At 66.3% G+C, this 57,671-nt stretch carries 54 protein-coding genes; 24 read left to right on the top strand and 30 right to left on the bottom strand.

Annotated features, from left to right (window positions below; genetic code table 11):
- The first annotated feature begins 53 nt into the window (after positions 1 to 53).
- The gene (locus AB4Z27_RS09355) at positions 54 to 977 is read left to right on the top strand and encodes a LysR family transcriptional regulator (RefSeq protein WP_092299665.1); all 924 of its coding nucleotides are present in this window, start codon (positions 54 to 56) and stop codon (positions 975 to 977) included.
- Positions 978 to 1,249: 272 nt separating this feature from the next.
- On the opposite strand, the gene soxR is transcribed toward AB4Z27_RS09355, so the two are convergent.
- Entirely contained in the window at positions 1,250 to 1,702 is a 453-nt protein-coding gene (gene soxR, locus AB4Z27_RS09350; RefSeq protein ID WP_143093934.1) for a redox-sensitive transcriptional activator SoxR, read from the bottom strand.
- 166 nt (positions 1,703 to 1,868) lie between these two features.
- Between soxR and AB4Z27_RS09345 the strand changes: the two genes are divergently transcribed.
- The gene (locus AB4Z27_RS09345) at positions 1,869 to 2,297 is read left to right on the top strand and encodes a RidA family protein (RefSeq protein ID WP_441644326.1); all 429 of its coding nucleotides are present in this window, start codon (positions 1,869 to 1,871) and stop codon (positions 2,295 to 2,297) included.
- 106 nt (positions 2,298 to 2,403) lie between these two features.
- Complete coding sequence (locus tag AB4Z27_RS09340; protein WP_441593506.1) at positions 2,404 to 3,978, top strand: MFS transporter; 1,575 nt, start codon at positions 2,404 to 2,406, stop codon at positions 3,976 to 3,978.
- Positions 3,979 to 4,206: 228 nt separating this feature from the next.
- On the opposite strand, the gene AB4Z27_RS09335 is transcribed toward AB4Z27_RS09340, so the two are convergent.
- From AB4Z27_RS09335 to AB4Z27_RS09315, 5 genes are all read right to left on the bottom strand, one after another.
- Positions 4,207 to 4,824: a nitroreductase family protein gene (locus AB4Z27_RS09335; RefSeq protein ID WP_441644325.1), complete on the bottom strand. Its 618-nt coding sequence runs from the start codon at positions 4,822 to 4,824 to the stop codon at positions 4,207 to 4,209.
- Between the two features lie 298 nt (positions 4,825 to 5,122).
- Entirely contained in the window at positions 5,123 to 5,779 is a 657-nt protein-coding gene (locus AB4Z27_RS09330) for a DUF799 domain-containing protein (protein WP_092299649.1), read from the bottom strand.
- Complete coding sequence (locus AB4Z27_RS09325) at positions 5,776 to 6,198, bottom strand: DUF4810 domain-containing protein (RefSeq protein ID WP_092299646.1); 423 nt, start codon at positions 6,196 to 6,198, stop codon at positions 5,776 to 5,778. Before AB4Z27_RS09325 ends, AB4Z27_RS09330 begins: the two co-directional genes overlap by 4 nt.
- A gap of 36 nt (positions 6,199 to 6,234) precedes the next feature.
- Positions 6,235 to 6,915 carry a CsgG/HfaB family protein gene (locus tag AB4Z27_RS09320; protein ID WP_441644324.1) on the bottom strand — a complete coding sequence of 227 codons (681 nt, stop codon included), beginning with the start codon at positions 6,913 to 6,915 and terminating at the stop codon, positions 6,235 to 6,237.
- 257 nt (positions 6,916 to 7,172) lie between these two features.
- The gene (locus tag AB4Z27_RS09315) at positions 7,173 to 8,129 is read right to left on the bottom strand and encodes a LysR family transcriptional regulator (RefSeq protein WP_441644323.1); all 957 of its coding nucleotides are present in this window, start codon (positions 8,127 to 8,129) and stop codon (positions 7,173 to 7,175) included.
- 165 nt (positions 8,130 to 8,294) lie between these two features.
- Here AB4Z27_RS09315 and AB4Z27_RS09310 point away from each other — a divergent pair, with 165 nt between their 5' ends.
- Together AB4Z27_RS09310 and AB4Z27_RS09305 are read left to right on the top strand one after the other, a co-directional pair.
- Positions 8,295 to 9,293, top strand: a complete 999-nt coding sequence (locus AB4Z27_RS09310) for a tripartite tricarboxylate transporter substrate binding protein (RefSeq protein ID WP_092299637.1) — start codon at positions 8,295 to 8,297, stop codon at positions 9,291 to 9,293.
- 11 nt (positions 9,294 to 9,304) lie between these two features.
- Positions 9,305 to 10,399, top strand: a complete 1,095-nt coding sequence (locus AB4Z27_RS09305; RefSeq protein WP_441644322.1) for a maleylacetate reductase — start codon at positions 9,305 to 9,307, stop codon at positions 10,397 to 10,399.
- Positions 10,400 to 10,403: 4 nt separating this feature from the next.
- On the opposite strand, the gene AB4Z27_RS09300 is transcribed toward AB4Z27_RS09305, so the two are convergent.
- The 9 genes from AB4Z27_RS09300 to AB4Z27_RS09260 all read right to left on the bottom strand — a co-directional run bounded on the left by AB4Z27_RS09300 (position 10,404) and on the right by AB4Z27_RS09260 (position 18,894).
- Positions 10,404 to 11,477 (bottom strand): LacI family DNA-binding transcriptional regulator, encoded by a 1,074-nt coding sequence (locus tag AB4Z27_RS09300; RefSeq protein ID WP_092299631.1) that lies wholly within the window; start codon positions 11,475 to 11,477, stop codon positions 10,404 to 10,406.
- A 26-nt stretch (positions 11,478 to 11,503) separates the two neighbouring features.
- Positions 11,504 to 12,487, bottom strand: coding sequence for a tripartite tricarboxylate transporter substrate binding protein (locus tag AB4Z27_RS09295; protein ID WP_441593481.1), 984 nt, complete (start codon positions 12,485 to 12,487; stop codon positions 11,504 to 11,506).
- A gap of 36 nt (positions 12,488 to 12,523) precedes the next feature.
- Entirely contained in the window at positions 12,524 to 13,588 is a 1,065-nt protein-coding gene (locus AB4Z27_RS09290; protein WP_441593507.1) for a porin, read from the bottom strand.
- Between the two features lie 109 nt (positions 13,589 to 13,697).
- Positions 13,698 to 14,054, bottom strand: a complete 357-nt coding sequence (locus AB4Z27_RS09285) for a cupin domain-containing protein (RefSeq protein WP_092299623.1) — start codon at positions 14,052 to 14,054, stop codon at positions 13,698 to 13,700.
- Positions 14,051 to 15,028 carry a quinone oxidoreductase family protein gene (locus AB4Z27_RS09280; RefSeq protein ID WP_441644321.1) on the bottom strand — a complete coding sequence of 326 codons (978 nt, stop codon included), beginning with the start codon at positions 15,026 to 15,028 and terminating at the stop codon, positions 14,051 to 14,053. The genes AB4Z27_RS09285 and AB4Z27_RS09280 overlap by 4 nt, the downstream gene beginning before the upstream one ends.
- A 36-nt stretch (positions 15,029 to 15,064) precedes the next feature.
- Entirely contained in the window at positions 15,065 to 15,949 is an 885-nt protein-coding gene (locus AB4Z27_RS09275) for a 3-keto-5-aminohexanoate cleavage protein (RefSeq protein WP_092299616.1), read from the bottom strand.
- A 33-nt stretch (positions 15,950 to 15,982) separates the two neighbouring features.
- On the bottom strand, positions 15,983 to 16,732 hold the full coding sequence (locus AB4Z27_RS09270) for an SDR family NAD(P)-dependent oxidoreductase (RefSeq protein WP_092299612.1): 750 nt from the start codon (positions 16,730 to 16,732) through the stop codon (positions 15,983 to 15,985).
- Positions 16,733 to 16,765: 33 nt separating this feature from the next.
- The gene (locus AB4Z27_RS09265) at positions 16,766 to 17,704 is read right to left on the bottom strand and encodes an intradiol ring-cleavage dioxygenase (RefSeq protein ID WP_092299609.1); all 939 of its coding nucleotides are present in this window, start codon (positions 17,702 to 17,704) and stop codon (positions 16,766 to 16,768) included.
- A gap of 185 nt (positions 17,705 to 17,889) precedes the next feature.
- A complete protein-coding gene (locus AB4Z27_RS09260; protein WP_441644320.1) occupies positions 17,890 to 18,894 on the bottom strand; it encodes a hypothetical protein in 1,005 nt (334 codons plus the stop codon).
- A gap of 227 nt (positions 18,895 to 19,121) precedes the next feature.
- Between AB4Z27_RS09260 and AB4Z27_RS09255 the strand changes: the two genes are divergently transcribed.
- Entirely contained in the window at positions 19,122 to 19,505 is a 384-nt protein-coding gene (locus tag AB4Z27_RS09255; RefSeq protein WP_441644319.1) for a DUF3562 domain-containing protein, read from the top strand.
- A gap of 41 nt (positions 19,506 to 19,546) precedes the next feature.
- The gene (locus AB4Z27_RS09250; protein ID WP_441644318.1) at positions 19,547 to 19,777 is read left to right on the top strand and encodes a hypothetical protein; all 231 of its coding nucleotides are present in this window, start codon (positions 19,547 to 19,549) and stop codon (positions 19,775 to 19,777) included.
- On the opposite strand, the gene AB4Z27_RS09245 is transcribed toward AB4Z27_RS09250, so the two are convergent.
- Positions 19,729 to 28,350 (bottom strand): GH36-type glycosyl hydrolase domain-containing protein, encoded by an 8,622-nt coding sequence (locus tag AB4Z27_RS09245; protein ID WP_441644317.1) that lies wholly within the window; start codon positions 28,348 to 28,350, stop codon positions 19,729 to 19,731. The two genes, AB4Z27_RS09250 and AB4Z27_RS09245, sit on opposite strands and share 49 nt — an antisense overlap.
- Positions 28,351 to 28,477: 127 nt before the next feature.
- Between AB4Z27_RS09245 and AB4Z27_RS09240 the strand changes: the two genes are divergently transcribed.
- The gene (locus AB4Z27_RS09240; protein ID WP_441593488.1) at positions 28,478 to 28,885 is read left to right on the top strand and encodes a hypothetical protein; all 408 of its coding nucleotides are present in this window, start codon (positions 28,478 to 28,480) and stop codon (positions 28,883 to 28,885) included.
- Positions 28,886 to 28,915: 30 nt separating this feature from the next.
- Here AB4Z27_RS09240 and AB4Z27_RS09235 read toward each other — a convergent pair whose 3' ends face one another.
- A complete protein-coding gene (locus AB4Z27_RS09235; RefSeq protein WP_441644316.1) occupies positions 28,916 to 29,425 on the bottom strand; it encodes a hypothetical protein in 510 nt (169 codons plus the stop codon).
- Between the two features lie 197 nt (positions 29,426 to 29,622).
- Here AB4Z27_RS09235 and AB4Z27_RS09230 point away from each other — a divergent pair, with 197 nt between their 5' ends.
- Positions 29,623 to 30,483, top strand: coding sequence for a transglutaminase-like domain-containing protein (locus AB4Z27_RS09230; RefSeq protein ID WP_092299588.1), 861 nt, complete (start codon positions 29,623 to 29,625; stop codon positions 30,481 to 30,483).
- Positions 30,484 to 30,490: 7 nt separating this feature from the next.
- Here the strand turns inward: AB4Z27_RS09230 and AB4Z27_RS09225 are convergent, their stop codons facing one another.
- From AB4Z27_RS09225 to AB4Z27_RS09205, 5 genes are all read right to left on the bottom strand, one after another.
- Positions 30,491 to 30,808, bottom strand: a complete 318-nt coding sequence (locus AB4Z27_RS09225; protein WP_441593489.1) for a hypothetical protein — start codon at positions 30,806 to 30,808, stop codon at positions 30,491 to 30,493.
- A gap of 34 nt (positions 30,809 to 30,842) precedes the next feature.
- Positions 30,843 to 30,977: a hypothetical protein gene (locus AB4Z27_RS09220; protein ID WP_255370945.1), complete on the bottom strand. Its 135-nt coding sequence runs from the start codon at positions 30,975 to 30,977 to the stop codon at positions 30,843 to 30,845.
- Between the two features lie 96 nt (positions 30,978 to 31,073).
- On the bottom strand, positions 31,074 to 31,451 hold the full coding sequence (locus tag AB4Z27_RS09215; protein ID WP_092299583.1) for a hypothetical protein: 378 nt from the start codon (positions 31,449 to 31,451) through the stop codon (positions 31,074 to 31,076).
- A gap of 173 nt (positions 31,452 to 31,624) precedes the next feature.
- Entirely contained in the window at positions 31,625 to 31,828 is a 204-nt protein-coding gene (locus AB4Z27_RS09210; RefSeq protein ID WP_092299580.1) for a cold-shock protein, read from the bottom strand.
- 268 nt (positions 31,829 to 32,096) lie between these two features.
- Entirely contained in the window at positions 32,097 to 32,453 is a 357-nt protein-coding gene (locus AB4Z27_RS09205) for a hypothetical protein (RefSeq protein WP_441644315.1), read from the bottom strand.
- A gap of 214 nt (positions 32,454 to 32,667) precedes the next feature.
- Here AB4Z27_RS09205 and AB4Z27_RS09200 point away from each other — a divergent pair, with 214 nt between their 5' ends.
- Complete coding sequence (locus tag AB4Z27_RS09200; RefSeq protein WP_441644314.1) at positions 32,668 to 33,165, top strand: hypothetical protein; 498 nt, start codon at positions 32,668 to 32,670, stop codon at positions 33,163 to 33,165.
- Between the two features lie 57 nt (positions 33,166 to 33,222).
- Here AB4Z27_RS09200 and pcaD read toward each other — a convergent pair whose 3' ends face one another.
- From pcaD to AB4Z27_RS09175, 5 genes are read right to left on the bottom strand one after another with little or no spacing between them, the layout of a single operon-like run.
- Positions 33,223 to 34,002 carry a 3-oxoadipate enol-lactonase gene (pcaD, locus tag AB4Z27_RS09195; protein WP_092299571.1) on the bottom strand — a complete coding sequence of 260 codons (780 nt, stop codon included), beginning with the start codon at positions 34,000 to 34,002 and terminating at the stop codon, positions 33,223 to 33,225.
- A gap of 15 nt (positions 34,003 to 34,017) precedes the next feature.
- Positions 34,018 to 34,302: a muconolactone Delta-isomerase gene (catC, locus tag AB4Z27_RS09190; protein WP_092299568.1), complete on the bottom strand. Its 285-nt coding sequence runs from the start codon at positions 34,300 to 34,302 to the stop codon at positions 34,018 to 34,020.
- Between the two features lie 27 nt (positions 34,303 to 34,329).
- The gene (locus AB4Z27_RS09185) at positions 34,330 to 35,388 is read right to left on the bottom strand and encodes a cyclase family protein (RefSeq protein WP_441644313.1); all 1,059 of its coding nucleotides are present in this window, start codon (positions 35,386 to 35,388) and stop codon (positions 34,330 to 34,332) included.
- Positions 35,389 to 35,402: 14 nt separating this feature from the next.
- The gene (locus tag AB4Z27_RS09180; RefSeq protein ID WP_092299562.1) at positions 35,403 to 35,699 is read right to left on the bottom strand and encodes a YciI family protein; all 297 of its coding nucleotides are present in this window, start codon (positions 35,697 to 35,699) and stop codon (positions 35,403 to 35,405) included.
- Between the two features lie 34 nt (positions 35,700 to 35,733).
- Positions 35,734 to 37,074, bottom strand: a complete 1,341-nt coding sequence (locus AB4Z27_RS09175) for a short-chain fatty acid transporter (RefSeq protein WP_092299559.1) — start codon at positions 37,072 to 37,074, stop codon at positions 35,734 to 35,736.
- 374 nt (positions 37,075 to 37,448) lie between these two features.
- Between AB4Z27_RS09175 and AB4Z27_RS09170 the strand changes: the two genes are divergently transcribed.
- From AB4Z27_RS09170 to AB4Z27_RS09145, 6 genes are all read left to right on the top strand, one after another.
- The gene (locus AB4Z27_RS09170) at positions 37,449 to 38,261 is read left to right on the top strand and encodes a thioesterase family protein (RefSeq protein ID WP_177219996.1); all 813 of its coding nucleotides are present in this window, start codon (positions 37,449 to 37,451) and stop codon (positions 38,259 to 38,261) included.
- 165 nt (positions 38,262 to 38,426) lie between these two features.
- A complete protein-coding gene (locus AB4Z27_RS09165; protein WP_092299553.1) occupies positions 38,427 to 39,890 on the top strand; it encodes an MFS transporter in 1,464 nt (487 codons plus the stop codon).
- Positions 39,887 to 41,410, top strand: coding sequence for an FGGY family carbohydrate kinase (locus AB4Z27_RS09160; protein ID WP_441644312.1), 1,524 nt, complete (start codon positions 39,887 to 39,889; stop codon positions 41,408 to 41,410). Before AB4Z27_RS09165 ends, AB4Z27_RS09160 begins: the two co-directional genes overlap by 4 nt.
- 18 nt (positions 41,411 to 41,428) lie before the next feature.
- On the top strand, positions 41,429 to 43,108 hold the full coding sequence (locus AB4Z27_RS09155; RefSeq protein ID WP_441644311.1) for an FAD-dependent oxidoreductase: 1,680 nt from the start codon (positions 41,429 to 41,431) through the stop codon (positions 43,106 to 43,108).
- Positions 43,105 to 44,655, top strand: a complete 1,551-nt coding sequence (locus tag AB4Z27_RS09150; RefSeq protein WP_441593494.1) for an FAD-binding oxidoreductase — start codon at positions 43,105 to 43,107, stop codon at positions 44,653 to 44,655. Before AB4Z27_RS09155 ends, AB4Z27_RS09150 begins: the two co-directional genes overlap by 4 nt.
- A 4-nt stretch (positions 44,656 to 44,659) precedes the next feature.
- Entirely contained in the window at positions 44,660 to 45,244 is a 585-nt protein-coding gene (locus AB4Z27_RS09145) for a glycerol-3-phosphate responsive antiterminator (RefSeq protein ID WP_441644310.1), read from the top strand.
- Positions 45,245 to 45,247: 3 nt separating this feature from the next.
- On the opposite strand, the gene AB4Z27_RS09140 is transcribed toward AB4Z27_RS09145, so the two are convergent.
- The gene (locus AB4Z27_RS09140; protein ID WP_441644309.1) at positions 45,248 to 46,540 is read right to left on the bottom strand and encodes a phospholipase D-like domain-containing protein; all 1,293 of its coding nucleotides are present in this window, start codon (positions 46,538 to 46,540) and stop codon (positions 45,248 to 45,250) included.
- Positions 46,541 to 46,720: 180 nt separating this feature from the next.
- Here AB4Z27_RS09140 and AB4Z27_RS09135 point away from each other — a divergent pair, with 180 nt between their 5' ends.
- The 3 genes from AB4Z27_RS09135 (at position 46,721) to AB4Z27_RS09125 (ending at position 50,702) form a co-directional block, all read left to right on the top strand.
- Positions 46,721 to 47,281 (top strand): RNA polymerase sigma factor, encoded by a 561-nt coding sequence (locus AB4Z27_RS09135; protein ID WP_092299538.1) that lies wholly within the window; start codon positions 46,721 to 46,723, stop codon positions 47,279 to 47,281.
- A gap of 17 nt (positions 47,282 to 47,298) precedes the next feature.
- Positions 47,299 to 48,129, top strand: a complete 831-nt coding sequence (locus AB4Z27_RS09130; protein WP_441644308.1) for a FecR family protein — start codon at positions 47,299 to 47,301, stop codon at positions 48,127 to 48,129.
- A 116-nt stretch (positions 48,130 to 48,245) separates the two neighbouring features.
- Positions 48,246 to 50,702, top strand: a complete 2,457-nt coding sequence (locus AB4Z27_RS09125) for a TonB-dependent siderophore receptor (protein ID WP_218158054.1) — start codon at positions 48,246 to 48,248, stop codon at positions 50,700 to 50,702.
- Here the strand turns inward: AB4Z27_RS09125 and AB4Z27_RS09120 are convergent.
- Positions 50,690 to 51,898 carry an MFS transporter gene (locus tag AB4Z27_RS09120; RefSeq protein WP_441644307.1) on the bottom strand — a complete coding sequence of 403 codons (1,209 nt, stop codon included), beginning with the start codon at positions 51,896 to 51,898 and terminating at the stop codon, positions 50,690 to 50,692. The genes AB4Z27_RS09125 and AB4Z27_RS09120 overlap by 13 nt on opposite strands.
- A gap of 111 nt (positions 51,899 to 52,009) precedes the next feature.
- On the opposite strand from AB4Z27_RS09120, the gene AB4Z27_RS09115 reads away from it, so the two are divergent.
- Complete coding sequence (locus AB4Z27_RS09115) at positions 52,010 to 52,462, top strand: winged helix-turn-helix transcriptional regulator (RefSeq protein ID WP_092299529.1); 453 nt, start codon at positions 52,010 to 52,012, stop codon at positions 52,460 to 52,462.
- On the opposite strand, the gene AB4Z27_RS09110 is transcribed toward AB4Z27_RS09115, so the two are convergent.
- A complete protein-coding gene (locus AB4Z27_RS09110) occupies positions 52,459 to 53,205 on the bottom strand; it encodes a FadR/GntR family transcriptional regulator (RefSeq protein WP_177219994.1) in 747 nt (248 codons plus the stop codon). The genes AB4Z27_RS09115 and AB4Z27_RS09110 overlap by 4 nt on opposite strands.
- Before the next feature lie 71 nt (positions 53,206 to 53,276).
- Between AB4Z27_RS09110 and AB4Z27_RS09105 the strand changes: the two genes are divergently transcribed.
- The 4 genes from AB4Z27_RS09105 to AB4Z27_RS09090 all read left to right on the top strand — a co-directional run.
- Positions 53,277 to 54,287, top strand: a complete 1,011-nt coding sequence (locus AB4Z27_RS09105; RefSeq protein WP_441593500.1) for a Bug family tripartite tricarboxylate transporter substrate binding protein — start codon at positions 53,277 to 53,279, stop codon at positions 54,285 to 54,287.
- A gap of 10 nt (positions 54,288 to 54,297) precedes the next feature.
- Entirely contained in the window at positions 54,298 to 55,866 is a 1,569-nt protein-coding gene (locus AB4Z27_RS09100; protein ID WP_441644306.1) for an AMP-binding protein, read from the top strand.
- 33 nt (positions 55,867 to 55,899) lie between these two features.
- Positions 55,900 to 57,078, top strand: coding sequence for a thiolase family protein (locus AB4Z27_RS09095; protein ID WP_092299517.1), 1,179 nt, complete (start codon positions 55,900 to 55,902; stop codon positions 57,076 to 57,078).
- 207 nt (positions 57,079 to 57,285) lie between these two features.
- Positions 57,286 to 57,671, top strand: a 386-nt coding sequence (locus AB4Z27_RS09090; protein ID WP_441644305.1) for a 2-dehydropantoate 2-reductase N-terminal domain-containing protein, incomplete at its 3' end; no start/stop codon positions are given.

Genomic DNA, 57,671 nt, shown 5'->3' with positions numbered 1-57,671 from the left:
GAATAGCCCATAATCCGGATCATCAATTTCAACCAAAAGTATCGGATCTGACGATGGAAGGCCTGAGTCTTCTCGAATCCTTCATCCTGAGCGCCCAAACGGGCAGCTTCTCGGGGGCCGCGCGGCGTCTGGGCGTCACGCCCGCTGCGCTCAGCAAGAACGTCGCGCGCCTGGAAGCGCGGCTCGGACTGCGGCTGTTCCATCGCAGCACGCGCAATCTGACCCTCACGGCCGACGGCGAGCGCTTTCTGCACGAGGTGACCGCGCCCTACGCGGACTTGCAGGACGCCTTTTCCCACGCGGCGGAGCGCAGCGGCGCGCCGTCGGGGATGCTGAAAGTGAGYTTGGGGGTCGCGTTCGGGCGGGAATACCTGGTGCCGATGCTTGGCGAATTCCTGGGCCGCTATCCGGAAGTCGTGCCGGACTGGCATTTCGATAACCGGCCCGTCGACCTGATCGGCGGCGGCTTCGATGCGGCGATTGGGGGTGGCATCGAACTGAGCCAGGGGGTCATCGCCCGGGAATTGGCTCCCGCGCACGTGATCGTCGCGGCATCGCCGGCCTATATGGCGACCCGGCGCATGCCGAGGCACCCCTCGGAGTTGGCCCAGTTCGATGGCATCGCCCGGCGCTCGGTCGCCACCGGCCGCCAGTACGCATGGACCCTGCGCAATCCGTTCGGTGAGAAGGCCCTGGCCGAGTGCCGCACCCGCCTTATTTTCGACGACCCGGAAGCCATGGCGCACGCAGCGATGCTTGGCCACGGCGTGGCCATGCTGCCGATGCCGCACGCTTCCCGCTGGCTGCTCAGCGGCGACCTCATCCGGTTGCTGCCCGGCTGGTACGCGGATATCGGGCCGATCTGCCTCTATTACCCAAACAAGCAGCAGCTGCCGCTCAGGACGCGTGCGTTCATCGATTTCGTAGTCGATGCGTTCCGCGAACAGCGCCTGGCTGCGCGTTTCGATAGCCGCTGAGGCCATGCAGGACGAATAACGCGGCTCCAGTTGAACGTGGTGCCAGAGCTGTCGCTCCGATGGACGACCACGATCTTCATATCTGGCCAGCAGCAGGCCRGGATTTTCCGCCGCAATGGCCGGATCGTTCCAGTTGACGATTCTTCCCTGGTAGATCTCCGTGAGCAGCGCACCGGTCATGCGYAACTGCCCCGGGCGGACGCCATCCAGGTTGAACACGGGCACGACACCGCCGATCACGATGGGAAACGGCTATGGCAGACACATGACARTCACAATCGCGAATCGCCCTCGCCCACGTGGGCGCCTGGCCCCTGTCTCGCCATCACGTCCTGCGGATTGCGCAACGGACACGCCTTCAGCGACAGGCAGCCGCAGCCGATGCAGCCGTCGAGTTGATCGCGGAGCAACGTCAACGCACGAATGCGGGCGTCGAGATCTTCCCGCCAGGACGCTGACAGCCGGCGCCAGTCGGCCACGGTCGGTGCCTTGCCTGCCGGCAAACGCGCGAATGCGTCGGCAATGACCGCGAGCGGCACGCCCATGCGCTGGGCAATGCGTAAAACAGCCAGCCGACGGAGGATGCCGCGCGGATAGCGGCGCTGGTTGCCAGCGCTGCGCGTGCTCGAAATCAATCCCTTCGATTCGTAGAAATGGAGCGCGGACGCGGCCACGCCGCTGCGCTCGACCACTTCGCCAATGGTCAGCGGATCGCGGGCGCGCATCGGGYGCACCGGGGGCTCCAACGGARCGTTCTTCGGGGGGCGGCTCATGACAGGACCATGGAGGACAAGGAAAGCCCTTGCAGCGCGCATGGTATCGCATCGAAGCTTGACCTCAAGTGCACTTGAAGTKTGACACTGGYATCCCTTCTCCWTCCAGGACCCTGCCATGCTGCTCGAATCGCCGCGCGCCCCGTACCTCCAGTTCATGAACCCGCCCGACCTCTACGACCCGCGCCTGAACGGCTATTCACATGTCGCGGTGGTGAACCGGCCCGCGAAGATCATCTTCGCGGCGGGCCAGGGTGGCGAGGACATGTGCGGCGGCCTGCTGGCCGACTTCACGGCGCAGGTCACCCGTGCACTGTCCAACCTGCGCGTGGCGCTGCAGGCGGGCGGTGCGGATATCCCAGATGTGGCCAAGATCACGGTGCTGATCGTCGATCATTCGATGGAACGGCTGGCCATCTTCAGCCGCGCCTGGCAGGCCCTGCTGGGCGACTGGCCGGCCCCCGCCTGCACGCTGATTCCCGTGCCAAGGCTGGCGATTGACGGCATGCTGTTCGAGATCGAGGCGGTGGCGGTGCTGCCGGAATAACAGGTCTGGACCAATCCAAACCGGCCGACTCCATTTACTATGCTAGTCACCATCGACCGGCACGGGAGCGAGCTTGGCCAATCCGGATCTTCTCGATCGCGACCCAATGGCCGCGCGCGTCGTCGCTGCGCAAGCCAGCCCTTGTGACGAACTCGTCATCCGTACGCAGCCCAACGCGGTCGATCGTCCGTGCCGGCGCAAACGTATGGCGCTCGCCGCGACGATCCTCGGCTCAAGCATGGCGTTCATCGACGGCTCCGTCGTCAATGTTGCGCTGCCCGCCATGCAGAGCGAGCTCGGCGCGAGCGTTGCGGCAATGCAGTGGATCGTTAACGCCTACCTGCTCTTTCTCGGGTCCCTCGTGCTGGTGGGCGGATCGATGGGCGACAAGCTCGGCCGCCGCACGGTGTTCATCGCCGGCGTCGGGGTCTTCACGGTGGCGTCGGCCGCTTGCGGGCTCGCGCCAAACGCGAGTTCGCTGATCGTCGCGCGCGCTGTCCAGGGCATTGGCGCGGCGCTCTTTGTCCCCAGTAGTCTCGCGATCATCGGCGCCGTGTTCGAAGGCGAAGCACGCGGACGGGCGATTGGCACCTGGGCGGCCGTCGGCGCGATCACGTCGGCGGTGGGGCCGGTGGCAGGCGGCGCGCTTGTCGACGCGTTGTCGTGGCGCGCAATATTTTTCCTCAACGTACCGCTTGCAGCGCTGACAATTGCGCTGGCGATGTCGTCAGTGCCGAATAGCCACAAGCTCGATGCGCCTCAGCAACTGGACTGGCCCGGCGCGCTGAGCGCGGCGGCCGGGCTCGCCACCCTCACCTATGGCCTGACCCAGGTGTCGGCGCGCGGCTTCGCGCATCCGCTCGTACTGGGCACGATCGGCGCCGGCGTGCTCGTGCTGGGCGCATTCGTGAGGATCGAAGCGAACAGCCGTCATCCCATGATGCCACTCGACGTGTTTCGCTCCCGCGATTTCACCGGCGCCAACCTCGTCACCCTACTGCTCTACTTCGGTCTGGGCGGCGCACTGTTCTTCCTGCCGTTCACGCTGATACGCGCACATGCCTACACCGCAACCGAAGCAGGCGCCGCGCTGCTACCGGTGCCGGTCATCATCGGCTTGCTATCGCGCTTCACCGGCAGCCTGACAAGCCGCTTCGGTTCGCGGGCACTGTTGAGCGCTGGCCCGGCCGTCGCCGGCATCGGATTCGCGATGCTGGCGCTGCCGTTCGTGCATGGCGGCTATTGGACCGGATTCTTCCCGGCACTCGCCGTGCTCGGGCTCGGTATGACGATCACCGTCGCGCCACTCACGGCGACGGTWATGGGCTCCGTGCCGGGCGACCAGGTAGGCATCGCCTCCGGCATCAACAACGCGGTTGCCCGGGTGGCGAGCCTGCTGGCCGTTGCGGTGCTCGGCATCGTGTTCGTGTGGTCGCACGAAGCGGCGCTGTCGGCGCGGCTGGATGCACTGCATATTCCTCAGGATGCACGCCAGACCGGGCAATTGCTGGAGCCGGACGGAGCGGCAGCAGGCGACACCCGTACACCGCCTCAGGGCCCCTTGGCGCGGGCGGAGGCCGAAGCCATCGCTGACGCCCTGCGCGCCGTGGCGCTTGTGGCCGCCGCCTGCGCGTTTGCCGGAGCGGGTGTAGCGATGGCGACCATCCAGCGCCGCAAGTGACGTGCTTCGCGTCGGCCGCAGAAGGCGAGCGTAAATCCACCTTTACAAAATCCCACGGCGAAATGCCATGCAGCACGATTATCGGAGCGCATGGCGGCCGGTTGTGGGCGAGTGCCAATCTGCCACGGGGAGCCGTTGTGCAGTTCATCGTGCCTGAGRAGCCCACTGATCATGGATGCCGAAGCGCAGTTGCCTTCGGCATCCATGATGAAGGGCTCTGTGTGGGACCTACGCGAAGTCAAGCACCTCTGCTACTGCGCGGCGCGGCTTTTGCGCCCAGTTTTCGGGCAGGGCTGACCCGACGGACAGCAGCATGACGGGCACTTCGTCTTCGGCCAGCCCGAACTCACTTGCTACCGCCTCGGCGTCGAAACCGATCATCGGCGACGAACCCAGGCCCAGCGCATGCGCAGCATAGATCAACGCCGTCGCGCCGATGGCACCGGTGCGTACCGCCTCGTCGCGCTGGAGCTGCGGATGCTCGAAGTACAGGCCGCGCGCAGCATCTTCGAACCCCGTGGCGACCTTCGCCGGCATGATGCCCGCCTCCACGGCTGGCGCCAGGCGCTTCGGCAACACCCGATGGTCGGCCAACTGTCCGCAGATGATGAAGGTAACGGAGGCATCGGTGATCTTGGGCTGGTCCCAGGCAACGRCCCGCAGGCGCGCCTTGGCTTCAGGCGTGCGCACTGCGATGAAGCGCCAGTTCTGCAAGTTGAAGGATGTCGGCGCAGTGGTGGCGACTCTTACCAACTCGCGGATCTGATCGTCGCCCACGGTAAAGGCAGGGTCGTACAGACTGATGGTACGACGGCTCACAAGGGATTCGATGATAGCGTTGGCCATGGTGATTCCTATGGTCGAAGGACTGGGTTGAGAGGCAYGGGTGGTGATCTGTTGCGATCGTAGTAACACGGCGCAGAACAAATCTTATGGAATCCGCCGGCCTGCCGGTAGATCCGGGAAGGCGCTCACAGCGTTGTCCTGCCGGCACCAATCCTCCCGTTGCTCCGGGTAACGATGCAATGAGATATTGCCGTTTGCAGCTGCCGTTTCCCCCAGGCAAAGTGAAAATGCCGCAACACCGCTCCGACGAGGAGACAGTGCTGCGGCATTCTTTCTTGCGCAGCCGAACCCGGGAAGATCAGTCTGCCTGGTACTTCGGCGAGCGCGGGCCGTACAGGATGCCACCCGGCATGCCGGCCGACAAAAGACGCACACTGGCCGTGCCGGCCACCGGATAGCTGGCGTCGGTCAGATGATTGACCGCCTGGTTGATGGCGGCGGTGATCAGCATGCCGATTAGGCCGCCGCCGCTGTTGCCACTGTCGTTAGCTGCCACTGCCGTGCCGCTCCACAACACGTCGCCGGTCTTCAGGTCTACCAGCTTCGCATTCGCGGCCACGCGGGTCACGCTGCTCAGTACCTGGTAACGCGAGCCGTAGTCCGTCACGGTCACGTACAGCGCGGCATCCGCACCGAAGATTTCGCGCAGCTTGGGCACGGGTGCCGTGTGGATGTCACCAGGCACGGTCAGGCCATTCTGCCGGAACGTTTCGTCGACCAGCGCCACCGGCAGCACGTAGTAACCCGACTCAGCCAGCGGATASGTGGCTTGCGACAGCATGGCGTACGTGGCCTTGATGTCAGGCGACTCGTTCAGCGGCGGCAGCACCACGATCGAACGCGGGCGAGCGGCCTTGAACGCAGCGTAATCCACCTGTTTTCTGGGCACGGCACAGCCTGCGAACAACATCACGATGCCGAGCGTGGCGACGTAGGTCAGCATTCGACGCATCATTTGACGCTCCCTTCCGTGGCATCTGCCTTGGCGGGCGGCGTGGCGCCCACCGTCACATCCTTGCGCTCGTCAGTCTTCACATTGCGCATCAGAAAATCCATGTAAGGCGTGGACTCCGGGAACAGCGTCTTCTCTGTCTGGAATTCCTTGACCATCTGATCGCCCTTCCCGACATTCAGATACAGCATGCCAAGCTGGGCGTGATAGCCAGGTGGCACGCTTCCGCCTTTCGCCTTGATCTTTTCCAGGCCACTTTCCAGCGCGGTGATCTGCGCTTCCTTCGATTCGCCCTTGAAGTACGCGTAGACCTGGGATTGATACCCCTCCCATTGGTACATGGATTGTGGACCTGCACAACCGGCCAGCAGGCCGGCAGCCGACAAAAACGCCGCGTTGCGCAGCGTAACCCATGACTTCATTGTTGTTCTCGCTCTTGTTGGTATAGGCCTATGCGTTTACTGCGCCGGCTTCCATGCGCCGCTTTCGATCGCGCTGACCAGGTTGTTCACGGCTTCACGCATGGCCAGGTCCATCACCTTGCCATTGAGCGTGGAGTCATAGCTGGCCGTACCGCCAAACCCGATCACCTCGCGATTSGACAGCTTGAATTCGCCGGCGCCCTGCGTGGCGTAAACCACTTCMGAGGTGCTGATGTTGACGACGTTCAGGTTCACCTTGGCATAAGCGACCTGCTCGCGGCCGCGGCCGAGAATACCGAAAAGCTGCACGTCGCCCACTTCCTTGCGGCCAAATTCGGTGATATCGCCGGTCACCACGAAGTCGGCGCCCTTGAGCTTCTGCGCCTGATTCTTGATAGCGGCTTCGCGCTTGATCTCGTCGAGGTTCTCRCGCTCAAGCACACTGAAACGGTTGGTCTGCTGCAGGTGCGTCACCAGGCTGGTCTTGGCCTGGCCGCTCAGACGGTCGATGCCGTCGGAGAACACGCCGCGCATGTAGTTGGAACGGTTATCGAACTTGCCTACGGCAATGGGGGTGCGCACGCCGTTATAGGGGCGGCTCGCGCTTTCCACCTTTTGCACCGRCAGCGCGGTCGACGATTCAGTTGCGCATCCCGCCAGACCGATGGCGGCGGCAGCGGCGGCACCGAGCAGGCAGTAGTTCTTGAGACTCTTCAATTCATTTCTCCAGACAAGGAACAAAACGACACATCTATCACGCCGTGACCGAGTGTGGATTGATCCCATTCAACCCTCTACGGTATCGGCAGCCGCAAGTCTGGATTAAGGCAAAATCCGCGGGATCCCCTCTTCGGTAGGGAGACCAACGCACAGTTCCCAAGTCGTTCCGCGAACTTGCCTGCGAGTCATGAGTGAAGCGATAAAGATTCCACAGGGAATCACAAGGGAGAACCTTTGGCGCAAGCAACGCCCGGCTACGCCCCACCCAAAACAGGCTCGTAGGAAGCAGTCCGCGTCATCGCCAGTTGCCACGATGGGGGGGCCCCAATGCATTGGTTCAGGTGCGAGGTGAAGGCCCGAAGCTTGGCCGAGGCGCGGGGCTGGGCGCGTAGCAGGTAGATGCCGCCTTGCGCCTGCGGGCGGAGGCCATCCAGCAGCAATTCTTCCAGCCGCCCCGCGCCGATGTCCTCGCCGACCGACCAGTCCGGCATCAGGGCGATGCCCAGCCCCTGCAATACTGACAGCCGCCGCGCATCGCAATCGTCGCACTCGACTGCGAACAGCGCCTGCGCGGCGTGGGTGGGTTCCAGGAGTTCGCGCCAGCCGCGCATGCTTGTGCTGTGGCCCCGGTCGATCAGGCGGTGGTGCTGCAGCTCGTCGGCGTGCACCGGCCTGCCATGCGCGCGCAGGTAGTCCGGCGTGGCGCAGATCACGTATCGTTGGCTGGCCACGCGCTGGGCGATCAGGTTGCTGTCAGCCTGTTGCCCGACGCGCACCACAACGTCGAATCGTTCGAGCACCGGATCGACCACGCGCTCGGTCAGCTCCAGCTCCACGGTCAGGTCCGGATACTGTGCGTAGAGGAAGCCGAGGTGCGGCACGACGTGCCGCCGCGCAAACGCCGGAAGGCACGCCACGCGCAGCCGGCCGCTAACGCCCTGCTCCAGCGCCGTCACCGCATCGCGCGTTTCGTTGAGTTCCTGGAGGATGCGCGCGGCCCGCTGGTAGAGGAGATCGCCCGCCTCCGTGCGGACCAGCGCCCGCGTGGAGCGCGTGAACAGCGCCACGCCCATTTCCCGCTCCAGCACATCGATCTGGCGCGATACCGACGACGCCACCTGCCCGCGCCGCCGCGCGACGGCCGAGAAGCTCCCTTCGCGCGCCACATCGACGAAGACGGCCAGGTTCTCAGCAAAGCGAATGAATTCCATTTGTGCGCTCCCCGCAAAGGCATTACGCGTCCGGCTTGACTTTCCACCGCAAACCGACAGGAATAGTATCAACATCCCAGACCAGAGAGGCAAGTCTTTGCGAAACGCGCAAAGCATGCAGCCTCCGTCATCCGGATTGTCGAAACCCTACTGGAAGGCACCGCAATGGAGACAACTTACCTCTCAGCCGCCCTGCGCTCGATGCGCGGGCGCCCCCGCCGCATGCTGGCCGCCGCGCTCCTCATGTGCGCAACCGGGCACGTCATGGCCGACGACTGGCCGGCCAAGACGGTCACGATCATCGTGCCCTATGCGGCGGGCGGCACCGTCGACAAGGTCGCACGGCAGGTGCAGGATGGCCTGCACACCCGCCTGGCGCAAACCGTCGTGGTAGATAACCGCGCGGGCGCCGGCGGCACCATCGGCACCGGCCAGATTGCCCGGAGCCCTGCGGATGGCTACACGCTCGGCATGGTGTTCGATTCTTTCGCCACCGAATCCCACATCTATCCGAAACTGCCCTATGTCGCGAAGCGTGACCTGACGGGCGTGTCGTATATGGTCCGCTCCCCGATGGTGCTCGTGGTGCCGGCCAGTTCGCCCTACCAGACCCTTCAGGATTACGTCAACGCCACGCGTACGCCGAAGAAGGTCTCGTACGCGTCGGTGGGCGCCGGGAGTTCGAACCAACTTGTGGCGGAAGCGTTCTTCGAAGCCGCCGGCACCAGCGGCATTCACACCCCCTACAAGGGTGGCGGGCCCGCGATCAACGACCTGCTGGGCGCCCACGTGGACTCGATGATCGCCAGCCTGCCGCTGATCCTGCCTTACGTGCAGGCCGGCAAGCTGCGCGCGCTGGCGGTAACCTCTCCGCAGCGCGACGCCCGTCTGCCCGAGGTGCCCGCCGTAGCGGAACGCTACAAGGGCTTCGAAGCCTACTCGTGGGTGGCGATGATCGCGCCGGCCAAGACTCCGCCCGCCGTGCTGGAGAAACTGTCCGCGGCGGTGACCGCCACGCTGCGCGACCCGGCCATCGCCAAGCAGTTGAGCGCCGGCGGCTTCGAGATCGTGGCCGGCAATGCCGCCCAGACCAACAAGCTGATCCAGGACGAGTCCGCGCGCTGGGGTCGCCTGATCAAGGCCCGCAACATCACACTCGAATAGATGCCGCCGTCATGAATCCTTTCGTCTATCAGTCCCGCCCGCAGCGCGTGGTCTTCGGCGCGGGCTCGCTGGCCCGACTGCCTGAGGAAGCCGATGCGCTCGGCGTCAAGCGCGTGCTCGTGCTCTGCACGCCCGGGCAACGGGCACTCGCGGAGCGGGCCAGCGCGTTGCTGGGTGACCGCAGCGCGGGCATCTTCGATGGCGCCGTCATGCACGTGCCCGTGGAACAAGCCCGCAAGGCGCRCACCGTGGCGGCGGAGTGTGGCGCCGACTGCGCGCTGGCCATCGGCGGAGGATCGACGATCGGCCTCGGGAAGGCGATTGCGCTGGAGTCCGCRCTGCCGGTCATCGCTGTGCCCACCACCTACGCCGGCTCGGARGCSACGCCGATCTACGGCCTGACCGACGCCGGCCTGAAGCGCACCGGACGCGATGCCCGTGTCCTGCCGCGCACGGTCATCTACGATCCGGAGTTGTCACTGCGCCTGCCGCGCATGGTCAGCGTGACCAGCGGCATCAATGCCATCGCCCATGCAGCCGAAGGCCTCTATGCTGGCGATCGCAATCCGGTCAGCGACTGGATGTCGCGCGAAGGTATCGCGGCGCTGGGTCGTGCGCTGCCAGTCATTGCGCGGGAAGGTGGTGAGGACGGTGCGGAAAGGCTCGCCGCACGTGGCGATGCGCTCTATGGGGCGTGGCTGTGCGGGGCCGTGCTTGGCAGCGTCACGGCAGGGTTGCACCACAAGCTGTGTCATACGCTGGGCGGCACCTTCAACCTGCCGCATGCAGAAGTCCATACGATTGTGCTGCCGCATGCGCTGGCCTACAACGCCCCTGCCGCGCCGGCCGCCATGGAGGCCATCGCTCGTGCGCTGGGCGCCACCGATGGCAACGCGCCGGCGGCGGTCTTCGACCTCGCCGCCTCGCTCGGCGCCCCTACCGCGCTGCGCGATATCGGGTTGAAGGAAGAGGATCTGGAGCGGGCATGCGAACTGGCCCTGCAGAATCAGTACCCGAATCCGCGACCATTGGAAGCGTCTGGCATCCGTACCCTCCTGCGCGACGCCTTCCTGGGCAGTCGTCCGACGCTTCCCCAGGGAAGCTGAACGATTAACCCTGTGCTGGCGGCGCAGCTGTCGAGCCGCGTACCACCAGTTCCGGCCGCAATTCGATGACGACGGTGGCAGTCTGTGGCTTGTCGATCCGGCGCAGCAGCAGTTCGGCCGCCTGTTCGCCCATGTCATGGACCGGGATGCGGATGGTTGTCAGCGGCGGCGTCAGTGCATCGACAAAAGGCATGTCGTTGTGGCCGACCACCGAGACGTTCTCCGGACAGCGCAAGCCGCGCTCGCGCAGAAAGTCGTAGCAACCCATGGCCACGAGGTCATTGCCGGCGGCAATGGCGGTCAGGTCGGGCAGCGATTCGAACAACTGGTCACAGGCCCTGCGGCCGGCCTCCCGGGTATAGCTCTCCGCCTCGACGACGGCATACGCGCCGCGCCGCAACCGATGGCGTTTGACCGCCTGCATGAAGCCTTCCCGGCGCAACTGTCCCGTGGAGGTACTCGCGGGACCGGCAATGTGACCGATGCTGCGGTGACCGAGCGATACCAGATGATCGACCGTCAGCGCCATCGCCAGCTGGCTGTCGCTGACCACGCAGGACGCCCGGCCGGTATGCTCGCCGCGATTCACCATGACCACCGGAATGCCGAGCTGGAAGCAGTAGTCGAGCAAGGGATCGTCGCGTTCCGCCGTGGCCAGCACCAGCCCTTCCACCTGCCTGGCCAGCAACTGATCGATCACGAAACGCTGCCTGAGGCGCTCCACGCCGGCATTGACGACGATCGGCACATAGCCGTGCCGGCCAAGAACGGCCTCGATCCCCGCCAGGATGGGCGGGAACACCGGATTCGCGATGTCCGGCAGCACCACGCCGATCAGCCCCGAGCGTTGCGTGCGCAACCCCGCCGCGATGCGGTTCGGGCGGAACCCGCGCAATTCGGCCAGCTTCAGGATCCGTGTGGCCACTTCTTCGGCCACCAGATGGCGCGTGGCGGGATTCATCACGCGAGACACCGTCGAATAGTGGACATCGACCTCGGCGGCGAGGTCCTTGATGGTCACGCGTTTGCGCTCGGACATGGGCAGGCAGACGCCACGTTGGCTGTTGGAATGCGCCATTCTAGCGCCTGCCGCCCCGGCGCCGCTTATTCCCCTGCCCGCACGCCGGACTGTTTCACCACAGGCGCCAGCTTGCCAATTTCGGCCTGGATATAGCTGGAAAACTCCTGCGGCGTGCTGGCGCGCGCCTCGGCCCCCTGGGCCGCCAGCCGCTCGCGCACATCGGGAGACGCCAGCGCCTTGCCGATCTCGGCATTCACCGCCTGAATCACCTCCTTCGGCGTGCCGGCCGGCGCCAGGACGCCGAACCACGAATCGAACGCATAGCCGGGCAGCCCCGCCTCCGCCACGGTCGGCACATCGGGCAACGCGCCTGCGCGTGCTGGCGTGGTCACCGCCAGCGCACGCAACTTGCCTTGCTTGACAAACGGCAGGGCCGATACAGTCGGCGCGAACATCATGTCGCCGCGCCCCGCCATCACGTCGGTCAGGGCTTCGCCGGTACCCTTGAACGGAATGTGCACGATGTCGATGCCCGCCCGCATTTTGAACATCTCACCACTCAGGTGCGTAGAACTGCCCGAACCGGCGGAATCGAAGTTCAGGGTGCCCGGCTTGGCCTTCGCGGCAGCCACGATATCGCGCATCGACTTGTACGGACTGGCGGCGTTGACCACCAGCACGTTGGGCACCGAGGCGACCAGCGACACCGGCGCGAAGTCCTTGAGCGTGTCGTAGCCCAACTTCGGATAGAGCGTGGCGTTGATGGCATGGCCCACGGAGACCAGGATCAGCGTGTAGCCATCGGGCGGCGACTTGGCAACCGTGGTGGCGCCCAGCGTGCCGCCGGCGCCGGGCCGGTTGTCCACCATCACCTGCCATTGGCCGCCCTCCCCAATCTTTGCGCCGATAATGCGCGCCAGGATATCGGTGGCACTGCCCGCCGAGAACGGCACGATCAGCCGGATCGGCTTGACGGGATACTGGGGTTGCGCGATGACGGTGTACGGCAGCCCAAGCGCCGCGATCAGTCCAAGGGCCGCAATGGGGCGGAAAAACTGTCGTCTCATGGTTGTCTCCTCACGATGCAATGGCGTGCGCGGATGTCAGAAAAAGTGCCGCATGCCGAGCGCAAAGGTCTGCGGATCGGCACCGGCGCTGACACCGAGCTCGTTGATGGCGAAGTCGTAGATCGCGTTTTTCTTGTTATTGATGCGGCTGTAGTACGCGTAGAGTGCGGTGCGCTTCGATAGCGGATAGTCGTAGCCCACCGTGAACTGCATGGCATTGGTTTCCGAACCGCTGCGGAAGAATCCGATCGTGTCCGTGGACGATCCCGTGCCGTTGGCGGCATAGGCCACCCCCACCCGCACGCTGCCGGTCCCAAGCTTCTGCACCAGCGATGCGTAGTACCCGTTGCGCTGCAGGTCGCCCGTATCGGTGCGGTAGTGCAGGTGCTCATAGAGCGCGGCCAGGCGCGTGCCCGGGAACAGCTGGTAGGCCAGCGCGACCTTCAGCGCATCGTCATTGCGCCCGGCCGCCTGGTAGTGCGAGTGAACTTCGTAGGCGACGGTCGCCCCCAGCGGGCCGCGCTCGTAGACCAGTGCGGCGGAGTACAGCGCCGGATTGCGCGGCACCGTCGTCTTCTCTTCCGGCAATCCCCAGCCGAGCCAGAGGCTGGCACCCCCCAGCTGCGGCGAGCGGTACTGGATGATGTTCTTCTGGCGCCGGTCGAACGAACTCGTGTCCTGGACGTTGTCGGAGCTGGAGGTCGAGCCATTGCCGATCAGCGCCATATAGCCGGCCGTGGTCGGGTAGTACGGATCGTAGCCAGCGGTCGACTCTGTATAGGGCGTCTGCCAGTGGCCCATGAACAGCAGCCCGTAGTCGCCCTGCAGGCCCACGCGCGTATTGCGGCCTGCGATCTGGCCCTGCCCGGTGTCCAGCGAGACGTTGCTCTCGATCTGCCACACGGCCTGGAGCGAGCCGCCCAGGTGCTCCACGCCCCGAAAGCCGAATACCGACCGGTTGTTGGTCTGCCGCACCGTACTGCCCAGCTTTGTCCCGTCCGTCGCCGTGCTGGCCCGCGAGTACTCGATGGCCGTGTTGAGCCGCCCGTATATCGTCACGCTGTCTTCCGCCATCGCTTCCCGGGCGATGACGGTGGACATCAGGGCCAGCGGAATCACATGACGTCGCCTGAAAACTCTCTGCATCTGGGTCTCCTCGTGTTGTTATGAAGTGGATGATTGCAAACGTTTGCAGAAGCGCAACAAAAAATCAGGGCCTGGCGGTGGCCGTGGCCGGATACGGCATGGCCAGCAACAGCATCGCGGGCCGGTTAGACGGATTGCTCACCTCGCGGGCCTCCCCAGGCGCCAGCCGGACCGAATCGAACTGCCCCAGCGTCACAGTCTCCTCCGGCGTGCGGATGCAGACCTCGCCTTCCAGCACGACGTAGTGCTTCTCCATCGGCGAGGCGTCGAGCGACGTATGGCCGCCCGGCAGGATGATCGACACGCCCATCCACAGCGCATCGGAAGGCCCCGCCTCGTGGCCTTGCAGCCGCAGACAGTGCATACCTTGATGATTGGCCGGATGGTAGGCCGGCGCCTGGGCGAAGCGGGTCGTATTCATGGCGTCAGCACCACGCGTTCGGTGGCGCCTTGCAGCACGGCGCGATAGGCGTCCCGTGCGTTGGACAGCGCGTACGTGTAGTCGGGCAGCACCGGGAACGGCTTCAGCGCGCCGGCGGCGAACATCGGCGCCAGCGCATCGAGGATCTTCGCGCAGGCTTCGCTATCCAGGGCCAGCGTATCCACGCCCACAAAGGTGTGCTGGCCACGATAGAACGCGAAGATGTCGAACGGCACCGGCTTTTCAATCGTCGAGATGAAGACCTGCGTGGCGCCAATCGCCATGGCCAGGTTCGCCTGCTCGAAATAGGGGCTGCCCACCGTGTTGTAGACGATGTCCGCGCCATGCCCGTCGGTTTCCTCACGCACGACGGCTGAGATGGTTTCCCGGCTGGCATCGATCATGCGCACCGTTCCGCTCGTGTGGCCACGGTACGGCTCGGCGCCGCGCTCGACAGCGAACACGCGTGCGCCCAGCGCGGTCGCGATCTGGATCGTGGCCTGGCCGACCTTGCCGTTGCCGCCGCAAACGAGCACCGTGCTGCCGGCGCCAGGCATCCCTGCGCGGCGCAGGCCCTCATACGCGGTGATGAACGGTACACCGACGGCACCGGCTTCCAGCAACGACAGCGTCGCCGGCTTCTCGCGCACGGCGTTCACGCCGATGCGCAAGTACTTGCCATGCGTGCCGTCGCGACGGATGCCAAGCTCGCCGCCACTGCCCCAGACCTGCCGGCCAATCCATTCCGAAGGGCCGTCGATCACAACGCCCGCGTAGTCCCGGCCCGGCGTGCGCGGCCATACGGCATGCGGCATCATCCCGAGCGTGGCCTTCACGTCGCTGGGATTCACCCCGGCGCTGGCGACTTCGATGATGCACTGGCCCGGGCCAGCCTCGGGGCGCGGCAGGCCGGTCAATGCGAGTTCGAGCGTGTCGATGCTGGGGGCTTTCTGATGAACCTGGATGGTATTCATGGTGATATCGAATGCTGTGTGCGGTGAATGGTGATGTCAGGCGTCGCGCAGGCCCAGCACGGTGCGGGCCTCTGATGAAGAAGCGATTTCTCCTCCAAGTGACTTGACGATGTCGCGCGCCTTGGCCACCAGCGCGGCATTGTTCGGGGCGAGTACGCCCTTCTCCAGATAGATGTTGTCCTCAAGCCCCACCCGTACATGGCCGCCCGCGAGCCAGGCCTGCGCGACGATCGGGAACTCGGCACGGCCAATGCCGAACGCAGACCAGTGCGCGCCCTGCGGCAGCATATTGCGGGCGTAGAAGATGGTTTCCGGGGTCGGGGCGAAACCGTACTTCACGCCCAGCACGAAGGTCCAGAGGCCGGGGCCGTCCAGCACGCCCTCGCGGATGAAATCGAGCGCCATGTTCAGATCGCCGGAATCGAAGATCTCCAGCTCCGGCATCACGCCGGCGCTGCGGATCACGCCGGCCATCTTGCGCACGTTGGCCGGCGTATTCATGACAACGTCGCCGCCCGAGTTCATCGTGTTCAGGTCGAGGGAACAGACATCCGGGCGCAGCGCCGCGATGTGTTCCACCCGCTTGAGCGGATGCAGCAGCGTCGTGCCGGGGGCCGCCACGCGTGGCTCGTTCTCATCGGGCACGAAACGGCCACCGGGCCCTGTGGTGAGGTTGATGATCAGGCTCCGGTGCTTCGCGCGAATCCTGTCGATGACATCGGCGTAGTAGTCGAGCGACATCGACGGTCGGCCGGTTTCCGGATCCCGCACATGGATATGGGCGGCGGCGGCGCCCGCTTCCGCCGCTTCGAGCGCGGCATCGGCTATCTGGGCGGGCGTGACGGGAAGCCCCGGATGCTGTTCGGGCGTGACGATGTTGCCGGTCACAGCGCAGGTGATGATCGTCTTGCGTGCGTGCATGGGTCAGTTGGGAAATAGATGGGAGAAAGGAGATCAGCCGAGCTGGCGCCCACCGTCGACGACGATCGTGGTGCCTGTAGCGAAACGCAGCGAGGTAGCGCAAGCGACGATCGCGTCCGCCACGTCCTGCGCCTGGCCGATACGGCGCAGCGGCGTGGTGCTTGCCGCGCGGTCATTGAAGCTGCTGTCGCGGCCCGGCACGAAGCCCGTGTCGACGACGCCCGGGGAAACGTTGAGCACGCGGATGGCCGGAGCCAACGCGCGACCGAGCGACATCGCCATGACATCCAGTCCGGCCTTTACGGCGCAGTACGCCACGTTGCTGCCTTGTCCGGTGCGCCCCGCGATCGATCCCACGTTGACGATCAGGCCGTCGCCATTAGCGCGCAGCAGCGGCGCGAACGCCCGAATCGCCGCGAACTGGCCGCGCCAGTTGATGGCGAACATCTCGTCGATCAGGGCATCGTCAAGGGCGTCGAGATCCCCATGCGGAATCGCACGCGTGAAGCCTGACGTATTCACGAGAATGTCTGCGCGGCCGTAGTGGTGATGCACATCCTCGGCAAGCTGACGCAGCGTGGCGCTGTCACCGACTTCCGCGCGTGCCGCCAAATGGTTGCCCGCAGGCAACGCCTTCACGGCGCTTGCCGTGCGGTCCATGTCGCGCCCGGTCAGCACGACACTGGCACCGATATCGGCCAGCGCCCTGCCCGCCGCGAATCCGATGCCGCCGGTGCCGCCGATAATCACGGCAACCTTGCCGGAGAGAGATGAAGTCTTCATGGTTTGGTTGTGAGTTGGGGGAGGATTGGGTCGTCAGTCGATCGGTGGTTTCGGGAACGTTTGCTCGCCGGGTTCGAGCGCGAAATCGAACGCCATCGTGTAGAACGGCGCCGGCAGGTCGCCCCAAGGGCTGCGGCCGGCTTCGACCAGCCGGAACGCGCCCACGAGCTGGCGATGCACGCCGAACGTGACATCGGTTTCGAGGATGTCGGAATCGTCGGCAAACACCTGCGTCACCAGGGTGCGATAGCCCGGTGAGGCTACGATGAAATGAATATGCGCGGGACGGTAGGGATGCCGGTGCTGCGCGGCCAGCAGCTTGCCCACAGGACCATCGGTCGGCACCGGATAGCCCGCAGGCCGCACCGTGCGGAAGTGGTAGCCACCGTCGGCATCGGTGTGGAACAGGCCGCGCAGGTTGCGATCGGGTTGCGTCGGGTCCTGGTTGTCGTAGAGGCCAACCGGCGACGCTTGCCAGACCTCCACGATCGCGCCCGGTAACGGCGAGCCATCCGTGGCGCGAACCGTGCCGCTGACAAACAGCGGCAAGCCCGGTGCATCATCCTGGACCACGCAGTCGCCGCATGCGTAGTGCGGCGCGTGAGCGCGATAGAACGGGCCCAGCAACGCGCCGGGCGTGCGCCCTTCCGTCGTGCCGTTGTTCATCGTGGTGACCAGCGTGGACAGGCCAAGCACATCGGCCGCGAGCACAACTTCGTTGTTCGTGGCGTGTGTGGCGTGCCCAAGCGCGGCGATGAATTCGAGCCCGAACTCGAACTCCGCGTCGGTCGGCCGGACTTCGCGCAGGAAGTCGTGCAGGTGCTTCACCAGCGCTGCCATCACCGTCCGCAGGCGGGGGTCTTCCGTCTGGGCCATGGCCTGCCTGACCACTTCCGTGACCGACGATTCATTATCGATCAGGCGCAACGCGCCGACGGGCTTCTGGGCTGGGGTGGACTGTGGGGTTTCCATGCCGTCTTCTCCTTTATGCAAACGTTTGCATTATGGGCGGTTTCAGGCGAATGGCAAGCCGCGGATGGGCGAACAGGAGTTAGCCAAAAATCACTTATTGGACGAAAAACGAGGCGAATCAAGAGGATAGAGGGTCGATCCGTGGTAACCCTAGGGCTCCTCCGGCGGTGGCTGGTGCGCCGCCGTCAGAAGCGATAGCCGAGCCCCGCGAGGAACATATCCGTATCCCGGCTGTAYCCCGTCAGGGTTCGGTTCCATGACAGCCGTGCCAGCCAGTGATCGCCGAGCCGGTAGCTTGTCGACAGCGTAAACAGGCCAGACCAATGGGACGGTGAGGGGTCCGCGCCGGGGCCGCTGACACGGAGGCTGGTAGCGTAATAAGGACCGGCACCGAAACCGAGCGTCAGCCGGTCTCCCAGGAAGGCCCCGGATACCCAGGCCTGCGTCGCCACGCCGCGGCGCCGGACYGACCTGGCGCTTCCTTCGTCGAGGTAGCTGACCGTCCCTTCCACGTAGCGCCAAAGCTGGTGCCGATATTCAAGCGCGCCGCCAAAGACCATGTCCGACTCGAAATCATTGACGACGAYGCCACCCAGCATGACGGTCAGTTCGTTGGGCGTGGCGTCTTTGCCCCGGTGAGCCGAWCCCACGACCGGCCCTGGCAGGTTGTCGCGGTCGAGTTGATAGCCCACGCCCAGCAGAACCGTGTTGGAATTGAAGCCCGACGCCTGCCACGTCCGGTTGAAGCGTACCTGCAACATCCAGGGGCCACCGACGTACCAGCTGGCCGCCGCGCTGGCCAACACCCCGACGCCGTGCTTGTTTTCGTAGCTGCCATCGGGCTGGTGGCTGGTGGTGTCGAAATAGAGATAAGGGCCGGCGCCCAGCGAGAGCGCCAGCCGCCTGTCCAGCGCCAGGTAACGCCACCAGAGTTGGGCGCTGTGCCCGTCGCGATGATGGCCGGTGATATGGCCCTCGTTCAGGTAGGTATAGCTGGCGTACCAGTGCTCCGTCAGGTTTTGCTGATAGACGTAGGCATAGGCGTAGCTACGGTCGTCCTCAGTCTGGATCGGCGGGTTGGTATAGAAGCCGCCGAGCAGCAGCACCTCCTGCCCATATGCGGCAATGGATGCCAGCGCCAGTAGTCCGGCGGCGAGGAGCGTCAACCAATGACAACGGGCGCGGGGCATCGATCTCCGCCTTGAGCAGGGGTGAACTCGAATTATCTTAGCAACGGAAAATGAAAACCCCCAAGGCAAGCAGCAGACGCGCCGTGCAGATCCGCCCCGAGGACACCYTGGTCGCATGTTTGGTTTGGGGCACATGCCAATGACGGTCAACGTCTTTTCGGCGGCTTCTGCCGCCTCCGCCAGCCACCTGACAGGACACCGTGCTGAGGCATAATCGCCTGCACCGCATGCGCACCGCACCGCGATGCCGGCATCTGGCACGGCTACCCAAACAGGCAGCGTCTACACTTGGTGTGGTAAAAACGCATGTATCAACATCATCCATGACGGACTCTGACGCTGGCACTGGAAATCCTGAACCGGCGTCAGGTGAGGATTCCGGGCGTCCTCCGCTGGCGGTCCAGGCCATCGAGCGCATCGCACTTCGCAGTGGCATACCAAGGGAAATTGTCCGACAGGAGTTCTGGAGTGCATGGGACGCATTGCTGTCCGATGCGAAGTGCAAGGACTATGTTCTACTCTTCGCGGAGAAGAGAGTGCTGGAAGTCCTTCGGCGCAAATACGTACCGCAGTCGTCGCTCGATCGGCGGCCCGATTCGCCTGGCGCATAATCCCTGGCGCCACTTGCCAAACCGCACGTCAACGGGAAAACATGTCAAAGACCAACAAGAAGCAGTACCTGAAAGCACTCAACCGACGCCTGAAGAAGGAAACGGCCGGCAAGATCGACGCCGAGTTTGTCTTCTACCCTCTCGGCGCCAAGCCGAAGGACGCGACCGGCGTGACGGCCAGCGCCCAAGCAGACGAGAGCACGCTCGCCATCATGGAAGCGGTTCAGGCCCGCGTATTTGCCAAGTTCGAGGACGGCGCCGTCCGAAGCTGAACGTCGCCGAGGCGAAGGACCAGACGGTGCTCCCCGTCCTCCAACTGCACGCGCACGGCGCCGTTGACACAGGGGATGGGCAAGTCATCCAGCATTGCGGCCGACACTGGATCGTTGGCACCCCTTCGCTCCACGCGAATATCGTAGTGGCCGGCACCCAGTGCGATGGTGGCCTGGAAGCCCGGCCAGCTTGCGGGAATCCGTGGCGCGATTAGCAGCCAGGCGCCCTCCCGCCGGATGCCGAGGATGCCCTCGACGCCTGCCCGCACCATCCATCCCGCCGCCCCGGTGTACCACGTCCAGCCGCCACGGCCGACGTGGGGGGCGACCGAATAGACGTCGGCCGCCACCACATAAGGCTCCACCTTGTAGCGGTCCGTTGCCTGGGGCGTCAGCGCATGGTGAATCGGGTTGAGCATCGAGAACAGTTCGACGGCAGTGTCCGCGTCCCCCAGCTCCGCAAAGGCCAGGACGCTCCACATCGCGGCGTGACTGTACTGACCACCGTTCTCGCGGACACCGGGCGGGTAAGCCCGGAGATAGCCGGGGTCGTCCACGCCCCCGTCAAATGGCGGCGAGAACAGCAGCGCTAGCCCTTCGTCGCGGCGGACAAGCCGCTGGTCGAGCGACGCCATGGCCATCGCGCTTCGGGCAGGGTCGCCCACGCCAGACAGCACCGACCAGGACTGGGCGATGGCATCGATCCGGCAGGCCTCGCTGTCCTTCGAGCCCAGCGGCGTGCCGTTATCGTAGGTGGCCCGGCGGTACCACGCGCCATCCCAGCCATGCTGTTCCAGCGCCTCGCGCAGTGCCAGCCCATGGGCCCGCCATCTGGCGGCACGGTCGGCATCGCGCGCGTCAGCCAGCAGGGCGAACAGCGCGATAGTGCGGGCGAGCAACCATCCCAGCCAGACGCTCTCGCCCTTGCCGCCAGCGCCTACCAGATTCATCCCGTCGTTCCAGTCACCTCCACCAATCAGCGGCAGGCCGTGCTCGCCTGTCAGGCCGATGCAGCGGTCAATGCCGCGCGCACAGTGCTCGAACAGCGACGCGCTGGCCTCAGCCACCATGGGCTGGAAGAACAGGTCRTGGTCGCCGGCAGCCAGTGCCGGCCCGTCAAGGAAGGGGATGCGCTCGTCCAGCACCGCGGCATCATCCGCCCCCATCACATAGGTCGCCGTGGCGAAGGCCAGCCAGACGCAGTCGTCCGAAATCCGCGTGCGSACGCCCTGCCCGGAATGCGGTAGCCACCAGTGCTGGACGTCGCCTGGCTCGAACTGCCGCGCGGCGGCGCGCAGCAGATGGCGCCGCGTCTCGGCGGGGCGGGCGAAGGTGAGCGCCATGGTGTCCTGCAACTGGTCGCGAAACCCGTAGGCGCCGCTGGCCTGATAAAACGCCGAACGGGCCCGGACGCGACAGGCGAGCGTCTGGTAGAGCAACCATCCATTGAGCATGATGTCCATCGCGCGATCCGGCGTCTTGACCTGCACCGCGCCGAGCAGATCCGTCCATTGCGCCGTCACGGCCGCGAGCGTGCTGTCGAGATTCTCGGCGCGATAGCGGGCGATCAAGGCGCGGGCCTCATCGGCGCCGGCGCATTGCCCGAGCAGCACGGCCACCTCGGTGGATTCGCCCGGCGCGAGCGAGACATGACACTGGAGGGCCGCACAAGGATCCATCCCCGCGCCGGCCGCGCCGGAAAGCGATGCCGAGCCGGCGGGGGCRACCAGCGCCGCCGGGCGGCCGAGCGTGCCGCGATAGCCAATAAACTCGCTTCGGTCGGCTGTCCAGCTCGTCGTGGTCCCGACCAGACAGGCGAACGCGACCCGGCCGGGAAACGCGAGATTCCAGGGGTTCYGCGCCAGCATCGCGCCGCTTTCCGCATCGAACTCGGTCACGATGTAAGGGCCCGAGGCGCCGCGCGACAGGCCGAGGACCCAATCGACATAGGCCGTCACGGACAGCTGCCGATGCTCCCCGGAGAGATTGCGCAGCGTCATCCGCGAGATCTTCACCGGGTCATCGACCGGCACATACTGCAGCAGCTCCAGCCCGATGCCGTGCGCCACGTGTGAAAATCGACTGTATCCAAAGCCATGACAGGCGATGTACTTGCCGCCATCACGCACCGGCTGCGCGGTGGCTGTCCAGACCTCGCCCGACGCCAGGTCGCGCACGTAGATGGCCTCCCCTGCCGGGTCCGAGACGGCGTCGTTGGACCATGGCGTCAACTGGTTCTCCCGGCTGTTGACGGACCACGTATAGCCGCTGCCCTCGGTCGACACCTGGAAGCCAAAGCCGTCATTGGCAATGACATTGATCCATGGCGCCGGCGTGGTGGAGCCGTCCTCCAGGATCACGACGTACTCCCGGCCATCCCGGGCGAAGCCACCCAAACCGTTGAAGAACTCGAGCGAGGCCCGATCGTACGAGGTRCTTGCAACGGCAGGCGGCCACCGGGACGGCGGCGGCGTAAGCGGCAACGTTGGCGGCGGTGCCCACGCCGGATCGGGAATCCGTGCAAGCTGGTCGGCAATCGCGCCCCGGCGTGCAATCAGCGCCACGCGTGCGACGGACTGCAGCAACGCACGCGCCTCGCCGGTCATCAGGTCGGCGCGCAGCGCGTAGACCGCCCCCTGGGCGAACTCCTCGCCCAGACGCGGCCGCGACTGGCTGCTGCGTACCGCTGTGTCRATGGCGACCTGCAGGTCCTGCACATACGACGAGGCATGCTCGTTCACGATRACGAGATCGACGCCGAGCCGCTTCATGCGCCAGTACTCATGCGCACGCAGCAACTGGCGAACCTGCGCGATATCGTCGATCTCGTCGATACGCAACAGAACGATCGGCAGGTCGCCAGAGATGGCGTGCGGCCACAGYCCGGACTGRAGGCCAGCGCCGCGCGCGATCGCCCCGGATGGCGCCCTGAGGCGGCGGTCCGCGTACAGGATGGCTGCCGCCAGCCGCTGGAAGTCCGCAGCCTCGTTCGACTTGATATCCAGATGACGCAGCTGGACCTGCGCCTGCGTCCATGCGAGGGTCCGGGCGCGGTCGAAGGCGCTGCGATCGTGGTGCTTGTCGATCAGATCGAGCAGCTCGGCGCGCGACGCCGCCACGACGGTCCAGAACGCCACGCGCGCCACCCCACCGGGGGCGATGCGCACCTGCTGCCGCAGCGAAAAGATGGGATCCAGCACCGTGCCTGTCGTATTCGAGAGCGGCCCGCCGTCCTGCACTGCGCGCGCCGTCATGATGGTCCGACCCCGCCCCAGGAAGCGCGCCCGGTCGGACTCATACTCCGGGTCGGCACAGACGTCCCCCTCCACCACCGCGAAATGCGCGGCCCAGATCTGCGGATCGGTTTGCGAGCGGGGCCGGCGGGTCGCGATCAGTGCGCCGAACTCGGCCAGATACTCGGTCTGGATGAACAGCCGGGAGAACGCCGGATGCGCGACGTCCGCCGCCTGCGCCGAGAGCGCCAGCCCGGCGTAGGAGGTCAACGTGATCTCGCGGGTTCGGCGACCACTGTTGGACAGCGACGCGCGCCGCACCTCGCCGTCGTCCTCGCCCGATACCAGCACGTCGAGCGTGGTGGTCAGCGCGCCATCGCGCCGATGGAACGCCGCGCGATCCTCGACGAACAGCACCTCGTTGTCCTCGCCAACATCRTCGCTGCCGGGGATCCACGCGCCGGCGCACCAGACCCGTCCGTCCTCGTTGTCGCGCAGGAAGATGAACGACCCATCTTCATCGCAGGTGGCGTCCTCCCGCCACCGGGTGACCGACAGGTCGCGCCAATGGCTGTAGCCGGCCCCCGCTGCCGTCAGCATGACGGTGTAGCGCCCGTTCGAGAGCAGATGGGTGACAGGTGGCCCGACGACCGCACCAGGCATCCGCCTGGCCGTCGAATCCTGGACCGTGGGGGCAATCGCCGAAGCCTTGACGTCCTCGGCACGCGGCGGCGCGATCGCCACATTGCGCGGAATGCGCTCCTGCAGCAGCAGTTCGGTCGCCTGGACCATCGGCTCCTGATGGAAGCGCTCGCGCATGACGCCGTGCAGCAGCGTGTTGGCGAGCGCGACAATGCTCATGCCCTGGTGGTGGGCCATGAAGGCCCGCACGATGGCGTGATCCTGGTTCTCCGGCAAGCGCGAACGCGTGAAGTCGATGGCTTCGTAGAAGCCGTACCGAGCCAGCGCGCCGATGCGCATGAGATCCCTGAAGTTGCGCAGCGCTTCGGGCGGGTCAACCATGGCGGCGAGCGCGGCGGCGTACGGCGCAATCACCACGTTCTCGGCAAGMCCCCGCTTCAGGCCGAGGCCTGGCACGCCGAAGTTCGAATACTGGTACGTGAACTCGAGATCGCGCGCGTTGTACGCGGACTCCGAGATGCCCCAGGGAATGCTCAGCGAGCGACCGTAGGTGCGCTGGCGCTCGACCACCAGCCAGCTGGTCTGTTCGAGCAGGCTGCCCTTCGGCGCACGCATCACCAGTGACGGCATCAGGTATTCGAACATGGAGCCGGACCACGAGATCAGCGCCGAACCGTTGCCGAGCGGTGTGGCGGCACGGCCCAGGCGGAACCAGTGCCGCGTGGGCACATCCCCTTTTGCGATGGCGAACAGGCTGGCCAGTCGCGCCTCCGAGGCGAGCAGGTCGTAGCAGCTGGTGTCGAGCCGGTTATCGTCCATCGCAAAGCCGATCGACAACAGCTTGCGTTCCCCGTTGAACAGGAAGGAAAAATCCATGGACATCGCCATCTCGCGCGCTTCGCTGGCGAGCGCGAGAAGCCGGACAGCCACGTCTGGCGACGCGGCGGCAAGCGCCGCGCCATCGCGCTCATGTTCTACCGCCCGTCTGGACAGGGCGCCGAGCCAGAACGAGAGGTCACCCAGCGCGTCATTGCCGGCGGCCGGGCGCATGTCCGCGCAGAGCCGCGTGGCGTGGTCGGCCAGCCGCCGCAGCGTGGGCATCAACGTGGCCATCCGCTGCGCGCCGTGCAGATGATCGTCGATCTCGTTCAGCAACGCCTCGACCTCGCGGCCCTGCTCGCTGCCTGCCTGCAGCAAACTCCCCAGTGCCTCATGGGCCAGCGTGACGCTGTCCTGCATGCCCTTGCGTGTCTCCGGCGCCTCCGTCGCAGCGGCGGGCGTGCGCGCCCAGCCTTCGCAGGCGTTGGCCAGCACGATGAGATGGCCGGCCAGATTGCCGCTGTCGACGGACGACACATAGGCGGGCGTGAGCGCACGGAGGTCCTGGGTGCCATACCAGTTGAAGAAGTGTCCGCGATAGCGCGACAGCCGTCGCAGCGCGTCAAACGTGGCCTCGAGCCGCGCCACCGTTTCGGTCGTCCCCGCCCAGCCAAAGTCGTGCGCGGCCACGGCGGACAGCAGGTACAGGCCGATATTGGTCGGGGAAGTCCGGTTCGCCACGACCTGCCGGGGGCTCTCCTGCACGTTGTCCGGGGGCAGCATGTTGTCCGCCGGCGTGACGAAGACCTCGAAGTAGCGCCACGTGCGACGCGCGATCCGGCGCAGTTCTCCCGCTTCCTCCTCGGACAGCGTAAGCCGGGGCGCAGCGCGCGTCGCACGGCTGGCCCACAGCGCGAGCGCCGGCGCGGCGAGCCACAGCAAGACAAACGGCGTCACYAGCGGCCAGCCGGATGGCGCGACACCGATCGTGATGGCAGCCACCACCACGGTCAGCAGGACCCCGCCCAGCATGCGACGGTAGAACCCCGCGAGATCGAGCCGGGGATTGCGCTTCGACTGCGCGGCAGTCGTCCATTCGAGCAAGTGGCGCCGCGTGCGGAGCAGCCGCGTCAGTGTCCGGACGATGGCGTCGCCGGTGCTCCAAGCCTGGTCCGGCAGGAACGCCACGGTGAACAGGATCTGCATGGCGGCGGTGCGCAGATCGGCCAGCCGCATCGCCGCGTGGCTGCGCCATCGCACCGCCGTGTGATGGGGGCGCAGCGAAAGCAGGCCCGGCAGCAGGATCGGGATGCTGATGGCGGCCAGCACCAGCAGCGTGGCATGCAGGTTGAGCGGCGCGGGCGCGAGCCAGCTCGTCGCGAGCGCCGCCAGCTGGCAGAGCGGCAGGACCGAGCGACGCAGGTTGTCGAACATCTTCATGCGGCCTACGGCGGGCACCGCATCGCGCCCGGCATGGTGTCCGAAGATCCAGCCGAGGAGTTGCCAGTCGCCGCGCGTCCAGCGGTGCTGCCGCTTGGCGGCCACGTCATGGCGCGCGGGAAATTCCTCGACCACCTCGATATCCGACGCCAGGCCCGTACGCGCGAACATGCCTTCGAGCAGGTCGTGGCTGAGCACGGTGTTATCGGCGATCCGGCCGGACAGTGCCGCCTCGAAGGCGTCGACGTCGTAGATGCCTTTGCCGACGTACGACCCTTCGTTGAACAAGTCCTGATAGACATCGGACGCTGCGGTGGCATAGGAATCGATGCCGCCCGGCGCGGAGAAGATGCGCTGGAACAACGATCCCTCCCGCCCAACCGGCAGCGACGGGGTCACCCGAGGCTGGAGGACCGCATAGCCGCCGATGACCCGCTGCAGCGCAGGGTCGAAGCGGGGCCGGTTCAACGGATGCGCGATCTTGCCGATCAGCCGCAACGCGGCGTCTCGCGGCAGGCGCGTGTCCGCATCCAGCGTAATGACATAGCGGACGTCAGCCGGTACGCGCGGCGGCGCGCCGCCCACCGGCACATAGCTGGTGTCGGTGGCGCCCCGCAACAGGCGGTTCAGCTCGTGCAGCTTGCCGCGCTTGCGCTCCCACCCCATCCAGACGCCCTCGCCCGCATTGAAGATGCGGCGCCGATGGAGCAGGAGAAAGCGGTCTCCCGCTGGCCCTGGGCCATGGCGCTCGTTGAGTAGCGCGATGGCRTCGGCGGCGACTGCGAGCAGATGCGCGTCGCCGGGCATGACCTCCTGATCGGCGTCTACGCCATCGGTCAGCAAGGCGAAACTCAAGTCGCCGCCGGCCCCGGAAAGATGGTGCACCTCCAGCCCCTCGATCTGGGCGCGCAGCTCGGGCTCGCCGGACAAYAGCGTCGGCACGGCGATCAGGGTCCGCAGGKAGCGCGGCACGCCGGCAGAAAGCGCCAGACCGGGCAGGATGACGGCCCCGAAGTGCCACGCAATCGCCCGGTTGATCAGCGCGAAGGCGACTTCGCTGGCGGGGATCAGCCAGATCAGCACAACGAGCGCGAGCAGCATGGGCCATCCGCCCGTTGCGGCCAGCGCCGGAACTCCCAGAAGCCACAACGAGATAGCGAGCAGCAGGACGGTGACCAGCAACGTCGCCCCGAGGTAGCCGCCGATGCCGAGCCGGAGATGAAAGCGGCTGAGCTGCTGCGCGACGGTGGGTCGGTATCCGATCGACGCCTCGAAGGTAGCGAGTCCGTCACCGATCAGGTGGTAGCCGGCGTCCGTCGCGCATTCGACGCGGCCGGCATCGTGCCCGATTCCAGTCGCGGCACGGGCGGCCCCTACCGCGCGGTCGGCGATCTCCAGCTCGGATAGCGTCGCGCCCCGCGCCAGGCGCTCGATGGCGCTGCGGTAAAGGTTGCGCGTCGGGAAGTCCATGAGCGCGAACGTGCTGTTCGCGCACAACACCCGGTTGACGAGGCTGACGTCCTCGAACAGCTCGGTCCAGTCGAGGTCCGAGATCAACCGCAAGCTGGTAATGACGTTGCGGACCGTGACATTGGATGCCCCTTGCCGCTGTTGGGCATGCAGTACCACGTCATCGACGGAAACGCCCTGCCGCCCGAGCCGCGCCTCCAGCCAGCCAAGGATCGGCGTGGTCACGGGGTCCTGGTCACGCAGCCGCTTGGCCAGCTGCGCGGCAAACAGCTCCGACAAGGGCAGGACGGAACGCGCCGCAATATCGGCTTCCAGCGCCGATCGGCCGCATCCCTCGACCAGTACACGGCGCGCCAGGCCATCGGCGTCGGCGCGGGCGGCGCGCCCCGCCGTCATCTGGTCAGCGAGCCGGCGCAGGTTCTCGATCAGGACAATGCGCAGCGTAATGGCGACGGCCCACAGTTCCCCGATGGTCAGCGGTGTCACGCGCTGATAGGCGGCGATAAAGCGCCGCAGCGCGATGGCATCGATATGGCTGTCGGTGTGCGCGACAAACGCCCAGGCAATGCCAAAGACGCGCGGGTAGCCGGCGAACGGTCCGTTGCTCAGCTTGGGCAGCTGGCGATAGTAGCCGGGCGGCAAGGCATCGCGAATCTCCCGGACCTGCGCTTCGACGAGGTGGTAGTTGTCGAGCAACCACTCTGCGGCGGGCACCACGCTGCGCCCCTTCTCCAATTCGGACGCACCGGCCCGGTAGGCGCGCAGCAAGACCGCCGCATTGTCCTTGAGGCGGCTCTGCAGCGTGGGGACCCTGGGCGGGCTGRCGGTCACGGTCTGCGCGGCCGCCAGGCTCTGCGCATGCTGCTCCAGCCGTTCGATGCCAAACAGTTCTCCCCGGACCGGCGCCTTGTCATGCCATGGCGACGGCGTAGGCAGAAACGAAAAAGCGTGGCGAATGGCCTCTAGCATCTATTTCCTTCGTTGAGGATGGCACCCCACGAACCTGCGACCTGGATCACCGATACGTACGGACGTTGCGCGCGCGTTCTACAGTAGAGGYATGGTCTTTTGTCCCACAGCAGGGCGAGGAGGCGCGATGTCCCCGTATGAAGCGTTACGCGATCGATTCTTCGAGGCATCGACGCGCGAAAAGGATCACAGGGCCTTGCTGGAATCGGTCGCCAGATCCACGAGTGAGAAGCTGGCTGCATATTTGCAGGCGCCGCCCGCGCTGATATCGGTCAAGCCGACCGGAGAGCCCGGTCCGAAAAGCTACGGCTTCCGTTACGTCGTCACGTTCGACGCAGGGGATGCCGTGGTGCACAGCGCCGAGGTGCCCGTCGTGATGACACTCACGCGTCACGGCTTGCACGCGAAGGTTGCCGATGGCCATGACCAACACGTGGGCGACCCCGCGCACCCCGATTGGCATGAAGTGTTCTACGACGTACTCACCATGCTGGAGAAGGACTGTCAGGCCACGGAAAGGCAATCCCAGATCTGAATGGTCGACGGGGCCGTCGTTATCGCATGGTCAACGGGGCCAGCCGCGGTACGCTGTCCCGGCGAGGCAAACGCCGCCCAACTCCYTGACGATGCTGCGCATCGGCGCGCAGGAACCGCCGTGGCARCTTGCCACCATCACGAGCTGCCCCGGCGCCATGGGGAGTCGGCGTTCCGTCAAGCCGACGCGCARGAACTTGCCACCGAGTCTTGCCCCGAGCAGCCAGCCCAGCATGCCGCCGAGCATGGCAACCCCCAGTGCGGCGATCGTGCTTTCGGCCGGACCAAACGATGTGCCGTACGCAACGGTGATGGCGACGCCGGCAATGGCGCCGGCGACAAATCCGCCCATTGCGGTTTCATCGCGGTAGGTAATCTGGCCCGTGTCGGTGCCGGGCAGGCTCTCGACGGGCTGCCGGTCTCGACGTACAAACCACGGACCATCCGGCTCCTGAGGGCCAGCCACGAGCGCGTGCAGCCGGGTCTGTGCCAGCTTGGCGGTGGCCACATCATTGAGGATGAAATATAGGAGCGTGCGCATGACTCGCCTCCGACTGTTGTTCCGCATATCTGTTGGGCCATCGGCGGCCGGAGAGCGGAACCCTGCTAAGGCGCGTCATGGCTCTAGTTTAGAGGTCCAGGCACGACAAATGCGAGCGTCCTTACAATACAGGCGCAGCGTCGTAGCAGTACACTCTGAATGCCGTCTCCCTCCCCCACATCGGCGCAAGGTCAACGATGAATCGCATCCGGTACCTGGTGAACCTGTCCTATGAGATCCTGGATCCCACAGCGGACTTTCTGTTGCGTATCGAAGCCGCAAGGACGGGACGCCAGTCCATCGTTTCCGAGCACCTCGCCATCACGCCGGAGGTGCCCGCCACGCGCTACACAGATCCAGTCCTGTGCAACCGCATGCTGCGGATTCGGGCGAACAAGGGCCATCTGGCCATCCGCTATGAGTGTGTGGTGGACATCGATCATCGACTCGACGATGGCGAATCGATACGGCAGGTCCCGGTCGCCGAACTGCCCTTTGAGGTGCTGCCCTTCCTGACGCCGAGCCGCTATTGCGAATCAGACCGCCTGATGGAGTTCGCGATGCGTGAGTTTGGCGGCATGCGCCCCGGCTACCCGCGCGTGTACGCGATCCGGGAATGGGCGCGCAACCATATCCGTTTTCTCTCGCACTCCACCAATGAACGGACGTCGGCGACCGATACGATCGTGGAGCGAACCGGCGTGTGCCGGGATTTCGCCCACCTGATGATCGCCATTTGCCGCGCGCTGAGTATGCCGGCCCGCATTTCCAGCAGCCTGGACTATGGTGCGGACCCGGCAATGGGCCCGCCGGATTTCCACGCGGTAGTTGAGGTGTACCTGTCGGGCGGCTGGTATCTGCTCGATCCCTCAGGGGTATCGATTCCGACCGGCCTGCTGCGTATTGGCACCGGCCGGGATGCCGCCGATGTTCCTTTTGCGGCGATATTCGGGAAGGTGCAGTCGGAGCGGCCCTATATCGAAATCGAGGCACTGACCGATCCGGCTGCCGGCATTGGCATGCCGCTCGCCACGCCCCGCGCCATCTCGACCTGGTAACCAGCCTTCAGCGCTGGCCGCCTTTCATGCCCTCGGTTTCCATGGCGGCGTTCCATTCCTCGTACGCCTCGATCGGTTCCATGGCGTCGTCGACGAACGCTGCCGCGCGTTCCGCCGCGGCGACACGCTCCAGTTGCGTATCGCCGGCGTCGCTATCTTCCGCCGTGGGCGGCAGCAGCATGTCTTCCAGCATTCCCCGCAACTCCACGGTGTCCCATGGCCGGCCGAGCCGGGCCTTCCTGTTCAGGTAGTGACGAACTTCSGATTCCTGCTCGGCGGTCAGTGGCAGCCCCTGGAATGTCGAGCTAAAGTCCTGATGGATCATGATGCGCCTCCCTCATCGGTCGGCTTCCGCCGATTTACTTCCGCTTGCCGACGCCGTCGTTGCCGATCCGAGAATGCACCGTTCCGATCGGGCTTGCCGGCACGGCCGGCTTCTTGGGCTGTTTGGGTTTTTTTGCTTCGCGATTGCCGCGTAGTTGGCTCTTGGCCATGAGATGCTCCCGGTGCATTGATTGCCGATTGGCAGTACCAGCATACGCTCTTACTGTGCGCTTCAGGGATATATCGGGGGAAGCCGCCCGACGGACTTAAACCGGCGAATATCGCCGTGCAGGACGCCTTGCGATATTGCCGGCGCCGACGGGCTTCAGTTCGCCCTCCCATGGCAACACGTCGAGATCGAGCACATGGTCGCCGTCGGCCGCCTTGTTGTAGAGCTGGTCGCGCAGGACCTGGCCAATGGCGATGCGGCATAGCTGTTCGCAGGTCTCACCCGTGGCGGGCTGGAGGTCGCTGTCGGGGCTGCGCACCGAAAAGGAGCGTCTTCCGGTGCCAACGAAGCTTGTAAATTGCACGCCCGCCGGGTGGTTGCCATCCCGGAAACTGACCGCCACATGGTAGGCCAGGCGCTCGACATCGGCGTTTAATGTGCAGAGGAAGCTGAATGGCAGAGTGGCACCTTGCATACTGGAATCGCCCCCTTGATTGAGAAGGTATCGGAATTTGCGACTACCTATCGACTCTACTCCTTCCCTCCCACTCGCGGCGGGTGTATTTCTCCGTAGGGAAAAACCCTCCACAAATAAAAAAAGCTCCGCATCTGCGGAGCTTTTCTACGACTGTTGCCAGTCGAGTCAGTTCAGGAGGGCTGAATCTTCGTCGCGGTCGGACCCTTGGGGCCATTGCCTTCGACGTAATTCACCTTCTGTCCTTCTTGCAGCGACTTGAAGCCATCGCCCTGGATCTCGGAGAAATGCGCGAAAAGATCATTTCCACCTGCTTCCGGCGTGATGAAACCAAAGCCCTTGGCGTCGTTAAACCACTTTACCGTACCTGTTGCCATGTCAATTCCTAAAAAATTCTCGCACGACGAAAATACCGGCGAGGCACGATACTCAAGGAAGAAACAAGGAAGGTGGCGATTCGCCAATGAACTCTGAGGTCTGCTTGATGATCCTGCAAGGACTCTTATACAGGTCATGCCGGGGCAGGTCAACCTAACTTACGAATGAATCGATGGCCGGGAGACCGATGACGTCCATTCCGAGGCGTGCCAGGGGAAAAGCCAGCCATCGGCCACCCCTGACGCGCGCTTCGCTATCCCGGCAGGCCTAGGAACACTGGCTCAAGACGCTGGACGCCGCGGCGTCGTTGCCGCGGAAATACAGCGTTGAGCCTGTGCCGGTCGGAACGGGCCTGACCATAGCGGCCGTTCCGGCGGGCGGGGTCTGGCCGGGGACAAAGACATCGAATGCCGTATCGTTGGCGTACACGTACTGGATCATGGCCGGCTGTCCGCCCGGTTGCGTCCATTTCGATCCGATGCACTGCGCGGCCGCCTTGGGCGCCATCTGGCTCTGGCCTACCTTGCTGGCATTGGCCGGCGGCGGCGGGGGAAGGGGCGCGGGCGGCGGTGGGCTGGCGCATCCGGCGGCTGCGAGCAACACAACGAGCAGGGAGTATTTCATGTTGTTGGCTCCATAGGACGTTCGCTTACTCCACCAAGATATTCAACCGTGGAAAACGCCGGTATTGGACCATGGACCACCCTGCCGCCCGCAAAGGCAGCGGGCGCCATTTCGTCGAGACACTGATCCCATTACAATGCGGCGTTTAGCCGCCACCATGGCAGCGGCTGCCGCGCGCCAGCGGCGAAGGCCGCATGCATTGAATACGAGATCCATGAATCACAGCGACACCGTCCCTTCGGAGGCCGAGTCCTCCCCCATCCATGAACCCAGGCTTTGGCGAGACAAGGGCTGGACCGCGCGGGTCATCAAGAACGAGGATGGTGACGGCTGGGCCGTCGAGATGATCCGGGATGGCAGTTCCGAGCCCGCGCTGGTCGGCCCCTGGACCATGGGCCGAAACAAGGTCGATCCGAAGCCGCTCGATGCGACAGCGCATCAGACCCTGGTGAAGACCGCTTCGGAAGTCATCCGTCGACACGAACAGCAGTTGCACGCGCAACTGAACAAGCAGGTGACCGTGGAAGTCGGCTCGGACGCGGTAACGATCCAGCTTGTCATCACGCCGGACGAGTACGAGCCATTCGGCACCCTCACGGCAGTCGGGCAGTTCGGGGACGTGCTCGCTACCGTCAAAGTGCGACCAGATTTCCGCTTGACGCGGGAAAGCGGCRCGCAGTGGGCCGCCGGGGGATTCGGCAAGATCCGGTGAAACCCTGCCGGGGTTACCCGCCGGGCGTCCGGCGGGGGTAGCTGCCCACCTCAGGCGTCAGCGATCCAGGAACGCCAGCACAGCCTGATTGAACCCCTCCACCTGTTGCAGGTTCGAGAGATGCGCGGCGTACAGTTCCACGTACCTGGCGCCCGGAATGTTCTCCGCCAGATACCGACCATCGGCGGGCGGGGTCGGGATATCGCCGGTGCCGGCAATGACCAGCGTGGGCGTGGTGATGCGCTGCACGTCGTTGCGCAGATCCGAATCGCGCACGGCCAGGCAGTTCGCCGCGTAGCCGCGGGCGTCGGTGGCACCCAACATCGTCCGCAACGTCTGCACGAGATCCGCCTGCTGCGCCGCGAAGTCCGGCGTGAGCCATTTGTCGACTACGGCGGCGGCAATCGACGCCACACCGTCACGCTCCACGGCGGCGGCACGGTTGGTCCAGTTCTCGGGCGGCCCGATATAGGCCGCCGTATTGCACAGGATCAGCTTGTCAAGGCGGTCAGCGTGGTGGACGCCCAGCCACATGCCCGTGATGCCGCCCATCGACAGCCCGCAGAAATGCACGCGTTGCAGGCCCAGATGGTCGAGCAGCGCGATGACGTCGCCGCCCAGTTGCGCGATGCTGTACGGTCCCTCGGTAACGGACGACTGCCCGTGGCCGCGCGTGTCGTAGCGCAGCACCCGGAAACGCTGCGTCAGCGCAGCGATCTGCGGCTGCCACATATCGAGGCTGGTACCCAGGGAGTTCGACAGCACCAGCACGGGCAGGCTCTCATCGCCATCGAACCGGTAATGGAGCTTGACGCCCGCAAGGTCAGCAAAAGGCATGGCGGTCTCCGGGGCTCAGTTCTGGGCGATGGCAGAGGCGTGCTGCGCCAGCGCGGTCACCTTCATTTCCATGTACGGATACAGCGGCAGGCCAGTCAGCAGCGTGTGCAGTTCGTCGGCATCCTTGACGTCAAAGATGCTCACGTTCGCGTAGAGGCCAGCCACGCGCCACAGGTGGCGCCACTTGCCGTCGCGTTGCAGTTGCTGGGAGTACGCCTTCTCTTCCGCCTTGATCTTGTCGGCGACAACCGGGTCGAGCGTTTGGGGAATACGAACAGTCATTTCGACCATGAACAGCATGGTGGGCTCCTAGTGAAGAGAGAGGAATCAGGTAGTGGCAACGGGCGTCACGGGCGACCCCATCGCGCCGGGCAGCCGCAGCGGCGGCGCCGACAGGAAGAACCGGTGGCGACCCTCGGCGCGCAGCCAGGCGGCCAGGTCGCGCAGGTACCAGAGTTCGCCGAGCGGCAGGCCGAGCTTGAACAGGCAGTGATGATGCAGCGGCAGCATCGGCACGGGGCCCTGCTCCGCCGGCACGGGCCGCGCCGGATAGCGCTCGACGGCGTAATTGTCGGCCGCGATCGCGGCAATGCCGGAATCGGTGATCCACTGCAGCAGCTTGTCGTCGCGCCCGTCCAGCGCGCAGCAGCTCTGATGCAACAGTTCGGCATCGGGCTCGCCAGCCATCTCGACCAGCATCTCGGCGAATCCGGTGCGAAGCACGAGGATGTCGCCACTGCCAACCTCGATGCCATCGGCGTCGATCACGCGCATCAGGTCGTCGTAGCCGACCGTCCGGCATTCGCGGCCGTAGTGTTCGGCCAGATCGACCAGCACGCCGCGCGCCTGAATGCCGTGCGCCGCGAGGGTCTCGATGCCGAGCGCGTCGGCATGGCTGTGGTCGTGCCCGCAGGGATGGGCCGCGAAGTGGTCGGCTTCAGCATAGTCAACCGGACCGACGATATCGGCATTCGGCCGGAAACCGTTGTAGTAGACGCGTTCGGCCACCCCATCGCCATCGGCATCGAACAGCGCGCCCACGTGGGCCAGTGAATCCCACTGCGTGGAGTACTGCATGGATAGCAGCACCTGGTCGTCGCTGAGCACGTCCAGCGCGCGCGGATCGACCTTGGCCAGCGGGAAGTTCACGTAGGCCACGTCGTCACGGAAAGTGGGACGCAGCACGGGCGGATGCCGGCGCGGGTTCAGCACATTCCCGCCGGGGAGGTCCAGCGGCAGGGACAGGCAGAACGTCCGGCCGCTTTGAATCTCCTGCGCGGCGGCACGCACGCGCGCCGCCGTGATCAGGTTCAGGCGGCCGAGCTGGTCGTCCTCACCGAAGTCGCCCCAGTTGGCGCCWTCGGGCCGTTGCTTCCATCGCTTCATACCTACGCCTTCGTTCAGATATGACGGACGCCGTCCAGATAGGCCTTGCGCCACCGCACGATCTTTACCTCGGCGAACAGCGCGGCCTTGTGGAACGGATCGGCTTCGATAAAGGCCTGCGCAGCCTCGCGCGTCTCCACGTCGACGATATACAGGCCACCACCGCCATCGCTGCCGTCATCGTTGAGCTTGGCGCCGCAGGCCAGCAGCAGCGCCTTGTTGGCTTCCAGATACTCCAGGTGCACGGGCCGGTTGGCCTGCCGCACATGCTGGTGATTCGGCTTGTCGAACGTCTCGATCAGGAACGGCATGCGATTCTCTCCGYGTTGGTTGTCAGTACATCGGTCAGTGCGTCAGCATGCCCCAGGCCAGCAGCGCCACGATATAGATGGCACCSACCCAGAACATCATGATCACGGTATAGCCCATCACGTCCTTGAGCTTGAGCTTCGACAGCGCCAGCGCCGGCAGGATCCAGAACGGCTGCACGAGGTCGTTCCAGGCGTTGCCCAGCATCACCGACATCGAGGTCTGCGCCACCGAGCTGCCGATGGCCTTCGCCGCGTCGATCATGAATGGCCCCTGAATCACCCAGTGGCCACCACCCGACGGCGCGAAGAAGTTGATCACGAACGAACTCACCAGGCCCCAGAACGGCAGCGTCTGCGGCGTGGCGATATCCACGAACACGCGCGAAATGGTATCCACCAGCCCCGAGCCCGCCATGATCGCCATGATGCCGGCATAGAACGGATATTGCAGGATGATGCCTGAAATCGTCTTGATGCCCTCGTTCAGCTTGGCGACGTAGTTGGCCGGCGTGCCCAGCAGCAGCACCCCGATGAACAGGATCAGGAAGTTGATCAGGTTCAGGTCCAGCGTGCCGCCCTGTGTGAAGTACAGCACCGCGTAGGCCATGCCGCACAGGCCGATGACCAGGCTCAGCAGGCGGCTGTTGTTCATGCGCGCGGCCAGCGTGTTCTCRATGCCCATGCTGTGGCCACCGGCGGCGGCGGCACGGCCCTCCTCCGCGTCGTCCTTGATCTCCACCACATCCTTGGCRTCGCGCGGATGCAGCATSGCGTTGAGCAGCGGCAGCGTGACGATCACGGCSAGGCTSGTGAGCAGCATCGGCAGSGAGAAGATCGTGTCCTTGAGCGCCACCACGCCCATGAGCTTTTCCATCGGATGGCCCGGCGTGGAGATCAGCACGGGAATRCTGGCRGACAAGCCCAGGCCGTACATCGTGAAGCCGCTATAGGCCGACGCGATGATCAGCGGGTAGTGCACCCCCTTCACCTTGAGCGCCAGCTTGCGGGCGATGATGCCACCGATCACGAGGCCGAAGCCCCAGTTCAGGTAGCTACCGATACCGCCGACCAGCGTCGCCACGATGATGGCCCCGCGCGGCGTATGCACGCGCGCGACGATGCTGTTCAGGAAACGATCGACCAGCGGCGCGGTGGCCAGCACATAGCCCATGGCCAGGATCACGGCCATTTGCGTGGTGAACGAGAGCAGGTTCCAGAACCCCTTGCCCCAGTTCAGGATGATCGTGTTGGCGGCCTGTCCCTCGACCAGCATCGCCATCACCATGGAGAGCAGCGTCAGGCCAATCGCAAACACGAAGGGGTCCGGCAAATACCGGCGCATCAGTTCTGTAAAGAACCCGGCAACCTTGTTCAAGGCAAGTCTCCTGAAATCCGAAATGACCACATATCGAACTTGCGTTCTATATGCGAACGTCTAGTTAGCTTGGATCGGAGGGTAAGACTTTGTCTTTGGCAATGTCAACGCAATAAATTGCTCGATTACCCGCCCACAACACAACAATTCGATATTGCACCGCAGCAGATCCGCGCGCCAATTCACAGGTCGTTGCGCCCTGTGCGCAGGGGCTTCGCATATTGCAATGCACCAATGGTCTTTCACGGCTGAAAGGTTCATGGCCGGTATCCGCACAGAACGGTGGCGCCRGCAGACAAGCCATCTCGTGGTGTATCGTTGGCGGCCATAGCGCCCCGGCGTCCGGGAGCGCAGCCCGCATCACGGAGACCGTCTTGGCTACTGCTTCTGCGCCGATTCCCCACAGCATTTTTGAAGTCTCGGGCGATGCCGTCGTCCCTACCGAACTGTCGCGCGGCCCCTGGCATCCCGGCGCCCAGCACGGCGGCGCACCGGGCGGGTTGCTGGCCTCGATGGCGGACCGCGCCATGGCGCAGGAGCCGGGTTGGTCGATGGTTCGCCTCACGCTCGAATTCGTGCGGCCGGTTCCCGTGGCACCGTTGCGCGCGGTGGTCGAACCGCAACCGGGCGGGTCGGTGCGGCGCGTGCGGCTGGCGCTGTCGCACGAGGGCGTACCGGTCGTCTACGGCACGGCGGTCTATATCCGCGAGCGTGCGCTCGACCTCCAGTCGTCCCCCCAGTCTCCGTCCCTCCCCCCGCCCGATGCGTGCCACACGCCCATCCTCATCCCGGGCATGCAGCCGCAGACCTCGTTCCACTACACCGCCATGGAGAGCCGCGTGGCGACCGGCACGGTCACGGCCCCCGGCCCTGCCGCCGTATGGTTCCGCCTGGCGGTGCCGCTGGTGGCCGACTGGCCAGTCACGCCAGCAGCCCGCGCGGTAGCTGCAGCGGACTTCGGCAATGGCATCAGCTGGGCCGTGCCGCTGGATCGCTTCGCGTTCGCGAATGCCGACCTGACGATGTACCTGCACCGGCTGCCACGCGGGGAATGGGTCGCGGCCGACTCGACGACCACGGTGCAGGAGAGCGGCATCGGCCTGACCCGCACGACGCTGCATGACGAGCACGGCGTCATCGGTGTCGCGCAGCAGGGACTGATCTTCAAGCCGCGCGACGCGCGCTAGTCGCGCCCGGCTCCGCCCCACCCTATCGGGTTTTCCCCGTTGACATGACCTGCCCGGCGACATACATTGGCCGGGCAGATCTAGATAAGAGACCATCTGTAAGATGGTCTCTTAGCGCGTGCAGTTTGCTGCGGCCTCTTACAGAACCAAAAAAAGGAGACCGCCGTGCAAACCTCTGCCATCAAGCTTCGTGGCATCGATGATGTCATCGCCTTCATAGATTCCTGTCCTGGCATACGTGGCCGCGCCGGCGTGGTGTGGTGGCTTGCCCTCGGCGGACTCTTCCTTGACGCTTTCTCCAATTCCGCACTGAGCGCCGGCCTTGGGCCGATGACGCGCAATTTGCAGCTCGCCCCGGCGCAGGTGGCGCTGCTGACCTCGTTCGCCTCATGGGTCGCCATCGTCTTCAACCCGTTGGGCGGCTGGATGGCCGACCGCTGGGGCCGCGTGCGCCCGCTGATCCTGGCCAAGGTGCTGGCCGTGGTGGGCGCGCTGCTGGTGGTGTTCGCGCCCGGCTTCGATGTAATCCTGGTCGGCCGGTTCTTCGTCGGCGCGGCGTACGGCATCGACTTCGCCATCGCCATGGCCGTGCTGGCCGAATTCACGCCGGTCAAGCTCAAGAGCCGCCTCAATACCTGGCAAGGCATGTGGTACACGGCGGTCTGCTCCAACCTGCTGCTGGCGCTGCTGTTCCATTCCTGGAATGTGGGCGATACGATCTGGCGCTATTCGGTGGCCGCCACCGCCATCTTCGGCGTCCTCATCCTGGTGCTGCAACTGCTGTTCCTGGTCGAAAGCCCGATCTGGCTGGCCCGCAAGGAACGGCTGGACGCCGCCGCGCGCGCCATGACGCGCATCTATGGCCGCGCCTTCATGGCTGCCGCGCCGTCCGAGCGCATTCCCGTGACCAACCAGGCCCGTCGCGGCCTGGCCAACGTGCTGCTGATCTTCCGTGGCGTCTACCTGCCTCGCACCATCCTCGCCTCCACGGTGCAGATCGGCCAGTCGATCCAGTACTTTGCGATTGGCTGGTACCTGCCGCTGATCAGCGCCGCGCTGTTCGGCAAGGACTTCGTCTACGCCACCATCGGCGCGCTCGTGTTCAATGTCTGCGGCATCTTCGGCGGCTTCCTGTCGCCGCTGATCGGCCGCAAGCTCGGCCTGCGCCGTGCCTCGGCGTTCGGCTTCGCCGCCGTCTTCGTGATGCTGCTGGTGCTCGGCCTGTTCAACGGCAAGATGCCGATGTGGGTCGCCGTGGTCGTGCCGTCGCTGTTCATCCTGTTCCACTCGGGCGGCCCCGGCGCGAACGGCAAGAGCCTGTCCTCGCTGTCTTTCCGCAGCGAACTGCGCGCGGGCGCCAACGGCATCATCGGCGCACTCGGCTCCATCGGCGCCGCGCTGGGCCTGCTGGTGTTCCCCCTGTTCCGCGCCCAGTACGGGCTGGAAACCACCTTCCTGATCCTCTCCGTGGTACCCCTCATCGCCAGCATCATCTGCTTCACGATCCGCTGGGACCCCACGCGTACCACCATCAACCCCGACAACGAAGCCGATGCCCCGCAGTTCGCACGCGATGCGCGCGAGGGGGCCGGCTTCCTGCAACCCGTGATCGAGAAATCGCAGTCATGACCCAGAACAGGAACGTCATCCTCGCCATCGACGAGGGCACGTCCGGCACCCGCGCCGCCGTGGTGGCCGCCGATGGCCACGTCTCATGCCTGGAATACACCACGCTGCAAGTGGATTCGCCGCGCCCCGGCGTGGTCGAGCAGGACGCCAATGTCCTGCTGGAGAAGACGCTGGCGGTGTGCCGGGCCACGCTGGCGCAGGCTGCGCGCGATCACCTCAACGTGGTGGCGCTCGCCATCGCCACGCAGCGCGCCACGGCCGTGCTGTGGGACACGCAGACCGGCCGCGCGCTGGTGCCGGCCATGGTCTGGCAGGACACGCGCTACGCCCCGGACCTGCACGAACTGGCGGCCACGTGGGACCCGCGCCTGCGTCCTGTCGTCGGCCGGCCTGCCGGCGTGCGTTCGCCCTACCTCTGGGCGGCGCGGCACCTGCGCGAGACGCCTGCCGTGGCCGAGGCATGGGCCGCGCGCCGGCTGGCCTTCGGCACGGTGGATAGCTGGCTGCTCTGGCACCTCTCCACCGAGCGCGCCTGCGTGACCACGCCGACGAACGCCACCTCGTGCAGCGCCTACATGCTCGGCGAGCACCGCTACCTCACGGACTGGACCGATGCGCTCGGCTTCCCCCGCGAGCTGCTGCCCGAACTGCGGCAGGACGCCGATGACTTCGGCCGCACGCGCGCCGACCTGATCGGTATCGACGTGCCCATCCTCGCCTGTGCCGGCGACCAGCTTGCCGGCGCCATCGGGCTGGGCTGCCTCGATGCGGGGCAGTCGATGTGCCTGCACGGCACCGGCAGCTTCGTGGACCTGATGGTCGGCCCCGCCCTGCCGGCGCGCAGCGGCGAATCGGACAGCACGCTGACGATGACCGCGCGCCGCCATCRGGGCGTCTCCCACTACTCKGTGGAGACCTTCGTGGCCACCACCGGCTCCGCGCTGAATTGGGTCTGCAACAAGCTGCACTGGTTCGAAGACGCCCGGCAGATCAGCGCGCTGGCGGCCACGGTGCCCTCGTCGGGCGGCGTCACGTTCATCCCAGCCCTGACCGGCCTGCGCGTGCCGCAGATGCAGCCCGAGGCCCGCGCCGCACTGAACGGCGTGTCGATGGCCACCACGCAGGCCGAGATCGCCCACGCCATCCTCGCCGGCATCGCCCATTCCGTGGCGTCCTGCATCGAGGCCAACCGCGACATCGCCGGCGTGCCCGTCTCCAGCCTCGTGGTGGGCGGCGGCCTCTCCGGCAGCGACGCGCTGCTCCAGATGCAGGCCGACCTCACCGGCCTGCCGATCCATCGCATGCAGGAGACGGACCGCGCCAGCCTGCGCGGCATCGCCTTCCTGGCCGGCGCGTCGGGCCTGCTGTGGGACTCCCTGCAGCAAGCCCGCACCACCACCGCGCCGGACGCCGTGTTCACCCCGGCCATCGGCGATGACGAGCGCGCCGCGCGGCGCGCGCTCTGGCACGCCCGCGTGGCGTCCGAACTCAATCACGTGGACGCGTTTGCGTCGCATTAATCAGGAGAAGCGATCAACATGATGGGTCTGCCATCCCGAAGCGCGAGCCGCGAACGCGCCGCCATGACCAGTACCGAGCCGCTGCGGCTCGACCGCAGGTCGCAACTGGACCGYCTGGGCAGCGAGGCRTTCGACATCCTCATCGTCGGCGGCGGGGTCACCGGCGCCTATGCGGCGCTGGACGCCAGCCTGCGCGGCTACCGCGTGGCGCTGGTCGAGAAGAACGATTTCGCCTCGGGCACCTCGTCCAAGTCGTCGAAGATGGTGCACGGCGGGCTGCGCTACATCGAGCAGGGCAACCTGAGCCTGGTGCGCCATTCGCTGCTCGAGCGCCAGCGCCTGCGCCGCAACGCGCGCCACCTCGTGCAGCGCCTGCCGTTCCTGTTCCCCGTGATGGAGCGCGACGGCGTGTTCGACAAGCGGCTCGCCAAAGCCTTCGAAAGCCTGCTGTGGACCTACGACCTGGCCGGCGGCTGGCGCGAGGGCATCCTGCACCAGAAGCTGAGCAAGGCCGAGGTCCTGTCGCACTGCCCCACCTTCAACCCCGAGCACCTGACCGGCGGCTTCCTGTATTTCGATGCGCGCGTCGATGATGCGCGACTGACGCTGAACATCGCGCGCACCGCCGCCTTCCATGGCGCGGCCGTGGCTAACCACGCGCAGGTCATGGAGATCACGCGCGACGGCCACGGCAAGGTCGACGGCGCCATCGTTCACGCCGGTGAGCAGGAAATCCGCGTGCGTGCGGGCGTGGTCATCATGGCCACCGGCGTGTGGCTGCGCGACTGGACCGGCCGCAAGCGCGGCGAGCCCAAGACGCTGCACATCCGCCCCGCCAAGGGCGTGCACGTGGCCATTCCCTGGCTCAAGATCCGCAACGACTGCACGGTGACGATTCCCGTRCCSGGRCGCAGCCGCCGCGCCACCATCACGCGCTGGGGCAAYGTGTCCTACCTCGGGACCACYGACGAGGACTACGAAGGCGACCTCGACAACGTGATGTGCACCCGCCAAGAACTCGACTTCCTGCTCGAAGGGGCGCGTTCGGCGCTGAAGACAGACCTTCAGCCCGAGGACGTGGTGGGCAGCATCGCCGGATGCCGGCCGCTGGTGGCGCCACCGGGCGGCAAGACGCTTGAAATCAAGCGCAACCACGAGATCCATATCGCCGATGACGGGCTGGTGACCATCGTCGGCGGCAAGCTGACCACCTCGCGCCATATGGCCGAGCAGACCATCGACGCCGCGCAGCGCGTCATCGGCAAGCGCGGCAAGTGCCGCACCAAGAGCGCCTACCTGCTCGGCGCCGCCGGCTACGACGCGCAGGCCATCGTGGCGTCGGGCGGGATGTCGGCACACCTGGGCGAACGGTACGGCACGGAGGCGCGCTTTGTCAGCGACATCCTCCAGGCCGATGACACGCTTGCGCGGCCCATTGTCGATGGCCTGCCCCACACCGAAGCGGAAGTCGTCTACGCGGTGCGCCACGAGCTGGCCGGCACCGTGGATGACGTGCTGTCGCGCCGCATGCGTGCCCGCCTGATGGCGCGCGATGCCTCCGCCCACGCGGCGCCGCGCGTGGGCCAGATCCTCCAGGCCGAACTCGGGTTGTCCGAGTCGGCCGTCGCCCGGCAGGTCAGCGACTACCTGGCCGCCGTGGCTCTCGAAAAATCCGTCCTCATGGGAGAAGCAGCATGATCAGCAAGGAAGCCATCAAGCGCGGTTACAACCGTGGCAACTACGTCGTGGGCGCGCATACGCCGCCGGGCTACGCAGCCACCATCACCGAGACCCCGGACGCCCCCGGCCTGCAGCGCGACGCCCTGCCGCTCAGCGACGCCACGCTGGCCGCGCTGCGCCTGGTGGCCGATGCCGTCCTGACCAGCACCGGCGATGTGGTGACGTGGACGCGCGACTGGTGGGCGGGCTCGATGATGACCGAGACCGGCGGAAAGCCCGCCACGCCGCGCGGCGTGATCGTGCGCGTGTCCACCGTCGAGCAGGTGCAGGCCGTGATGCGCATCGCCCACGCCAGCGCCGTGCCGGTCACGGTGTCCGCCGGTCGCAGCAACGTGACCGGCGCCGCACTGCCGGTACGCGGCGGCATCGTGCTGGACGTCTGCGAGCTGAACAAGCTGCTCGGCTTCGACAAGAACAGCCAGATCGTGGAAGTCGAGGCCGGCATGTTCGGCGACATCTTCGAGCAGACCATCCAGCAGGAATACGGCATGACGATGGGCCACTGGCCGTCGTCGTACGCCATCAGCACGGTGGGCGGCTGGGTGGCCTGCCGCGGCGCGGGGCAGCTCTCCACCCGCTACGGCAAGATCGAGGACATGGTCTTCGGCATGGACGTGGTGCTGGCCGATGGCCGCCTCATCACCGTGGGCGGCTACTCGCGCGCGGCGCTGGGGCCGGACCTGCAGCAGCTGTTCATCGGCTCGGAAGGCACGCTGGGAGTGATCGTGCGCGTGCGGCTCAAGCTGCACCGCCTGCCCGACTACGGCCGCGCCATCGCCTATGGCTTCAAGAGCTTCGCCATCGGCCTGGAGGCGTGCCGCGAGATCATGCAGCGCGGCGCCAACCCGGCGGCGCTGCGGCTCTATGACGCCCTGGAGAGCGGCGTGCAGTTCGGCCTGCCCGACACCAACGTGCTGCTGGTGGCCGACGAAGGCGCCCAGGATATGGTCGATGCCGTGATGGCGATCAGCGAGCGGGTCTGCGTGGAATTGGGCGACAAGCTCGATGACAAGGCCATCTTCGAACGCTGGCTCGATACGCGCTACCTGACCGGCAAGAGCGCCGAAGGCTTCAAGCGCAGCCCCGGCTTCGTGGCCGATACGCTCGAGATGTCCGGGCCGTGGGCCGACCTGCCCGCGATCTACGACGACGTGGTGGCCGCCATCAACGCGGTGCCGGGCACGCTGGCCGGCTCCGCGCACCAGTCGCACGCCTACGTGGACGGCGCCTGCCTGTACTTCTCGCTGCGGGGCGAGGTTGCGGTGGAAGACCGCCAGACGTGGTATCGCGCCGCCTGGGATGCCGCCAACGCGGTGCTGATCCAATACAATGCGGCCCTCAGCCACCATCACGGCATCGGGCTGCTGCGCGCGCCGTATATGGCATCGTCGCTGGACACCGCGTTCCCGGTGCTGGTGGCGGTCAAGCAGGCGCTGGATCCGCAGAACATCCTCAACCCCGGGAAGCTCGGCCTGAGCGACGTGCTTTCCCACGAAGCGAAGTAACCCCATGGACAGGTCCCTCGGCGCCCGCCTGACGCGCCACCCGGTCATCGCCACGCTCTACGGCGCGGAGCAGGTCGATGCGTTTGTCGACAGCGAGGCCGAAGTCTCGATCGTGGCCAACGTGGAGCTGCGCAAGCTGCAGCCCGTGATTGCCACGCTGACCCGCGCCGGCAAGTACGTCATCGTCAACATCGATAGCTGCGAAGGGCTGTCGCAGGACAAGGGTGGCGTGGATTACCTGGCGGACATCGGGGTGACCAGTCTGGTGTCCACGCGCGTGGCCACCATCCAGCGCGCCAACCGCGCCGGCATGGTGACRATGCAGAAGGTCTTCGTGACCGACCGCTCGACRTGGCCACGCAGCGTGAAGGCACTGGAGCAGAGCGACCCCAACCTGGTGCAGCTGATGCCGGCGCCAATGCTGKSCCACCTCCCCGAGGCGGACCGCAAGGCGCTGCCGCCCATCGTCACKTCCGGCTTTGTCTGCAACGAGGCCGATATCCGCAGCGCGCTCGCGCATGGCGCGGTGGCGGTCTCGACCAGCGACCGCAAGCTCTGGAATCTGGAAGGGAAAAAGCTGAAGTCCTAGGTCCTACAGCTGCGAGGCCAGCAGCGAACTCAACCCATCGGCCAGCTTTTCGCGCCACGGCCGGTTGGACCATGCTTCCAGCGATACCGGCCGGGACMGGGCCAGGTCGTCCTCGAATATCCGCGTCTGTTCCGCCGCGAAGTCCCGATCGAGGATATTGAGCGTGGCCTCGTCGTTCAGGCGGAAGGAGCGATTGTCGAAGTTGGTCGAGCCGACCGACACCAGGAAGCCGTCCACGATCATCACCTTGCAGTGGTACATCGTGGGCGCGTACTCGGCGATCAGCGCGCCGGCCGCCAGCGGCTCGCCCCATTGGGCCCGCGACGCCGAGCGAGAGGTTTCCGAGTCGATATGCTCGCCCGGCACGATGATGCGAACCTTGACGCCCCGCTTGAGCGCGGCCAACAGCGCCTTCCGCGTCAGGTCGTCGGGCACGAAGTACGCCGCCGACAAGTCGATGGTGCGCGTGGCGGCGGTGATGGCGAGCAGGTACATCAGCGCCATGTTCTCGCTCCCGCCGGTGGGGGAGCTGCTGAACATCTGCGCCATGCCCTTGCCCACGTCCGGCAGCGCCGGGAAATACCCCGGGCCGTGGGGCACTTCGCCGCTCACCTTGATCCAGTTGTCGAGAAAGACCGACTGCATCTGGGCCACCACGGGGCCTTCGACCTGGAAGTGCGTGTCGCGCCAGTGCTGGGGATCCTGGGCGTGGCCGGTCCATTCCGGCGCAATGCCCACGCCGCCGGTGAAACCGATCCTGCCATCGACGATCAGGAGCTTCCTGTGCGTCCGGTTGTTGAGCTTGCCGAGCGTGTACCAGTGAACCGGGTGATAGCGCTGCAACGCCACACCGGCTTTCGACATGATGTCCAGCACGGCGGCGTCCACCTTCTGGCTGCCCACCCAATCCAGCAGGACGTGCACCTTCACGCCCGCCTGCGCCCGCTCGGCCAGCGCCTGCGCGAAGGCCCGGCCAATGTCGCCGGACCAGTAGATATATGACTCGAAGGTAATCGTCCGCTGCGCCGCGCGAATGGCGCCCAGCATCGCGGGGAAGATCTCGTCGCCATTCCTCAGCACGCGGTAGGCGTTGCCGCCGACCACTGGCGGACCGAGCAGGACGCTCAGTTCCCGGGAAAACTGCGGGTCCTCGGTCGCATAGAGCCGTTCCAGCCGATGCTCGATGCGCTTCTCCGCGCCGAACAGGTTGTAGGCCACCAAGCCGAAGAGCGCGGTAAGGATGACGGCAAGCAGCACATACCACGTGGTCCGGGCCCTTCCATGAGCGTGGCGCATCGGCTGRCTTCCTCTTATCGGTGAGACGGCGCTTTTCGAATATGAAGTGTGAACGAGTTTTGGGCGATTGCAGCCCCCGGATGTGTGGCCGATCGCCAACGGCCCTTCCTTGCAAATGCGAATCACTATCATTTATACTCCGCCGCTTCGTCTGATTCGTCTTTTGCCGTCATCCTGGCCGTGCTGCGCGACCCCGCCCATCCCCCGTTGTTTGCTGCATTGCTGCGCCATTACGACGAATTGGTCGATCACGTCCGCCGCCGCTTTGGCGACCGCCACTTTGCCCGCGACGTGCTCCAGGACGTCTGCGTCCAGTTGCTCGAACGGCCGCCCGCCGGCGAGGTGGCCCAGCCGCTCGCCTTCCTCCGGCACGTCTCCACCCATCGCGCGATTGACCGTTACCGCGCCGAATCCACCCGCCAGACCCATGCCGATGCCTGGCAGGCCGACGCCGCCGGCATCGCCGTATCGAGCCCGGACGTCGCCGAGGCCATCGCCCACCGTCAGGCCGTAGACCGGCTCGAGCAGTGCATTGCCGCCCTGCCGCCACGCTGCCAGGAGGTGTTTATCCTGCATCGGCTCCATGAGCTGCCGCAGCAGGACGTGGCGCTAAGATTGGGCATCTCGCGGGGCATGGTGGCGCGCCATATGGCCCGGGCCATGGCACTATTGGCGCCCGAACTGCAAGCCCTGGGCGCCCCGCCGCGCCCGGAAACTGCCGCGCCGGCCCCGTCATCGTGAGGACCCCTCCCCTGCCCATGCCCGATTCCCGCACGCCGCCGGGCGACCCGCTGTCTCCCTACCAGCAGGCGCTGCGCGAGCGATTTCCGTCCGTGGAAGCCATCACGGCCGCCGCCACTGCGCGCCGCCGCAGGCAACACCGTGTGCGCGCCGGTGCCGCCGCCGCGCTGGTGGTGCTGGCCGCCGGCACGTGGCTGGCCGATCCCGCCTATCGCACCGAGTCCCTGAGCGCCGAGGCCGGGCCGCGCACCGTTCAACTGGCCGATGGCAGCCGCGTCACGCTGGACCAGCACACCCGCCTGACCGTGCAGTGGCGCCTGCGCACCCGCGCACTGGCGCTGGATGCGGGCGAAGCGGTGTTCACCGTGGCCCATGGCCCGCGTGCGTTCCTCGTCACGGCGGGCCAGACCCGGGTGCGCGACATCGGCACAGTGTTCGACGTCCAGCGGCTGCCGCAGCGCACGCGCGTGGTGGTGCTGGAAGGCGCGGTGGAAGTCGAGGCCGGTGGCCACGTGCGGCAGCTGCGCGCCAGCCAGCGCGTRGACGTAGCACCGGACGGCCAGCCCGGCGACACCGTGACCGTGGACGCCGWGCGCGCCCTGGCCTGGCAGCGCGGCAAGTTCTCGTTCGATGGGGCGACGCTGGCCGACGCCATCGCCGAGATGCAGCCGCACTCGCGGCACGCCCTCGTCATCGACGATCCACGCGTGGCCCAACTGCGGCTGTCCGGCGAATTCGACCGCGACCAGGTGGCGGCCATCCTGCAGTTGCTGCCGGGCATCCTGCCGGTAACGGTGCGCCAGGCGGCCGACGGCACCGTGCATCTGGGCGCGCGGCAACGGTCCTGATGACTAACTGAGCCTCATCTGAAATTTTTTTTTCGCGTGGAGGTGTACAAACACGCGGCGGCGCACGGCAACTCCATGAACAGGCCGAATGGATCGGCCCGCCATCAGGAGCTTTCGTGATTTTCACCGTTCGACGCCGGCCTGCCGCCCGCGCCTCCCGCCTTGCCGTGCGGCCGTTTGCGGCGCTGGTTCCCCTGCTCGCGGCGATGCTTGCCGCCGGCGCGATTGCACAGGGCGTGGCCCGYCCCATCGACATTCCCGCCCAGCCGCTGGCCCAGTCGCTGGCCGCGCTGGCGCGTCAGTCCGACACCCAGATCCTGTTTGCCACGACCCTGGCCGATGGCCTGCGCGCCCCGGCCGTGCGCGGCACGCTGACCGTGGAAGACGCCCTCGCCCGCATGCTCGCCGGCTCCGGCCTCCATGTGGTCAGCAACGGGCCGCGCACCTTTACCGTSGTCCAGGCGCCCGCCGACGCCAGCGCCGGCGCCGCCACGTTGCCGCTGATCACGGTACGGGCCGATGTCGCGGACCTCTCGGCCAATGCCGATGGCGTGGTGCCCCGCCGCGCGAGCGGCGCCAAGACCAACACGCCGCTGATCGACGTTCCGCAGACCATCAACGTGGTCACGCGCGAGCAGATGGACGAACAAGGCGTGCAGAGCGTGATGCAGGCGCTGCAATACACGCCCGGCGTGGTCAACCAGTATGGCGACACCGACCTGCGCTACGACTGGCTGGCCGTGCGCGGGTTCGTGCCGYTGCGCTACCTGGACGGCCTGCGCCTGCCCTACGGCGCGCGCGGCTATTCGCAGCCCCGCATCGACCCCTACACGCTGGAGAGCATCGAGGTGCTCAAAGGGCCCGCGTCGGTCCTCTACGGGCAGAGCTCCCCGGGCGGGCTGCTGAACATGGTCAGCAARCTGCCGCAGGCGCAGACCTCGCGCGAGGTGGTCTTGCAGGCCGGCAGCCACGACCGCCTGCAGGGCGCGTTCGACCTGACCGGCCCGATCGATGAAGACGGCAAGCTGCTGTATCGCGTGGTGGGGCTGGCCCGCGACACCAACACCGAAATCGACTATATCGACGAGCGCCGCGTGCTGGTGGCGCCCAGCCTGACGTGGCGGCCCAGCACGGACACCTCGCTGACGCTGATGGCGCAGTACCAGAAGATTCGCTCGGACGGCGGCGGCGCGCCGCCTGCCCTGCCCGCCGCCGGCACGCTGCTGCCCAACCCGAACGGCAGCATCCCGACCAACCGCTTTATCGGCGAGCCCGCCTACGACAAGTTCGAGAGCGAGCAGATGATGTTCGGCTACAAGTTCGCGCATCGCGCCAACGAGACGTGGCAGTTCCGCCAGAGCGCGCGCTACAGCTATATCGATACCGATACGCAGCGCGTGCAGGGGCTGTCCATGAATCCGGACCTGCGCACGGAAAACCGCTACGGCTGGGCGTTCCCGGAGCGCAGCGGCGTGTTCTCGATCGACAATCAGGCGGAGGCGAGCTTCCGCACCGGGCCCGTCCAGCACACCCTGCTGCTGGGGGTGGACTACCAGTACGAGGACGCGCGCTACGAGGAATCGCAACTCGTAGCGGTGCGCGCGCTCGACGTGTTCAACCCGGTGTACGGCGCCCCCATCACCCGGCCGCCGCTGGGCACGCGCGTGGACCAGACCCGCCAGCAGGTGGGCGGCTATGTGCAGGACAGCCTCGCCATCGACCGCTGGACCTTTCTGCTGAGCGGCCGCTACGACTGGGCCGGCAGCAACACCGACACCCTGACCGCCCAGACCGGCAACACGCTGAACACGCGCCAGAGCGACAATGCCTTCACGGGCCGCACCGGCGTGGTCTACCAGTTCGACAGCGGCTTCGCGCCCTACGCCAGCTTTGCCACGTCGTTCCAGCCGCAGGCGGGCACGGGGCGCACCGGCACGCCGTTCGAGCCGACGCGCGGGCGCCAGACCGAGGTGGGCGTGAAATTCCAGCCCAAGGGGGCCAATGCCTTCGTTACGCTGTCCGCCTTCGACCTGCGCCAGACCAACGTGCTCACGCCCGATCCGCTGAACACCAACTTCAATACCCAGAATGGCGAAGCGCGCGTGCGCGGCATCGAACTCGAAGGCAAGGCCAGCCTGACGCGCGGGCTGGACGTCGTAGCGTCCTATGCCTACTCCGACACCGAGGTCACCAAGGCCAACGCCAATGCACGCGGCGTGACCACGCTGGGCAACGCGCTGCCCTTCGTGCCGGAGCACCAGGCGTCCCTGTGGATGTACTACACGTTCCACGACACCCTGTTCCAGGGTCTGGGGCTGGGCGCCGGCGTGCGCTATATCGGCCGGTCGTACGGCGATGCGGCCAATGTGTATCGCGTGCCGGCCGCCACGCTGTTCGACGCCGCGTTGAGCTATGACCTCGGCAAGTCGTTCCTGCAACTGCGCGGCGTGCGCGTGGCGATCAACGCGACGAACTTGTTCGATCGTCGCTACATCAGCACATGCATTTCGGCCACGGGCTGCTATTTCGGCAGCCGCCGCACGGTGCTGGGGACCGTGAGCTACAAGTTCTGAGGACAGCCGCCGCGCCGGTGCCGCCGCCCGCCGGCAGGACACCGCCGCGGCCGCGTGCAGGCCCAGAACCCCAGCGCCGCGAGGCTGACCAGCGCGCCCAGCGCGCAAACCCCGCCCCAGCCCGCCACCGCGTAGGCCGCCGAGGTACCGAAGGCGCCCAGCGCGCTGCCCACCGCGTAGAACAGCATGTAGACGCCCACCAGCCGGCCCTGGGCGTCCGGCTGGGTATTGAGGATCAGGCTCTGGTTGGTCACGTGTAGCGCCTGCCCGCCGAGGTCGAGCAGCAGGATGCCGGGCACCAGCGCCCACAGCGAATGCGTCATGCCGGCCAGCGGCAGCCACGCCGCGATCAGGCACAGGAGCGCCAGCAGCGTGGTGCGCTCACCCAACCCGCGATCCACCTGCCGTCCCGCCCCGGCGCCCGCCAGCGCGCCAAGCGCCCCCACCAGCCCGAACGCACCGATAGCCGTATGCGAGAACGCATAGGGCGGCGCGCTCAGCGGCAGCACCAGCGCGCTCCAGAAGATGTTGAACGCCGCGAACATCAGCAACGCCAGCATGCCGCGCACCTGCAGGACCCGGTTATGGCGCAGTAGCCCGAACATCGATCCAAGCAGCGCCGGRTAGCCGAKRCGCTCGGCGGCGGCCGGCAGGCTGGGCAGCCGCGCCCAGAGCCCCACCGCGAGCAACAGCATGGCGCCGGCCGAGCCGAAGTACACCGCGCGCCATCCGGCCAGGTCGCTGACKGCGCCGGCCACCACGCGGGCCAGCAGCARGCCGAGGAAGACGCCGCTCTGGGCCGCCCCGACCACGCGGCCACGTTCGTCCGGCGGCGCGGCGGCTGCGGCGTAGGCGATCAGTCCCTGCGTCATGGCAGTGCCGAGCATGCCGGTCAGGCACATCGCGCCGAACAGGCCAACCGTGGAGGACGACAAACCCACCGCCGCCAGCGCAACCACCAGACCCAGCGCCTGCGCCAGCATCAGGCGGCGCCGCGCGAAGACATCGCCCAATGGCACCAGCAGCAACAGGGCCAAGGCACTGCCGACCTGCGTGGCGGTGACCACGCCACCAATSGCAAACGCCGGAATGCCGAAGTCGCGCGCCAGCGCGTCCAGCAGCGGCTGGGCGTAATAGACATTGGCCACGCTCAGGCCGCTGGCGCAGGCAAACAGCAGCATCAGGCTCCGACGCATACGCAATCCCCTCCCATGACTGGGTCCAACTGGTTGCAAATTAAAACCAGTTGAAGGCTAGCGGAAGTGGTTTTAAAATGCAACCACTTAAGGCGATCGAAGGACGATGAGATGCGSGATGACAATCCGGCMGAAGCCGAAGCCTGTCCGGTGGCAAGAAGCGTCAATGTGATTGGCGACCGCTGGTCGCTGCTGATCGTGCGCGATGCCTTCGACGGCATGCGCCGCTTCAGCGATTTCCAGCGCAACCTGGGCATGGCGCGCAATGTGCTGGCCGACCGGCTGCGCCGGTTGGTGGAGGCCGGCATCCTCGACCTCCAACCCGCCTCCGACGGCAGCGCCTATCAGGAATACGTGCTCACGCCCCGGGGCGAGGAACTCTTCCCCGTGGTGGTGGCGCTGCGGCAATGGGCCGAGAGCCATCTGTTCGCGCAGGGGGAGCCGCACTCGGATCTGGTGGAGCGGACATCGGGCAAGCCGATTCCGCGCATGCTGCCGCTCGCCCACGATGGCAGCGCGCTGACGCCCCAAGATGCCGAAGTACGGAAGCTGGCCGGCCGCTAGTCGTGCGGGAAATACCCCTCCAGGAACCGTTCGAGCGATCGCAACATCTCCTGTTCGGCCGCCTCGGCATCGCCCCGCGCGAAATGCGCCATGAATCGGCGCCGCGACGCGAAGATTTCCTCGCTCTCGTACGTGCCGATCCGCAGGATGAACTCCACCAGTAGCGAAATCAGGCCGTCCATGAAGACGACCAGGATTGGGTTGCCGGCGATGCGCGCCAGCATCTTGTGGAACTCGTGGTTCAGCGTGAACCGCTTCTCGAATTCGCCGGCGGCCATTGCTGCCTCGGCGGCGTCGATATTGCGATAGAGCCGGGCCACGTCGTCTTCGGTCGCCAGCCGGCAGGCTTCGCGCACGATGGCCGGCTCGATCGAGATATGGGCCTGGATCAGCTGGCGCGGCGTAATGCCGCCGAGCCGGTAGAGATCCATCAAGCCCTCGATCACCACCGAGCCATCGGCGCGGGTAATGAAGATCCCGCCATGCGCACCCTTCTTGGTTTCGACAAGCCCGGACTGCTCGAGCGAACGCACGGCCTCCCGAAGTGTATTGCGCGACACCCCGAGTTCCGCCGCGAGCTGCCGCTCCGCCGGCAGGCGCGTGCCCGGCTTCAGCCGTCCCCCGGCGATTTCCTTGCGGATCTGGTTCGCGATTTCATCCGCCGCGCGCCGGACCGCAATCGGGCGAAATGACGTCTGCGCCTCATCGTCAGGATTTACCCGAGGATCATGTTTTGTAATCATCGTTTGCCGATAGAATGGTTCAACCATTAAGCCATTATGGCACGCCAATGATAAGGCCAACGGAGACGACGATGACGAAAACGCACCTGCCTACGAAAACCCCCTCCCCGCGCCGCGCTTTGCTGGCGGCCACGGGCGCCCTGCTGGCGGCGACGCTGCTCACCGGCACCGCGCACGCCCAGCGGGACGCCGCCTTTCCGACGCAGCCGGTCAAGCTGGTGGTGGTMTACCAGGCGGGCGGTGCGAACGACATCGTGGCCCGCGTCCTGGCGGACCGCATGACCCGCGCGCTCGGCCAGTCGGTGATGGTGGTGAACAAGCCGGGCGCCTCGGGGGCCATCGGCGCGCAGTTCGTGGCGGGCAGCCCGCCAGACGGCTACACCGTGCTGATGGGCGGCGCGCCGCTCGTGGTCGCCCGCGCGCTATATAAGAATCCTCCCGTGGACTTCGAGAAGAGCTTTTCCCCGGTCGGCAAGGCGGTCAACCTCAATCTGGTGCTGGTCGCCCGCAAGTCCTATCCGGCCGACACCTTCAAGCAGGCCATGGACCTGGAGAAGAAGCAGCCGGGCAGCTCCACCATGGCCGTCACGGCCGGCGTCTTCGAGCTGTACTACGCGCGCCTCAACCGGCTCGCCAACACCCGCATCGTCAAGGTGCCCTACAACGGCGTGCCCGCCGCGATGAACGACATCCAGGGCGACCGCGTGGACATGCTGATCGACACCGTGGCCGCGCAGAAGCCGTTTATCGCCAGCGGCGCCACCAAGCCGCTCGCGGTGTTCGGCCCGAAGCGGCTGCCCTCGCTTCCCGATGTACCCACGCTGGCGGAACTYGGCCTCAAGGGCTTCGATGACCAGTCCTACGTCGGCATGCTGGTGCCGAAGGGCACGCCCGACGGCGTGGTGCGCAAGCTCAACGGCGCGCTGAACACCGCGCTGGCCGACCCGGACGTCAAGACGCGCCTGGAGAAGCTGGACTTCGGCGTGGAAGGCAGCACCCCGGAGGCGTTCTTCAAGGAGATGAAGTCCGATTCCGACCGCTTCGCCGAGCTTGCCGACGCGACCCACATTGAAAAGCAGTAAGGAGTTGAACATGCGGGACACAGGACCACTCTACGGGCACGCCACCATCGCCGCGCTGTACCGTTCGGCATTCAAGGCGTTTGCGGACCGCGAGGCGCTGGTCGGGCAGGACATCCGCCTGACCTACGGCGAACTCGAGGCCCGCAGCCACCAGATCGCGCGATATTTCCTGTCGATCGGCCTGCGCCGTCAGGATGGCATCGCCATGCTGGCCGGCAATCGGGTCGATGCGATGGCCGCCATCATCGCCGCGCAGTTGCTTGGCTTGCGCTACACGGCGCTGCACCCGCTCGGCTCCGCCGACGATCAGGCTTTCGTGCTCCGCGATGCCGGCATCCGGGCGCTGGTGATCGACACGCCCCGGCACGGCGAGCGCGGCGCCGCGCTGGCCAGCCTCGGCATCGTCGAGCATGTGCTGACGCTGGGCCCGGCGGCGTTTGGCGTCGATCTGGCGGCGGCCTCCGCCGGCATGGACGCCAGCGACATCCCGCTCGACGTCCAGCCCGGCGATATCTTCAAGATTGCCTACACCGGCGGCACCACGGGCAAGTCCAAGGGCGTGGTCCAGCCTCACCGGACCGCCGTCACGATGATCCTGCAGCAGCTAGCCTGCTGGGAGTGGCCCGACGACGCGCGATTCCTGGCCACGACGCCCATTTCCCACGCCGCGGGCGCCCTGATCCTGCCCACCTTCCTGCGGGGCGGCACGGTGGTTTTTCTGGACAAATACGATCCGCTGGCCTTCCTCGAAGCCGTCGCCCGCCACCGCATCACCTGTACCTTCCTGGTGCCGAGCCAGATCTACGGCCTGCTCGATTTCCCGGGGCTGGCGGACCACGACCTGTCCAGCCTGCACCGCATCTGGTACGGCGCCGCGCCCATCGCGCCGGCCCGGCTGGCCGAGGCGATCGGGCGGATCGGCCGGATTTTCGGCCAGATCTACGGCCAGGCCGAGGCGCCGATGACGGTCACGTACCTGCGCGCGGACGAGCACGACCCCGCCCGCCCCCATCTGATGGGCTCCTGCGGGCGCCCCATCCCGGGCAACGACGTGCGCCTGCTGGACACACAACTGCAGGAAGTGCCGCCCGGCGAGATCGGCGAACTGTGCGTACGGGGGCCGCTGGTGATGTCGGGCTACCTGAACCGGCCCGAGGAAACCGCCAAGACGCTCGCGGGGGACTGGCTCCATACCGGCGACATGGCGCGCCGCGACGCGGCCGGCTACCTGTATCTGGTCGACCGGGCCAAGGACATGATCATCTCGGGCGGCTTCAACGTCTATTCGAGCGAGGTCGAGAACTGCCTGGCCGCGCACCCGGCCGTCGCCATGTCGGCGGTGATTGGCGTGCCGCACGCCAAGTGGGGCGAAGCCGTGACCGCGCTGGTCGTGCTCAAGCCGGACGCGTCCGTCACCGAGCAGGCCCTGATCGACTACGTCACCGAGCGCAAGGGCGTGGTGTGCGCGCCGAAGTCGGTCTCGTTCGAGACCGAGCTTCCGCACACCTCGCTCGGCAAGCTCGACAAGAAGACCCTGCGGGCCCGCTACTGGAGCGGGCAGGACCGTCAGGTCAGTTAATCGACGCAGACAACAGACCCTCTGGAGACCCGCATGCAGCAAGCTTTCATCATCGACGCCATCCGCACGCCCATGGGCCGCGCCAAACCGGGCGCCGCCTTTGCCGACGTCCATCCCGCCGAACTGCTGGCGCAGCTCCTGAAAGGGCTGGTCGAACGCAACCGGCTGGACCCGGGCATGGTGGACGACGTCATCACCGGCTGCGTCAGCCAGGTGGGCGAGCAGTCCGCCACGCCCGGCCGCGTGGCCTGGCTGGCCGCCGGCTTCCCGGAGCACGTGCCGTCGACCACCATCGACCGCAAGTGCGGCTCCAGCCAGCAGGCCATCCATTTCGCCGCGCAGGGGATCATGGCCGGCGCCTACGACATCGTGATCGCCTGCGGCGTGGAGTCGATGAGCCGCGTGCCGATGGGCACGGCGCGCATGGGGCAAGACCCCTATGGCCCCTCGTTCGCCAAGCGCTACGCGCCCGGGCTGGTGTCGCAAGGCGTGGCGGCCGAGCTGATGGCCAGCCGGGGGGCGCTCTCGCGCGAGGCACTCGACACGTATTCGGCGGAATCCCACCGCCGCGCCCAGCTCGCCCGGGAACAGGGCGCGTTCCGGCGCGAGATTTTTCCGATCGTCACCTCGCGCGGCGTGGTGGAAGTCGACGAGACCATCCGGCCGGACACCTCGCCCGCCAGCCTCGGCACCTTGAAGCCGGCCTTCCGCACCGACGAACTGGCCGCGCGCTTCCCCGAAGTCGGCTGGCACATCACGGCCGGCAATTCCTCGCAGATGACGGACGGTGCCTCGGCGCTGCTGCTGATGAGCGAGCGCATGGCATCCCGGCTCGGCTGCAACGCGCGCGCCCGCTTCGCCGGCTTCGACGTCTGTGGCGATAGCCCGATGCTGATGCTGACCGCCCCCATCCCCGCCAGCCAGCGCGTCCTCAAGAAGAGCGGCCTGACGATGGCAGACATGTCTCATTGCGAAGTCAATGAGGCGTTTGCGCCCGTGCCGATGATCTGGCAGCGTGAACTCGGCGCCGACCCCGCCCTGCTCAACCCGCGCGGCGGCGCGATCTCCCTCGGGCACCCGCTGGGCGCCTCCGGCGCGCGCATCATGACCACCATGCTGCATGCGCTGGAAGACAACAAGGGCCGCTACGGCCTCCAGGCGATCTGCGAAGCCGGCGGCATGGCCAACGCCACCATCATCGAACGGCTCTGAGTGCCAATCAACGGCCGCCCGGCCGGCATGCGCGCGCCCCCGGCGCCGCATGCTTAATCTGCGCTTAAGGTTCCCCGCCTAAGCTGCACCCCTGCCCGCCACCCGGCGTGGCCTGACGCATTCCCCTGTTTACCGCCTTACCTCCATGCCTGGCGCGCGTGCGGACCGCGGTCGTCCCGCAAGCCGCTTCCCCAGAAATCGTCCCCTATGAAAGTCACAATTATCGGTAGCGGCTATGTCGGCCTGGTCACCGGCGCCTGTCTGGCGGAACTCGGCAATTCGGTGTTCTGTCTCGATGTGGACGAACGCAAGATCGCCATGCTCAACGCGGGCGGCGTGCCGATCTATGAGCCGGGTCTCAAGGAATTGATCGAGCGCAACCGCGCCGCCGGCCGCCTGACCTTCTCGACCGATGTGGCCGCCAGCGTGGAGCACGCCGACGTCCAGTTCATCGCCGTGGGCACGCCGCCGGACGAGGATGGCTCGGCGGACCTGCAATACGTGCTGGCCGCCGCGCGCAATATCGGCCGCCACATGACCGGCCTCAAGGTGGTGGTGGACAAGTCCACAGTCCCTGTGGGCACCGGCGACCG

Source organism: Cupriavidus sp. KB_39 (assembly GCF_052114485.1).
Taxonomy (GTDB): Bacteria; Pseudomonadota; Gammaproteobacteria; order Burkholderiales; family Burkholderiaceae; genus Cupriavidus.
Note: the sequence above shows the minus strand (reverse complement) of the source record. Positions and strands in the feature narration are given on the sequence as shown.

Excerpts from the sequence above, each read along its gene's own strand:
- AB4Z27_RS09255 (WP_441644319.1), top strand. The coding sequence starts at position 19,122 with ATGCGCACCGCACCGCGATGCCGGCATCTGGCACGGCTACCCAAACAG.
- AB4Z27_RS09230 (WP_092299588.1), top strand. The coding sequence starts at position 29,623 with ATGAATCGCATCCGGTACCTGGTGAACCTGTCCTATGAGATCCTGGAT.
- AB4Z27_RS09275 (WP_092299616.1), bottom strand. The coding sequence starts at position 15,949 with ATGCACGCACGCAAGACGATCATCACCTGCGCTGTGACCGGCAACATC.
- AB4Z27_RS09310 (WP_092299637.1), top strand. The coding sequence starts at position 8,295 with ATGGAGACAACTTACCTCTCAGCCGCCCTGCGCTCGATGCGCGGGCGC.
- AB4Z27_RS09345 (WP_441644326.1), top strand. The coding sequence starts at position 1,869 with ATGCTGCTCGAATCGCCGCGCGCCCCGTACCTCCAGTTCATGAACCCG.
- AB4Z27_RS09240 (WP_441593488.1), top strand. The coding sequence starts at position 28,478 with ATGTCCCCGTATGAAGCGTTACGCGATCGATTCTTCGAGGCATCGACG.
- AB4Z27_RS09265 (WP_092299609.1), bottom strand. The coding sequence starts at position 17,704 with ATGGAAACCCCACAGTCCACCCCAGCCCAGAAGCCCGTCGGCGCGTTG.
- catC (WP_092299568.1), bottom strand. The coding sequence starts at position 34,302 with ATGCTGTTCATGGTCGAAATGACTGTTCGTATTCCCCAAACGCTCGAC.
- AB4Z27_RS09095 (WP_092299517.1), top strand. The coding sequence starts at position 55,900 with ATGCAGCAAGCTTTCATCATCGACGCCATCCGCACGCCCATGGGCCGC.
- pcaD (WP_092299571.1), bottom strand. The coding sequence starts at position 34,002 with ATGCCTTTTGCTGACCTTGCGGGCGTCAAGCTCCATTACCGGTTCGAT.
- AB4Z27_RS09150 (WP_441593494.1), top strand. The coding sequence starts at position 43,105 with ATGATCAGCAAGGAAGCCATCAAGCGCGGTTACAACCGTGGCAACTAC.
- AB4Z27_RS09285 (WP_092299623.1), bottom strand. The coding sequence starts at position 14,054 with ATGAATACGACCCGCTTCGCCCAGGCGCCGGCCTACCATCCGGCCAAT.
- AB4Z27_RS09270 (WP_092299612.1), bottom strand. The coding sequence starts at position 16,732 with ATGAAGACTTCATCTCTCTCCGGCAAGGTTGCCGTGATTATCGGCGGC.
- AB4Z27_RS09110 (WP_177219994.1), bottom strand. The coding sequence starts at position 53,205 with ATGATTACAAAACATGATCCTCGGGTAAATCCTGACGATGAGGCGCAG.
- AB4Z27_RS09290 (WP_441593507.1), bottom strand. The coding sequence starts at position 13,588 with ATGTCCACCGTCATCGCCCGGGAAGCGATGGCGGAAGACAGCGTGACG.
- AB4Z27_RS09210 (WP_092299580.1), bottom strand. The coding sequence starts at position 31,828 with ATGGCAACAGGTACGGTAAAGTGGTTTAACGACGCCAAGGGCTTTGGT.
- AB4Z27_RS09205 (WP_441644315.1), bottom strand. The coding sequence starts at position 32,453 with ATGAAATACTCCCTGCTCGTTGTGTTGCTCGCAGCCGCCGGATGCGCC.
- AB4Z27_RS09180 (WP_092299562.1), bottom strand. The coding sequence starts at position 35,699 with ATGCCGTTCCTGATCGAGACGTTCGACAAGCCGAATCACCAGCATGTG.
- AB4Z27_RS09325 (WP_092299646.1), bottom strand. The coding sequence starts at position 6,198 with ATGAAGTCATGGGTTACGCTGCGCAACGCGGCGTTTTTGTCGGCTGCC.
- AB4Z27_RS09220 (WP_255370945.1), bottom strand. The coding sequence starts at position 30,977 with ATGGCCAAGAGCCAACTACGCGGCAATCGCGAAGCAAAAAAACCCAAA.
- soxR (WP_143093934.1), bottom strand. The coding sequence starts at position 1,702 with ATGCGCGCCCGCGATCCGCTGACCATTGGCGAAGTGGTCGAGCGCAGC.
- AB4Z27_RS09100 (WP_441644306.1), top strand. The coding sequence starts at position 54,298 with ATGCGGGACACAGGACCACTCTACGGGCACGCCACCATCGCCGCGCTG.
- AB4Z27_RS09295 (WP_441593481.1), bottom strand. The coding sequence starts at position 12,487 with ATGAGACGACAGTTTTTCCGCCCCATTGCGGCCCTTGGACTGATCGCG.
- AB4Z27_RS09280 (WP_441644321.1), bottom strand. The coding sequence starts at position 15,028 with ATGAATACCATCCAGGTTCATCAGAAAGCCCCCAGCATCGACACGCTC.
- AB4Z27_RS09215 (WP_092299583.1), bottom strand. The coding sequence starts at position 31,451 with ATGCAAGGTGCCACTCTGCCATTCAGCTTCCTCTGCACATTAAACGCC.
- AB4Z27_RS09250 (WP_441644318.1), top strand. The coding sequence starts at position 19,547 with ATGTCAAAGACCAACAAGAAGCAGTACCTGAAAGCACTCAACCGACGC.
- AB4Z27_RS09315 (WP_441644323.1), bottom strand. The coding sequence starts at position 8,129 with ATGGAATTCATTCGCTTTGCTGAGAACCTGGCCGTCTTCGTCGATGTG.
- AB4Z27_RS09300 (WP_092299631.1), bottom strand. The coding sequence starts at position 11,477 with ATGGCGCATTCCAACAGCCAACGTGGCGTCTGCCTGCCCATGTCCGAG.